Origin of the sequence: Amycolatopsis sp. NPDC051758 (assembly GCF_044453095.1) — a bacterium.
Taxonomy (GTDB): domain Bacteria; phylum Actinomycetota; class Actinomycetes; order Mycobacteriales; family Pseudonocardiaceae; genus Amycolatopsis.
The window spans coordinates 110737-167557 of the sequence record NZ_JBITCJ010000001.1; the positions used below are offsets into that span (position 1 = coordinate 110737).

General features: G+C 70.9%; 52 protein-coding genes, 1 tRNA gene and 1 pseudogene (2 of these 54 running past the window's edge). 36 read left to right on the forward strand and 18 right to left on the reverse strand.

Going from position 1 to position 56821, the window contains the following annotated elements:
• On the forward strand, positions 1-116 hold the 3' end of the coding sequence (locus ACIA5G_RS00575; RefSeq protein WP_395920106.1) for a YiaA/YiaB family inner membrane protein. Its footprint begins 178 nt before the window's first position; only the last 116 of its 294 coding nucleotides appear in the window; its start codon lies off the left edge, out of view; the stop codon is at positions 114-116.
• A 42-nt stretch (positions 117-158) separates the two neighbouring features.
• On the opposite strand, the gene ACIA5G_RS00580 is transcribed toward ACIA5G_RS00575, so the two are convergent.
• Entirely contained in the window at positions 159-1625 is a 1467-nt protein-coding gene (locus ACIA5G_RS00580) for a phosphocholine-specific phospholipase C (protein WP_395920107.1), read from the reverse strand.
• A gap of 210 nt (positions 1626-1835) precedes the next feature.
• Positions 1836-1908, reverse strand: a tRNA-Gly gene (locus tag ACIA5G_RS00585).
• A gap of 188 nt (positions 1909-2096) precedes the next feature.
• On the opposite strand from ACIA5G_RS00585, the gene ACIA5G_RS00590 reads away from it, so the two are divergent.
• The 15 genes and pseudogenes from ACIA5G_RS00590 (at position 2097) to ACIA5G_RS00660 (ending at position 18718) form a co-directional block, all read left to right on the forward strand.
• Entirely contained in the window at positions 2097-3614 is a 1518-nt protein-coding gene (locus tag ACIA5G_RS00590; RefSeq protein ID WP_395920108.1) for a zf-HC2 domain-containing protein, read from the forward strand.
• 113 nt (positions 3615-3727) lie between these two features.
• Positions 3728-4168, forward strand: a complete 441-nt coding sequence (locus ACIA5G_RS00595) for a DUF983 domain-containing protein (RefSeq protein ID WP_395920109.1) — start codon at positions 3728-3730, stop codon at positions 4166-4168.
• Positions 4169-4207: 39 nt separating this feature from the next.
• A complete protein-coding gene (locus ACIA5G_RS00600; protein ID WP_395920110.1) occupies positions 4208-5068 on the forward strand; it encodes an Fpg/Nei family DNA glycosylase in 861 nt (286 codons plus the stop codon).
• A 248-nt stretch (positions 5069-5316) separates the two neighbouring features.
• A complete protein-coding gene (locus tag ACIA5G_RS00605) occupies positions 5317-6633 on the forward strand; it encodes a histidine kinase (RefSeq protein ID WP_395920111.1) in 1317 nt (438 codons plus the stop codon).
• Between the two features lie 19 nt (positions 6634-6652).
• A complete protein-coding gene (locus tag ACIA5G_RS00610) occupies positions 6653-7498 on the forward strand; it encodes a S49 family peptidase (RefSeq protein ID WP_395920112.1) in 846 nt (281 codons plus the stop codon).
• Positions 7499-7580: 82 nt separating this feature from the next.
• Positions 7581-9125 (forward strand): annotated as a pseudogene (locus ACIA5G_RS00615) (long-chain-fatty-acid--CoA ligase); the annotation flags it as partial.
• 1 nt (position 9126) lies between these two features.
• Positions 9127-10251: a TetR/AcrR family transcriptional regulator gene (locus ACIA5G_RS00620; RefSeq protein WP_395920113.1), complete on the forward strand. Its 1125-nt coding sequence runs from the start codon at positions 9127-9129 to the stop codon at positions 10249-10251.
• Positions 10252-10367: 116 nt separating this feature from the next.
• Positions 10368-11780 carry a carbohydrate-binding protein gene (locus tag ACIA5G_RS00625; protein WP_395920114.1) on the forward strand — a complete coding sequence of 471 codons (1413 nt, stop codon included), beginning with the start codon at positions 10368-10370 and terminating at the stop codon, positions 11778-11780.
• 81 nt (positions 11781-11861) lie between these two features.
• Positions 11862-12698 carry a LytR/AlgR family response regulator transcription factor gene (locus ACIA5G_RS00630; RefSeq protein ID WP_395920115.1) on the forward strand — a complete coding sequence of 279 codons (837 nt, stop codon included), beginning with the start codon at positions 11862-11864 and terminating at the stop codon, positions 12696-12698.
• Between the two features lie 13 nt (positions 12699-12711).
• Positions 12712-13239: a hypothetical protein gene (locus tag ACIA5G_RS00635; RefSeq protein ID WP_395920116.1), complete on the forward strand. Its 528-nt coding sequence runs from the start codon at positions 12712-12714 to the stop codon at positions 13237-13239.
• Positions 13240-13269: 30 nt separating this feature from the next.
• Positions 13270-15060, forward strand: coding sequence for a cation acetate symporter (locus tag ACIA5G_RS00640; RefSeq protein ID WP_395920117.1), 1791 nt, complete (start codon positions 13270-13272; stop codon positions 15058-15060).
• A 204-nt stretch (positions 15061-15264) separates the two neighbouring features.
• A complete protein-coding gene (locus ACIA5G_RS00645) occupies positions 15265-15615 on the forward strand; it encodes a DUF485 domain-containing protein (RefSeq protein WP_395920118.1) in 351 nt (116 codons plus the stop codon).
• Positions 15612-17240 carry a cation acetate symporter gene (locus tag ACIA5G_RS00650; RefSeq protein ID WP_395920119.1) on the forward strand — a complete coding sequence of 543 codons (1629 nt, stop codon included), beginning with the start codon at positions 15612-15614 and terminating at the stop codon, positions 17238-17240. Before ACIA5G_RS00645 ends, ACIA5G_RS00650 begins: the two co-directional genes overlap by 4 nt.
• An 84-nt stretch (positions 17241-17324) precedes the next feature.
• Positions 17325-17684, forward strand: coding sequence for a rhodanese-like domain-containing protein (locus ACIA5G_RS00655; protein ID WP_395920120.1), 360 nt, complete (start codon positions 17325-17327; stop codon positions 17682-17684).
• 2 nt (positions 17685-17686) lie between these two features.
• Positions 17687-18718 (forward strand): DUF4328 domain-containing protein, encoded by a 1032-nt coding sequence (locus ACIA5G_RS00660; RefSeq protein WP_395920121.1) that lies wholly within the window; start codon positions 17687-17689, stop codon positions 18716-18718.
• Here ACIA5G_RS00660 and ACIA5G_RS00665 read toward each other — a convergent pair whose 3' ends face one another.
• Positions 18719-19315 (reverse strand): TetR/AcrR family transcriptional regulator, encoded by a 597-nt coding sequence (locus ACIA5G_RS00665; RefSeq protein ID WP_395920122.1) that lies wholly within the window; start codon positions 19313-19315, stop codon positions 18719-18721.
• Positions 19316-19412: 97 nt separating this feature from the next.
• Here ACIA5G_RS00665 and ACIA5G_RS00670 point away from each other — a divergent pair, with 97 nt between their 5' ends.
• A complete protein-coding gene (locus ACIA5G_RS00670; protein WP_395920123.1) occupies positions 19413-20756 on the forward strand; it encodes a DHA2 family efflux MFS transporter permease subunit in 1344 nt (447 codons plus the stop codon).
• Positions 20753-21598 (forward strand): mycothiol conjugate amidase Mca, encoded by an 846-nt coding sequence (gene mca / locus ACIA5G_RS00675; RefSeq protein ID WP_395920124.1) that lies wholly within the window; start codon positions 20753-20755, stop codon positions 21596-21598. Before ACIA5G_RS00670 ends, mca begins: the two co-directional genes overlap by 4 nt.
• A gap of 150 nt (positions 21599-21748) precedes the next feature.
• On the opposite strand, the gene ACIA5G_RS00680 is transcribed toward mca, so the two are convergent.
• Entirely contained in the window at positions 21749-22915 is a 1167-nt protein-coding gene (locus ACIA5G_RS00680) for a cytochrome P450 (RefSeq protein ID WP_395920125.1), read from the reverse strand.
• Positions 22916-22968: 53 nt separating this feature from the next.
• Between ACIA5G_RS00680 and ACIA5G_RS00685 the strand changes: the two genes are divergently transcribed.
• From ACIA5G_RS00685 to ACIA5G_RS00700, 4 genes are all read left to right on the forward strand, one after another.
• A complete protein-coding gene (locus ACIA5G_RS00685) occupies positions 22969-23850 on the forward strand; it encodes a DUF5926 family protein (RefSeq protein ID WP_395920126.1) in 882 nt (293 codons plus the stop codon).
• A 129-nt stretch (positions 23851-23979) separates the two neighbouring features.
• Complete coding sequence (locus tag ACIA5G_RS00690; protein ID WP_395920127.1) at positions 23980-24333, forward strand: DUF952 domain-containing protein; 354 nt, start codon at positions 23980-23982, stop codon at positions 24331-24333.
• Positions 24334-24543: 210 nt separating this feature from the next.
• The gene (locus ACIA5G_RS00695; protein ID WP_395920128.1) at positions 24544-25056 is read left to right on the forward strand and encodes a SigE family RNA polymerase sigma factor; all 513 of its coding nucleotides are present in this window, start codon (positions 24544-24546) and stop codon (positions 25054-25056) included.
• Complete coding sequence (locus tag ACIA5G_RS00700) at positions 25053-25877, forward strand: hypothetical protein (RefSeq protein WP_395920129.1); 825 nt, start codon at positions 25053-25055, stop codon at positions 25875-25877. The genes ACIA5G_RS00695 and ACIA5G_RS00700 overlap by 4 nt, the downstream gene beginning before the upstream one ends.
• Before the next feature lie 88 nt (positions 25878-25965).
• Here ACIA5G_RS00700 and ACIA5G_RS00705 read toward each other — a convergent pair whose 3' ends face one another.
• The 3 genes from ACIA5G_RS00705 to ACIA5G_RS00715 form a co-directional block, all read right to left on the reverse strand.
• Positions 25966-26520: a ferritin gene (locus ACIA5G_RS00705; RefSeq protein WP_395920130.1), complete on the reverse strand. Its 555-nt coding sequence runs from the start codon at positions 26518-26520 to the stop codon at positions 25966-25968.
• 148 nt (positions 26521-26668) lie between these two features.
• Positions 26669-27856 (reverse strand): arginine deiminase, encoded by a 1188-nt coding sequence (locus ACIA5G_RS00710; RefSeq protein WP_395921833.1) that lies wholly within the window; start codon positions 27854-27856, stop codon positions 26669-26671.
• 40 nt (positions 27857-27896) lie between these two features.
• Positions 27897-28709 carry a CPBP family intramembrane glutamic endopeptidase gene (locus ACIA5G_RS00715; RefSeq protein WP_395920131.1) on the reverse strand — a complete coding sequence of 271 codons (813 nt, stop codon included), beginning with the start codon at positions 28707-28709 and terminating at the stop codon, positions 27897-27899.
• 22 nt (positions 28710-28731) lie between these two features.
• Between ACIA5G_RS00715 and ACIA5G_RS00720 the strand changes: the two genes are divergently transcribed.
• The gene (locus tag ACIA5G_RS00720) at positions 28732-29193 is read left to right on the forward strand and encodes a PPOX class F420-dependent oxidoreductase (RefSeq protein ID WP_395920132.1); all 462 of its coding nucleotides are present in this window, start codon (positions 28732-28734) and stop codon (positions 29191-29193) included.
• Here ACIA5G_RS00720 and ACIA5G_RS00725 read toward each other — a convergent pair.
• On the reverse strand, positions 29185-29979 hold the full coding sequence (locus ACIA5G_RS00725) for a DUF2470 domain-containing protein (RefSeq protein ID WP_395920133.1): 795 nt from the start codon (positions 29977-29979) through the stop codon (positions 29185-29187). The two genes, ACIA5G_RS00720 and ACIA5G_RS00725, sit on opposite strands and share 9 nt — an antisense overlap.
• A 147-nt stretch (positions 29980-30126) precedes the next feature.
• Here ACIA5G_RS00725 and ACIA5G_RS00730 point away from each other — a divergent pair, with 147 nt between their 5' ends.
• The gene (locus ACIA5G_RS00730) at positions 30127-31209 is read left to right on the forward strand and encodes a hypothetical protein (RefSeq protein WP_395920134.1); all 1083 of its coding nucleotides are present in this window, start codon (positions 30127-30129) and stop codon (positions 31207-31209) included.
• A 205-nt stretch (positions 31210-31414) separates the two neighbouring features.
• Here ACIA5G_RS00730 and ACIA5G_RS00735 read toward each other — a convergent pair whose 3' ends face one another.
• Positions 31415-32323 carry a LysR family transcriptional regulator gene (locus tag ACIA5G_RS00735; protein WP_395920135.1) on the reverse strand — a complete coding sequence of 303 codons (909 nt, stop codon included), beginning with the start codon at positions 32321-32323 and terminating at the stop codon, positions 31415-31417.
• 91 nt (positions 32324-32414) lie between these two features.
• Between ACIA5G_RS00735 and ACIA5G_RS00740 the strand changes: the two genes are divergently transcribed.
• Positions 32415-33629 (forward strand): MFS transporter, encoded by a 1215-nt coding sequence (locus tag ACIA5G_RS00740; protein ID WP_395920136.1) that lies wholly within the window; start codon positions 32415-32417, stop codon positions 33627-33629.
• Here ACIA5G_RS00740 and ACIA5G_RS00745 read toward each other — a convergent pair.
• From ACIA5G_RS00745 to ACIA5G_RS00755, 3 genes are all read right to left on the reverse strand, one after another.
• Positions 33626-34363: a hypothetical protein gene (locus tag ACIA5G_RS00745; protein ID WP_395920137.1), complete on the reverse strand. Its 738-nt coding sequence runs from the start codon at positions 34361-34363 to the stop codon at positions 33626-33628. The two genes, ACIA5G_RS00740 and ACIA5G_RS00745, sit on opposite strands and share 4 nt — an antisense overlap.
• Positions 34363-36171, reverse strand: a complete 1809-nt coding sequence (locus ACIA5G_RS00750; RefSeq protein ID WP_395920138.1) for a substrate-binding and VWA domain-containing protein — start codon at positions 36169-36171, stop codon at positions 34363-34365. Before ACIA5G_RS00750 ends, ACIA5G_RS00745 begins: the two co-directional genes overlap by 1 nt.
• A gap of 146 nt (positions 36172-36317) precedes the next feature.
• Positions 36318-37832, reverse strand: coding sequence for a hypothetical protein (locus ACIA5G_RS00755; protein ID WP_395920139.1), 1515 nt, complete (start codon positions 37830-37832; stop codon positions 36318-36320).
• 270 nt (positions 37833-38102) lie between these two features.
• On the opposite strand from ACIA5G_RS00755, the gene ACIA5G_RS00760 reads away from it, so the two are divergent.
• On the forward strand, positions 38103-38471 hold the full coding sequence (locus ACIA5G_RS00760) for a hypothetical protein (protein WP_395920140.1): 369 nt from the start codon (positions 38103-38105) through the stop codon (positions 38469-38471).
• Positions 38472-38520: 49 nt separating this feature from the next.
• Here ACIA5G_RS00760 and ACIA5G_RS00765 read toward each other — a convergent pair whose 3' ends face one another.
• The gene (locus ACIA5G_RS00765; RefSeq protein ID WP_395920141.1) at positions 38521-39693 is read right to left on the reverse strand and encodes a homogentisate 1,2-dioxygenase; all 1173 of its coding nucleotides are present in this window, start codon (positions 39691-39693) and stop codon (positions 38521-38523) included.
• 85 nt (positions 39694-39778) lie between these two features.
• On the opposite strand from ACIA5G_RS00765, the gene ACIA5G_RS00770 reads away from it, so the two are divergent.
• Positions 39779-40633, forward strand: coding sequence for a hypothetical protein (locus ACIA5G_RS00770; RefSeq protein WP_395921835.1), 855 nt, complete (start codon positions 39779-39781; stop codon positions 40631-40633).
• Positions 40630-41271, forward strand: coding sequence for an IclR family transcriptional regulator (locus ACIA5G_RS00775; protein ID WP_395920142.1), 642 nt, complete (start codon positions 40630-40632; stop codon positions 41269-41271). The genes ACIA5G_RS00770 and ACIA5G_RS00775 overlap by 4 nt, the downstream gene beginning before the upstream one ends.
• Here ACIA5G_RS00775 and ACIA5G_RS00780 read toward each other — a convergent pair.
• Positions 41268-41930: a DUF998 domain-containing protein gene (locus ACIA5G_RS00780; protein ID WP_395920143.1), complete on the reverse strand. Its 663-nt coding sequence runs from the start codon at positions 41928-41930 to the stop codon at positions 41268-41270. The two genes, ACIA5G_RS00775 and ACIA5G_RS00780, sit on opposite strands and share 4 nt — an antisense overlap.
• A 56-nt stretch (positions 41931-41986) precedes the next feature.
• Positions 41987-42574 carry a TMEM165/GDT1 family protein gene (locus tag ACIA5G_RS00785; protein ID WP_395921836.1) on the reverse strand — a complete coding sequence of 196 codons (588 nt, stop codon included), beginning with the start codon at positions 42572-42574 and terminating at the stop codon, positions 41987-41989.
• Between the two features lie 185 nt (positions 42575-42759).
• Here ACIA5G_RS00785 and ACIA5G_RS00790 point away from each other — a divergent pair, with 185 nt between their 5' ends.
• From ACIA5G_RS00790 to ACIA5G_RS00810, 5 genes are all read left to right on the forward strand, one after another.
• On the forward strand, positions 42760-43719 hold the full coding sequence (locus tag ACIA5G_RS00790) for a S41 family peptidase (RefSeq protein WP_395920144.1): 960 nt from the start codon (positions 42760-42762) through the stop codon (positions 43717-43719).
• A 79-nt stretch (positions 43720-43798) separates the two neighbouring features.
• Positions 43799-45271: a cytochrome ubiquinol oxidase subunit I gene (locus ACIA5G_RS00795; RefSeq protein ID WP_395920145.1), complete on the forward strand. Its 1473-nt coding sequence runs from the start codon at positions 43799-43801 to the stop codon at positions 45269-45271.
• 126 nt (positions 45272-45397) lie between these two features.
• Positions 45398-46405: a cytochrome d ubiquinol oxidase subunit II gene (gene cydB, locus ACIA5G_RS00800; RefSeq protein WP_395920146.1), complete on the forward strand. Its 1008-nt coding sequence runs from the start codon at positions 45398-45400 to the stop codon at positions 46403-46405.
• A complete protein-coding gene (cydD, locus tag ACIA5G_RS00805) occupies positions 46402-49638 on the forward strand; it encodes a thiol reductant ABC exporter subunit CydD (RefSeq protein WP_395920147.1) in 3237 nt (1078 codons plus the stop codon). The genes cydB and cydD overlap by 4 nt, the downstream gene beginning before the upstream one ends.
• A 59-nt stretch (positions 49639-49697) precedes the next feature.
• Positions 49698-50945: a GAF domain-containing protein gene (locus ACIA5G_RS00810; protein WP_395920148.1), complete on the forward strand. Its 1248-nt coding sequence runs from the start codon at positions 49698-49700 to the stop codon at positions 50943-50945.
• Positions 50946-51157: 212 nt separating this feature from the next.
• On the opposite strand, the gene ACIA5G_RS00815 is transcribed toward ACIA5G_RS00810, so the two are convergent.
• Entirely contained in the window at positions 51158-51784 is a 627-nt protein-coding gene (locus tag ACIA5G_RS00815) for a response regulator transcription factor (protein WP_364724447.1), read from the reverse strand.
• A gap of 259 nt (positions 51785-52043) precedes the next feature.
• Here ACIA5G_RS00815 and ACIA5G_RS00820 point away from each other — a divergent pair, with 259 nt between their 5' ends.
• Both ACIA5G_RS00820 and ACIA5G_RS00825 read left to right on the forward strand, forming a co-directional pair.
• A complete protein-coding gene (locus ACIA5G_RS00820; RefSeq protein ID WP_395920149.1) occupies positions 52044-52526 on the forward strand; it encodes a calcium-binding protein in 483 nt (160 codons plus the stop codon).
• The gene (locus ACIA5G_RS00825) at positions 52523-53167 is read left to right on the forward strand and encodes a class F sortase (protein WP_395920150.1); all 645 of its coding nucleotides are present in this window, start codon (positions 52523-52525) and stop codon (positions 53165-53167) included. The genes ACIA5G_RS00820 and ACIA5G_RS00825 overlap by 4 nt, the downstream gene beginning before the upstream one ends.
• On the opposite strand, the gene ACIA5G_RS00830 is transcribed toward ACIA5G_RS00825, so the two are convergent.
• Both ACIA5G_RS00830 and ACIA5G_RS00835 read right to left on the reverse strand, forming a co-directional pair.
• On the reverse strand, positions 53137-55422 hold the full coding sequence (locus ACIA5G_RS00830) for a helicase-associated domain-containing protein (RefSeq protein ID WP_395920151.1): 2286 nt from the start codon (positions 55420-55422) through the stop codon (positions 53137-53139). The two genes, ACIA5G_RS00825 and ACIA5G_RS00830, sit on opposite strands and share 31 nt — an antisense overlap.
• 14 nt (positions 55423-55436) lie before the next feature.
• Positions 55437-56213 carry an excalibur calcium-binding domain-containing protein gene (locus ACIA5G_RS00835; protein WP_395920152.1) on the reverse strand — a complete coding sequence of 259 codons (777 nt, stop codon included), beginning with the start codon at positions 56211-56213 and terminating at the stop codon, positions 55437-55439.
• A gap of 192 nt (positions 56214-56405) precedes the next feature.
• On the opposite strand from ACIA5G_RS00835, the gene ACIA5G_RS00840 reads away from it, so the two are divergent.
• Positions 56406-56821, forward strand: the beginning of a protein-coding gene (locus tag ACIA5G_RS00840) for an exonuclease domain-containing protein (protein WP_395920153.1). Its footprint extends 970 nt past the window's final position; the window shows 416 of its 1386 coding nt (coding positions 1-416); the start codon lies at positions 56406-56408; the stop codon falls past the right edge of the window.

Consider the following 56821-nt stretch of genomic DNA (forward strand, 5'->3'; position numbering starts at 1 on the left):
TCGCCAAGTGCGTGCGGGACAGACAGGAGGAGACCTCCGTGCTCTCCCGCGTCGACCAGGCCCGGCTCGACAAGCTCCTCGCCGAGCACGATCCCTTCAAAACCCCCGCGGTGTAAGAAAAACGGCCACCCTCCGGCAAGAGGGCGGCCGCCAGAACGTCAGTGGCGCGGCACTCGCGGCCGGCCGCCCGGCTCCTGCTTCGGCGGCTTCTGGTTGGCGCCGGGGAACGTCGGCGCCGGCAGGTTGGCCTGCTCGTAACGGGACAGCGTCAGCGGGCCGGACGTGTCCGGCAGGACCGGCGGCTGCGCCTTGTGGTCGTTGAACCGGAACGCCGACGTCATGTCGCCGAAGGTGCGACGGCGCCACTGCGAAATGTTCGGCTCCGCCACGCCCGTCACCTTCTCGAGGAACTGCAGCGTCGAGGTGTGGTCGAAGTTCTCGCTGCACACCCAGCCGCCCGCGGTCCAGGGTGAGATGACGATCGCCGGCACGCGGTAGCCCGCGCCGACCGGGAGGCCGTTGCCCGGGGTGCCGCCCGGCGACGTCTTCGTGACGAACTCGCCCGGTGTCCCGGCCGGCGGGGTCGGCGGGACGACGTGGTCGAACAGGCCGTCGTTTTCGTCGTAGTTGAGGATGAACACCGTCTTGGCCCAGACCTCGGGGTTGGCGGCGATCGCGTCGATCTTCGAGGCGACGAACGCGGCGCCCTCGGCCGGCGTGTACTGCGGGTGCTCGGACGCCGTCGAGGTGCAGATGATCCACGAGACCGTCGGCAGCTTGTCGTTGCGCGCGTCGTACTCGAACTGGCCCTCGGGCCGGTGCGTGAGGCCGTTGACCGCGAGCGGCGAGTCCGCCGGCGCGTTCTTGAAGTTCGCGAAGTTCTCCAGCATGTTGCAGCCGTAGGTGTCGCTCTGCTCGTACACCTTCCAGCTGACGCCCGCCGCCTGCAGCCGCTCGGCGTACGTCGTCCAGGTGTAACCGCCGGCCGGGGCCTTGTTGTCGAGGATCGGGCCGCCGTGCTCGCCGTCGGGGTCGATCGTGCCGGTCATCCACATCATCCGGTTGGGCCAGGTCGGGCCGAACACGGAGCAGTGGTAGCTGTCGCAGATGGTGAACGCCTCGGCCAGCGCGAACTGGAACGGCAGGTCGGCGCGCTTGTGGTAACCCATGACGTACGGGCCGTTCTTGCCGTCGGCCTTGCGGTGCGCCGGCAGCCAGTTGTCCATCTTGCCGCCGTTCCAGGCGTCGTGCTGGACCTGCCAGGCGTGCGACGTCGACGGGATCTTCTGCGCGTTGGTCGCGTGCGTGTCGAGGTGGAACGGCAGCGCGTAGCCGGCCGGGTTCTCGGCGTCGGGCTGGTAGAAGACGGACCGGCCGTTGGGCAGCTTCGCGGCGTGCGGGTCACCGAACCCGCGAACGCCGGACAGGGTCCCGTAGTAGTGGTCGAAGGACCGGTTCTCCTGCATGAGCAGCACAACGTGCTCGATGTCCTTCAGCGAACCGCGCTGGGGCGCCCCCTGGGCGAGGGCACGCTGGACGTTCGGCGGCATGAGGGTGGCGGCAGCGGCGGTGGCGGCCGCCCCGGCGGCCCCACCGAGAAGACGGCGGCGAGTCAGTTCGGTCATGTCCAGCACGATCACGCGCGAGCATCACCCGAAAAGGTGGCATCGCGGGAACGCGGCCGGAACACGAGATGAAAACAGTTGCCGAACCCCGACAAACCCCGTCAGAAGGTAACGGCGCCCCCTGTGACGGCGATCACTAGGTCCGGCGCAGGGGGTCCAAACGACAAAGACCGCTGCCCGGGTGTCCCGAGCAGCGGTTCTTTGATCTTGAGCGGATGACGGGATTCGAACCCGCGACCCTCACCTTGGCAAGGTGATGCGCTACCAGCTGCGCTACATCCGCACTGCCTTGCTGATGGAAGAGACTCTATACCCTCCCTTGAGCGCTCCGATGAGCGGGTCCCCCGGTGCCCTGACCCGGTGCTTCGGTGTCACAGCTGGCGTACAAGGGGTGACGACGGCTGATTCCCTCCGTATGGTGTCCCCATTCGACCGAACGGGGAGACCTTCGGGGAGGAGGTGCCGGGCCGGATGACCGAGCTGGGCACGGTGCCGCCACCAGCGGCCTCGGAATCCGACGAGCAGGCACTGCTGCAACGACTTCGAAACGGCGAGGACGCCGCGTTCGGGGAGCTGTTCGAGTTGCACGCCGCCGCCGTCCGGAGACTGGCGCAGAGCTTGGCTTCCGACCGGTCCGAGGCCGAGGACATCACCGCGGAGACGTTCTTCCGCGTGCTCCAGGCCCTTCGCCGGGGCGCCGGCCCCAGGGAGTACGTCCGCGCCTATCTGCTGACCGTCGCCCGCCGGGTCTCCTGGGAGTGGCACGGCGCCCGCCGGGACGTCCCGGTCTCCGACGACGAGCTGACCTTCCGGGCCGGCGCGGGCGCCGACACGCACGCTCGCACGGCCGAGCACACGCTGATCACCACCGCGTTCACCAGCCTGCCCGAGCGCTGGCGGTCGGTCCTGTGGCAGACCGAGGTCGAGGGTGAGCAGCCCGCGATGGTCGCCCCGCACTTCGGATTGAGCGCGAACGCCACCGCGGCGCTGGCCCGACGTGCCCGTCAGGGCCTCCGCGCGGCGTACTTACAGGCACACTTGTCGGTCAATCGCGGGCCGGATTCGTGCCGCGCGGTGGTCGAAAAGCTCGGCGGGTTCACCGCGGGCAGCGTCACCGGGGCCGAGGCCGAGCGGATCAAGGCGCACCTGCACGGCTGCCCGTCGTGCCGCGCGACCCAGGACGAACTGCGTGACGTCTGTTCGTCGCTGCGCGCGCACGCCGGCGTGCTGGTGCTGCTGGTGCCCGCCGCGGGTGCCGCGGCGAGCGGCAGCGGGGTGCTGGCCGGGCTGGGCGCGACGGTCAAGGGTGTCCTGGTCGGCTCGAAGGTCAAGATCGGGCTGGCGCTGGCGTCGACCGCCGCCGTGGGCGCCGTCGGCGTCGCGGCCGGGCCGGTGCTGTTCGGGACCACGCCGGTGCAGGACGTCGGGCTGACCGGCGGCGCACCCGAGCTCGTGGTGGTGCCGCCGACCGAGACCCACCACCAGCCGCCGCCCCAGCCGCAGCCGGACCCGCAGATCGGCATCGGCGTGCTCAACGGCCGCGGCACCGGCGTCGTCCCGGTCCGCCAGCGCAGCGGGAGTGGCCAGCTCGGGGCGAACGAAGTGCCCGGCGTGCCGGGCGGCGACGTCCCGGCCGGGGATCCCGGTACGGCCGGGGGCGAGCTGACCCCGCGCGACGACATCACGTCGTCGACGTTCAGCACGCCCGACCACTCGTCGACGTCACCGCGACTGGACTCCGAGACGACGACCCCGGACATGACGATCACCGAATCCAGTGACACGGACGCGCCGGAGCTCTCGCCGGTCGACCGCCCTCAGGAGACGCCGACCGGCAAGCCCGAGCCGACGGACGGCGACACCGGGACCACGGAGCCGTCGACCTCGGTGACGCCGACGTCGGGGAAGCCGTGCCCGGGCAGCACGTCCACCGTCACTGGTTCGAGCGAACCGGACGATTCGACCTCGACCAGCCTGTCGGGGTCCTGATCAGCGGTGATCAACTTCGCCGGGTGGGATGTCCGGTTCCGCCCTCGCGCGGTCGAGCCTGCGCACGGTACCGTTGAGCTGCTCACCCTGCGGGCGGCCCGGGAGGCTACTGAATGAACCGGCTGGTGCGCGGCGAAGACGGCCGCGACTGGGTGGTCCGTGCCCAGATGGAATGGCGTGCGCCGGCCACGGCCGACGACTTCGAGCACGACGTCGCCGGCAGCTACGGCCCCGGCATCGCGATGATCGTGGTCACCGCGCTGCTGGCCGTGATCCTCGTGGTGTGGACCCCGGACCAGGTCAACATCCCGGCGTGGGTGCTGCTGGCGCTCCTGCTCGTGATGCTGTTCTTCCCGTTGCGGTGGATCCTGCGCCGGCCGTGGACCGTGGTCGCGGAGACCGAGGGTGACGTCTCCGGCGACCGGCCGTCCGAGCGCTGGGTCGGCACCATCCGCGGCATGTTCACCGTGCAGGGTGAGGTCAAGAAGATCTCCAAGACCATTCAGCGGCATTCGCTGCCCGACTTCGACGGGCCGCTGCACCCGGTCGAGTAGCCGGTACCGGAATTCGGCCGAAGGGGTGAAACTGGGTCCATGCCCGAGCTACCCGAGGTCGAAGCGCTGGCCCACCACCTGCGTGAGAACGCCGTCGGCCAGACGATCTTCCGCATCGATGTCGCATCGCTGAGCGTGCTGAAGACGGCGATGCCGCCGTGGACCGACCTGCACGGCCGCGAGATCACCGGCGCGACCCGGCACGGCAAGCACCTCGACGTCATCGCCGGCGACCTGCACCTGGTCGTCCACCTGGCCCGCGCGGGCTGGCTGCGCTGGTCGGACGGCCTGGCCGCGGCGCCGCTCAAGCCGGGCAAGGGCCCGATCTCGCTGCGCGTCCACCTCGAGTCCGCCACCGGGCCCGGCTTCGACCTCACCGAAGCGGGCACGAAGAAGGGCCTCGCGGTGTGGATCGTGAAGGACCCGCAGGAGATCTCGAGCGTCGCTCGGCTCGGCCCGGACGCGCTGGCGCTGGACGCCACGCAGCTGCGGGAGCTGTTCGCCGGGAAGAACACCCGGCTGAAGTGGGCGCTCACCGACCAGTCCCTGATCGCCGGCATCGGCAACGCCTACTCCGACGAGATCATGCACCGCGCGAAGCTCTCGCCGTACGCGACGATCGGCAAGCTCGACGACGGCGCGCTGGAGATCCTCGCCGAGGCGATCGTCGAGATCGAGTCCGACGCCGTCCAGCGCTCGGTGGGGCAGAAGGCGGCGCGGCTGAAGGGCGAGAAGCGCTCGGGCCTGCGGGTGCACGCGCGCACCGGGCTCCCGTGCCCGGTCTGCGGAGACACGATCCGCGAGATCTCGTTCGCCGACAAGTCGTTCCAGTACTGCCCGACCTGCCAGACCGGCGGCAAGCCGCTCGCCGACCGGCGGATGTCGCGCCTGCTCAAGTAGCGCAGATTCCCCCGTTCGGCCGCACGTGCTGTGCCGGCCGTCGCCGGTTCCGTGACCGGAGTTCCCGAAACCGCGTCCTTCCTGGCACTTTCCCCGGAAGCGTGGAACAGGACCTGCCGCTCGCGTGTTGCGGACTGTGACTTTGAAGGGGCGGTTCCGACTCTCGGTAGGGTCTCCTCAACCCTCGGTCATCACAGTTCGACAGAAAGTGGGATCAGGCCTTGCACCCGGTTGGTCGAGCGCAGAGCATGGACGCCGTGTCCGGGTTTCCGCTTGCGCAGATCGTTCCGTGGGGGATCGCGGTGCTGCTCGGCATCGTGGTGATCGTGCTGCTCGTGAAGCAGCGCAAGCCGGCCAGCGTCGTCGAGGACGCCATGCTGCAGGCGGTGCACCGGATGTCGAAGGCGGCGCCGAACCTCCGTTCCGGCCTGGACGAGGACGCCGCCGACAAGATCACCACGCAGCTGCTGCAGATGCTCGACTGCGTCGCCGTCGGGATCACCGACAGCGAAGGCACGCTGCTGTCCTGGGACGGCGAGGCGAACGAGCACTACGTCGACCTCGTCGACGCGATCGGCGCCGCCATCCGCAAGCACCGCCGTGAGGTCGTCGCGCACGACCGGATGCCCTGCAACCACCGCGGCACCTGCCGGATGAAGACCGCCGTCATCGTGCCGCTGCTGGTGGAGGGCGAGACCGAGGCGGCGCTGATCGTCGTCGGCCGGACCCGCGGGCGGCTGGTGCAGATGGCCGACGCCGTCGCGCAGTTCGTCTGCACCCAGTTCGAGCTGGCGCGGCTCGACGAGTCGAAGCACCAGCTCCAGCAGGCCGAGATCAAGGCGCTGCGGGCCCAGATCTCGCCGCACTTCGTCTACAACGCGCTCAACACGATCTCCGCGCTGATCCGCACGGACCCCGAAGAGGCGCGAGAGCTGCTTCAGGACTTCGCGGACTTCACGCGCTACTCGTTCCGGACGTCGGGCATGTTCACCTCGCTCGCCGAGGAGCTGCGCAACATCGACCGCTACCTGACCATCGAGAACGCCCGCTTCGGCGGCCGGCTCGAGGTGCGGATGAAGATCGCGCCCGAGGTGCTCAGCGTGGTCGTGCCGTTCCTGATCATCCAGCCGCTGGTGGAGAACGCGGTCAAGCACGGCCTGGCCAGCAAGCCCAGCGGCGGCTGCGTCACGGTGATCGCGCAGGACTACGGCACCGAAGCGCTGATCAGCGTCGAAGACGACGGCATCGGCATGGACCCGCGCCGGCTGAAGGACGTCAAGAACGCGCACAGCACCGGCGCGCACGTCGGGCTCGGCAACATCAGCCAGCGCATGCAGCAGGTGTTCGGCAACGACTACGCGGTGATGGTCGAGACCGCCCCCGGCGCCGGCATGAAGGTGACGCTGCGGGTGCCGAAGTTCGTCCCGGGTGTGCGGCCGAACATGCCGGACTACAGCGCCGACACCGACGCCGACGTGCCGGCCCAGGCGGGCCCGGCCCAGCTCAACGGCGCCGAGGGCAACGGCGTCAACGGCACGCGCTCCGGCATCCTCCCCATGGGCTGAATCCGGCTAGCCTGGGGTTATGAGCGTTTCGAACAAGCTGGCTTCGCGGATCCCGGGGCTCGCCGACCGGGTCGAGCGCAAGGACGTCGTCGCCGTGGTGAAGCTGCACGGCGTGATCACGCCGTCGCCGTCACCGCTGGCCAGGGGCGCGATCAACCTGACCGCCGTCGAGTCGGCGCTGACCAGGGCGTTCGGCCACGACCGGCTGAAGGCGGTCGCGCTGCTGATCAACTCGCCGGGCGGCGCGCCGACGCAGTCCGGGCTGGTCGCCGAGCGGATCCGGCAGCTGGCGGACGAAAAGGGCGTGCCGGTGCTGGCGTTCTGCGAGGACGTCGCCGCGTCCGGCGGCTACTGGCTGGCCTGCGCGGCCGACGAGATCTTCGCGCACCGCACGTCGATGGTCGGCTCGATCGGCGTGATCAGCGGCGGCTTCGGCTTCACCGGCCTGCTGGAGCGGTTCGGCATCGAACGCCGGCTCCACACGGCAGGCGCGAACAAGTCACGCCTCGACCCGTTCTCGCCGGAGAAGCCCGAAGACGTCGAGTGGCTGAAGAAGATGCACACCCAGCTCCACGACCTGTTCGTGAGCTGGGTGAAGGAGCGTCGCGGCGACCGCCTGACCGACACCGAGGACCTCTTCACCGGCGACGTCTGGCTCGGCGCCAAGGCCACCGAGCTGGGGCTGATCGACGGCGTCGGCAGCCTCCGCCAGATCATCACCGAGCGCTACCCGGACGCGGACATCTCGGTCGCCGAGCCGAAGCGCCCGCTCCTGGCCCGCCTCGGCGTGGGTGCCCCCGCCGCCGCGTCCGCGGTGCTCGACGCGGTGACGCAGAAGGCGGCCTGGTCCCGCTTCGGTCTCTGACCCTTCCCTCGACGGCGGTCAGCCGTCGAGGTCTGGTCTCCTAAGTGAATCAGCGCTAGGGGACCGGACCGCAAAGGAGCGGCGGATGCACCTCACGCAGACCCTCCACCAGGCCGTGCAGCAGGGCCCCGACCGGCCGATGACCGAGTTCGGCGACCGCGTCCGGACCGTCGGCGAGGTCGCGAAGCGTGTCGCCAGGTTCGCCGGGGCGCTCAAGGAGCTCGGTGTCGGCGCCGGTGACCGCGTCGGGATCCTCGCCCTCAACTCCGACCGCTACCACGAGTACCTGCTGGCCACGCCCTGGGCGAACGCCGTCCTCAACCCGATCAACATCCGCTGGAGCCCGGCAGAGATCGCCTACTCGCTCACCGAGTCCGACACGCGCGTGCTGCTCGTCGACGACGCCTTCGTCCCGATGGTGCCGAAGCTGCGCGAAGCCGGCGTGACCACCGTGGTCCACATCGGCGAGACACCGACGCCGGACGGGATGCTCGGCTACGAAGACCTCGTCGCCGGCGCCGACCCGGTCGACGACGCGCGCCGCGGCGGGGACGACCTGCTCGGCGTCTACTACACCGGCGGCACCACGGGCACGCCGAAAGGCGTCATGCTCAGCCACCGCAACCTGCTGACGTCGGCGCTGGGCAGCCTCGCCACCGGCCGCTTCCTCACCGCGCGCGGCAAGCTGCTGCACGCCGCGCCGATGTTCCACCTGGCCGACGGCGCGGCCTGGGCGGCCGGGCAGCTCGTCGGCGCGACCCACGTGATCGTCCCGATGTTCACCCCGGCCGGCGTGCTCGAGGCGATCAGCGGCCGCCGTGTCACGGACACGCTCCTGGTGCCCACGATGATCCAGCTGCTCGTCGACCACCCGGACGTCGGAAAGCACGACCTGACGTCGATGAACCACGTCGTCTACGGCGCTTCGCCGATCTCCGAAGCCGTCCTCGACCGCGCCCGGAAGGTCTTCCCCGGCGCGGGTTTTGTGCAGGCCTACGGCATGACGGAGCTGTCCCCGGTCGCGACGCTGCTGTCCTCGGAGGACCACGACGACCCCGCGTTGCGATGCGCAGCCGGGCGGGCGGCGCCGCACGCCGAGGTCCGGATCGTCGACGTGGACGACGTCGAAGTGCCGCGCCACACCGTCGGCGAGATCGTCTGCCGCGGTGACCACGTGATGCTCGGCTACTGGAACCGCCCCGAGGAGACGGCGACCGCGCTGCGCGGCGGCTGGATGCACACCGGCGACGGCGGTTACATGGACGAGCGCGGCTACGTCTTCGTTGTCGACCGGATCAAGGACATGATCGTGTCCGGCGGCGAGAACGTGTACTCGGCCGAGGTGGAGAACGCGCTGGCCAAGCACCCGTCGGTGGCCGCGTGCGCGGTGATCGGCGTGCCGGACGAGCAGTGGGGCGAGCGGGTGCACGCCGTCGTTGTGCTGCAGGACGGCCGCGAAGCGACCGGTGACGAGCTGCGCGACTTCTGCCGCGACGCGATCGCGGGCTACAAGGTGCCGCGGACCTTCGAGTTCACCGACGCGCTCCCGATGTCCGGCGCGGGCAAGATCCTCAAGCGTGAGCTGCGGAAACGGCACTGGACCGACGGCGACCGCGGGGTCCACTGACTTGTCCGCACCCCCTCGCGGCACCCGGCCGCGCAACCGCCGCGCGCTGATCGTCACCGCGGCCGCCGAGCTGTTCGCGCGCCGCGGTTACCCCCACGTCGCGATGGGCGACGTCGCCGAGGCCGTCGCGATCGGGCCGTCCGCGCTGTACCGGCACTTCCGCGGCAAGCAGGAGCTGCTGGCCGCGGTGGTCGAGGACGCGTTGACCGCGCTCGCCGTCACGGACTTCGCCGAACTGGCGACCGGTGCGCTCGACCGGCGCGACGTCGGGGTCCTGTGGCAGCGCGAGTCCCGCCACCTCGAACCGGCCGAACGCCACCGCGTCGGCGAACCACTGCGGCGGCTGGCGGGGCAGCTCGCCGGGGAGCTGCGGGACCGGCGCCGGGAGCTGACCGCCGACCAGGCCGGGCTGCTGGCCTGGGCGGTGCTCGCGGTGCTGGTCAGCGTCTCCTTCCAGGGTGTCGACCTGCCGCGCCCGGCCTACGACGAGCTGATGACGTCCCTGGCCACCTCGGTTGCCGCGACCCGCCTCCCGGATCTGGGAAAACGCACCGACGTCTCGGTCGTCGAGCCTGCGAACCGGCGTGAGCTGCTGCTGACGACCGCGACCCGGCTCTTCGCCGAGCGTGGCTTCCACAGCGTCGCCATCGAGGAGGTCGGCGCGGCGGCCGGGATCGCAGGGCCGAGCGTCTACCACCACTTCGAGAGCAAGGCCGAGCTGCTGATGACGGCCCTGCGCACCGGCGCCGACGCGCTCGGCGAGGGCTTGCGGACGGCGTCGTTGCCCACGCTGCTTCGGTCCTACGCCGAGTATTCGCTGGCCCACCACGACGTGGTCGACCTGCTGATCACCGAGGTCGGGCTGCTGCCGGAACCCGAGCGGCACGAGCTGCGCCGCACCCAGCGCGCGTACGTCGAGGCGTGGGTCCGGCTGCTGCTCGACGTCCACCCGGACCTCGGCGCGGGCCCGGCGCGGGTGCGGGTCCAAGCCGCGCTCACGGTGGTCAACGACGTCGCCCGGACGCCACACCTGCGTACGCTGCCCGGTGTTGCGGACGCGCTCCGCGTGGTCGGATCGGCCCTGCTCGGGCTGTCCGGTTTGGGTACTTCCGGGCAGACTTTGTGACCTGGATCACCCTGTCTGCGTAACGCCTCTGGTCAGGGTGAGAGGCATCAGGTTCCCTCGTGAACGGGCTTTGTTGTGATCGGCAACAAATCCGGACGACAAGGAGGTCGTACCTGATGCCCCACCTCTCCCGCTCCCCAAGACGGTTCGCACTCGGTGCCGGCGCCGTGCTCGGCGCCGCGCTCATCGCCATCCCGCTGACCATGCCCGCCGCGGCGTCGATCCCGCCGCCGGAATCGGGCTGGACCACGGTCTTCGCCGACGACTTCACCGGCGGTTCCGGCTCGCTGCCGTCCGGCTCGAACTGGATCATCGACACCGGCCACGCCTACCCCGGCGGCCCCGGCAACTGGGGCACCGGCGAGATCCAGAACTACACGTCGAGCACCAGCAACCTCTCCCAGGACGGTGCCGGCAACCTCCGCATCACGCCGTTGCGCGACGGCGCGGGCAACTGGACGTCGGCGCGGATCGAAACCCAGCGCACCGACTTCAAGCCGCCGGCGGGCGGGGTCCTGCGGATCGAAAGCCGGATCCAGATGCCGAACGTCACCGGCGCCGCCGCGCTCGGCTACTGGCCGGCGTTCTGGGCGCTCGGCGGCCCGTACCGCGGCAACTGGTGGAACTGGCCCGCCGTCGGCGAGTTCGACATCATGGAGAACGTCAACGGGATCAACTCCGTCTGGGGCGTCCTGCACTGCGGCGTCAACCCCGGCGGCCCGTGCAACGAGACCACCGGCATCGTCGCCAACCGGGCCTGCCCCGGCAGCAGCTGCCAGTCGGCCTTCCACACCTACCGCTTCGAATGGGACGCGAGCACCAGCCCGCAGGTGTTCCGCTGGTTCGTCGACGGCCAGCAGTTCCACTCGGTCAGCCAGAACCAGGTCGACGCGACGACCTGGGCCAACATGACCAGCCACTCCGGCTACTTCGTGCTCCTGAACGTCGCGATCGGCGGCGCGTTCCCCAACAACAACTCCGGCACGACCACGCCGGGGCCGGGGATCGTGCCGGGGCGCCCGATGGTCGTCGACTACGTCACGGTGACCACCCGCGGCACCGGCGGTGGCGGCACCACGACACCGCCCACCACGACCACGACGCCTCCGGGTGGCGGCGGCAGCGCGTACAGCACGATCCAGGCCGAGTCGTACACGCAGCAGAACGGCCTGGCCAAGCAGACGACCAGTGACACCGGCGGCGGCCAGAACATCGGGCCGGCGGGCAACGGCGACTGGGCGCTCTACCCCGGCGTCGACTTCGGCAGCTCCGCGGCGACCAACTTCCAGGCGCGCGTCGCGTCCGGGGCCGCGGGCGGGGTCAGCGGCCTGGTCGAGGTCCGGCTGGACAGCCTCTCCAACGCCCCGATCGGCAGCTTCGCCGTCGGCAACACGGGCGGCTGGCAGAGCTGGCGGACGGTCCCGGCGAACATCAGCGGCGTGACGGGCGTGCACAACGTGTACGTGACGTTCACGAGCGGTCAGCCCGCGGATTTCGTGAACCTCAACTGGTTCACGTTCGTGCATTGAGACGAGGGACCCGCGGCCCCGGCCGCGGGTCCCCCACTTCAGGCGGACGGGGGCTGGACATTGCACTCGGCAATGGGCAGGATGCGTTTCACTGTGAGTGCTCACGATGACACCCGGAAGCTCGTGGTCCTGGCTGTGGACGACGAGCCGAAAGGCCTTGACGAACTGGTCCACTGCCTGACCAACAGCCCGCACGTGGCGAAGGTGTTCCCGGCGATCGACGCGTCCGAGGCGCTGCGCATCCTCTCGACGGACGACCCGAGGCTACGCGAGCGCAAGGAACGTGGCCTGCCGATCGTCGACGCCGTCTTCGCCGACATCGACATGCCCGGCCTGTCCGGCATGGAGATGTCCCGCGTCTTCGCCGCGCTGCGTCCTTCACCCGCGCTCGTGTTCGTCACCGGGCACGCGGAGGAGGCGGTCAACGCCTTCGACCTCGGTGCGCTGGACTACGTGCTCAAGCCGTACCAGCAGGACCGCCTCGACCGCGCGATCACGCGCGTGATCGAGAAGCTGGCCTCGGCGGCCGCGCCCCAGCCCGGCGCCATGGGCGGCGAGCCCGGGGTGAAGAACGACGACGAGGTCATCCCGGTCGAGCTGGCCGGCACCACCAAGCTCATCCCGCGCTCGTCGGTCCGCTGGGTCGAGGCGCAGGGCGACTACGCGCGGCTGTTCACCACCGAAGGCAGCCACCTGGTCCGCATCCCGCTGGCCCAGCTCGAGGAACGCTGGGAGAAGGCCGGGTTCGTCCGGATCCACCGGTCGTTCCTGGTCGCGCTGCCGCTGATCACCGAGCTGCGCATGGGCCAGGGCGGCTACCAGGTCGTGATCGGCAACGAGGAGAAGGTGCTGCCGGTGAGCCGGCGGCACACCCGGGCGCTGAAGGACCGGTTGGTCGGCTCAGGCCGGAACGGCTGAACCGGGCCCGGTCATGACCGACGACTTCTACGAGCGCCGCGCGAACGGCGTCCGCGAACCCGATCCCACGCTCGGCCGGCGCCGGCGGCCCCTGCCGCAGCCCCAGCCACAGGACCGGGCCGTCGTCGAGTCGCTGCCCCCGGCGCCGGAGGAAGAGCCGGCGAAGCCGGAGCACCACGCCAGACCCAAGCGGGAACGAGTGATCCTCAACGACCCGCGTCGCGGTGCCGGCACCTTGCGCGCCCGCGTCGAGCTGGAAGAGCAGACCAGCTGGGGAAAGCTGCTCGTGAAGGACCACCTGGTGAAGGTGCAGCTGCGGACGGCGATGCTGCTTTCGCTGCTCGTGGTCGGCGTGTTCGGCTCGCTGCCGGTGCTGTTCTACCTGCTGCCCGGGTTCTCCCGGTTGAGCGTGGTCGGCATCCCGGTGGCCTGGCTGATCCTCGGCGTGCTGCCGTTCCCGTTCCTGTTCGGGGTCGGCATCTGGTACAACCGGCTGGCCGAGCGCAACGAACGCGCGTTCGTGGACATGATCGAAAACTAGCTCCGCACGACTCGTGCGAGGATTCCTCCCGTGCAGCTGAACCCGTGGGCCGTGACCGGCATCGTGCTGGTCGCCGTGGTGACCTTCTACCTCGGTCACCGCTCCTCGCGGTCGGCGACGAGCACGCACGACTTCCTGGTCGCGCGGCGCACCGTGCGGTCCCGGCGCAACGCCGCGGCGATCTCCGGTGAGTACCTGTCCGCGGCGTCGTTCCTCGGCATCGCCGGGATCGTGCTCAAGGACGGCGCCGACGCGCTGTGGTTCCCGATCGGCTTCACCGCGGGTTACCTCGCGCTGATGCTCTTCGTCGCGGCGCCGCTGCGCCGCTCCGGCGCGTACACGCTGCCCGACTTCCTCGAGATGCGGCTCGGCTCGATCGGGCTGCGCCGGTTCTCCACGGCGTTCGTCGTGTTCATCGGGATCCTCTACATGGTCCCGCAGCTGCAGGGCGCCGGCCTGACCCTCGCGACGATCCTGCCGGTGCCGGTGTGGGCCGGCGCGGTCGCGGTGATGGTCGTGGTGGCGTTCAACGTGATCGCCGGCGGCATGCGCGCGATCACCGTCGTCCAGGCCTTCCAGTACTGGCTCAAGCTGTTCGCGATCTCGGTGCCCGCTTTTGCGCTGTGCATGGTCTTCTTCGCCGGCGGCGGCCCGGACGGCTTCCGCCCGCTCGGCGCGGCGGCGCCGCCGGTGTTCATCAGCGACACCACGGTGGACGTGCAGACCGACGTCACGCTGCACGTCACTTCGGACACCTTCCTGTACGCCTACGGCCGCACCGACAACGGCCCGGCCGCCGGGCCGACGCACTGGACGCCGCTGGCGCCGCACACGGTTTCCGAAGGCACCACGCTGAAGTTCATGGCCGGCACGCCGGTGCCGGTGGTCAGCGACTCCGTCGCGACCAACTCGAACTGGCTGCACCCGGGGTCGGGCAGCCTCACCGACCTGTTCCAGACGTACTCGCTGATGTTCGCGACGTTCCTCGGCACGATGGGCCTGCCGCACGTGCTGGTCCGCTTCTACACCAACCCCGACGGCAAGGCCGCGCGCCGCACCACCGTGCACGTCCTGCTGCTGCTGGGGCTGTTCTACCTGTTCCCGACGCTGCTGGGCGCGCTGTCCCGGATGTACGTGCCGGAGCTGCTGGTCACCGGCAAGACGGACGCTGCGATCCTGCGGCTGCCCTCGGCGATCCTGCCGGGGATCGGCGGCCAGCTCCTCGGCGCGGTGACCGCGGCCGGTGCGTTCGCCGCGTTCCTGTCGAGCACGTCCGGGCTGCTGGTGAGCGTCGCGGGTGTGGTGTCGACGGACCTGCTGCCCGGCCGGGTGCGCGACTTCCGCGTGGCGACCGGGCTCGTCGCGCTGTTCCCGATCGCGCTGGCCGTGCTGCTGCGGCCGGAGGACATCTCGCTGTCCATCGGGCTGACGTTCGCGCTCGCGGCGTCGACGTTCAGCCCGTTGCTGGTGCTGGGCATCTGGTGGCGCAAGCTGTCCTGGCCCGGGGCGCTGACGGGGATGTTCGTCGGCGGCGCGCTGGTGCTGGCGGCGCTGGTGGTCAACGTCGTGAGCGGGTACACCGGCGGCTGGGCGCCCTGGTTCGTCAACCAGCCGGCGCTGATCACGGTGCCGGTCGCGTTCGTGACGACGTACTTGGTCAGCCGCGCGACGGGGTACGGCCGGCCGGAGCACGTGCACGACATCATGCTGCGGCTGCACGCGCCCGACCCGCTCGGCTTCATGCGCGACCGGGCCGTCGCGCGGTTCGGGCAGGCCGAGGAGAAGACCCGGATCGCCGGCCGGGGCCGGCACCGCAAGTGAGTCACTGACACGCGGTCAGAAATTCTTTACCCGATCGTGTGAGATCGGGCCCACCAACCGGACATCACGCGCGAATCTCTCGGTGGGCTTCTACTCAAGGTCAAGCGCCCGATTGGGGGCTTACCAACTACGCCGTCAACTCTTTACGGTCCGTTGGCTTCAAACAGTACGGCCAGTACGAGAACGGGAAGGTGGAGATCCGCTGTGAGCAGCACCGGACAAGACGTCGGTGGCGCGGAGCCGCAGACCGACTGGGAGACGATCCAAGCGAGTCCCGAATTCACGGATCTGCGCCGCAGACTGCGGTCGTTCGTGTTCCCGATGACCGCGCTGTTCCTGCTCTGGTACCTGCTCTACGTCCTGCTCGCCGACTACGCGCACAGCTTCATGAGCACGAAGCTGTTCGGCAACATCACCGTCGGCCTGGTCTTCGGCCTCCTGCAGTTCGTCTCGACGTTCGTGATCACCGGGCTGTACGTGCGCTACGCCAACCGGAAGCTCGACCCGGTCGCCGACGAGATCCGCGCCCAGATCGAAGGGGAACCCGGCAAATGAACTTCGCCGCGGGCGTGGAGGGCAGCAACTCCACCCTGAACATCATCATCTTCCTGGTCTTCGTCGCGATCACGCTGGTGATCGTGTTCCGCGCCAGCCGCAACACGAAGACGGCGTCCGACTACTACGCCGCCGGCCGGGCTTTCACCGGTCCGCAGAACGGCATCGCCATTTCCGGTGACTACCTCTCGGCGGCGTCGTTCCTCGGCATCGCGGGCGCGATCGCCATCAACGGTTACGACGGCTTCCTCTATTCGATCGGCTTCCTGGTCGCGTGGCTCGTCGCGTTGTTGCTGGTCGCGGAACTGCTCCGCAACACCGGCAAGTTCACCATGGGCGACGTGCTCGCGTTCCGGATGAAACAGGCACCGGTGCGCGCGGCGGCCGCGATTTCGACGCTGGCCGTTTCGTTCTTCTACCTGCTCGCGCAGATGGCCGGCGCCGGTGGTCTGGTCAACCTGCTGCTGGGCATCGAAGGTGAGGTGGGGCAGGACGTCGTGATCGCCGTCGTCGGCGTGATCATGATCCTGTACGTGCTGATCGGTGGCATGAAGGGCACCACCTGGGTGCAGATCATCAAGGCGGCGCTGCTGATCGTCGGCGCGTTCGCGATGACGCTGTGGGTGCTCGGCAAGTACGGCTTCAACCTCTCCAGCCTCTTCCAGGCCGCCGTCGACAAGGGCGGCAAGGGCGGCGCGGCGCTGCTCGACCCGGGCAAGCAGTACGGCAAGACGGGCACGACGAAGCTCGACTTCCTGTCGCTGGGCATCGCGCTGGTCCTCGGCACGGCGGGGCTGCCACACGTCCTGATGCGCTTCTACACGGTGCCGACCGCGAAGGACGCGCGTCGCTCGGTGGTCTGGGCCATCGTGCTGATCGGCGTGTTCTACCTGTTCACGCTGGTGCTCGGCTACGGCGCGGGCGCGATCGTCGGGCCGGACAAGATCTCGAAGGCGCCCGGGACGACGAACTCGGCGGCCCCGCTGCTGGCGCTCGAACTGGGCGGCCCGGTGCTGCTCGGGTTCATCTCCGCGGTCGCGTTCGCGACGATCCTCGCGGTGGTCGCGGGCCTGACGATCACGGCGTCGGCGTCGTTCGCCCACGACGTGTACGCCAACGTGATCAAGAAGGGCCAGGTCTCCACCGGCGGCGAAGTCCGCGTCGCCCGGATCACGGCGCTGGTGATCGGTGCGGTGGCCATCGCGGGCGGCATCCTGGCGAAGAGCCAGAACGTCGCGTTCCTGGTGGCCCTGGCGTTCGCGGTGGCGGCGTCGGCGAACCTGCCGACGATCCTGTATTCGCTGTTCTGGAAGCGGTTCAACACCCAGGGCGCGCTGTGGTCCATCTACGGCGGCCTGGTCGTCACGATCGTGCTGATCGTGTTCTCGCCGGCCGTGTCGGGCAAGCCGATCGACGCGAAGACGGGCAAGAGCGCGTCGATGATCCAGGGGGTCGACTTCCACTGGTTCCCGCTCGACAACCCGGGCCTGGTCTCGATCCCGGCGGCGTTCCTGCTCGGCTGGCTCGGCACGGTCCTGTCGAAGGAGCGCAACCCGGCGAAGTACGCCGAGATGGAGGTCCGCGCGCTGACCGGTGCGGGTTCCGAGAAGGCCGTCACGCACTGATTTCCCGGCGAACGGGCCTCCCGGACACCGGGAGGCCCGTTCTCTTGTCCACCTCACGCGCGGGCAACGCCCTCGCATGGCAGCATGGAGATCGTGGTGAGCCCTGCTGAACTGCCGACCGCCGAGGTCCGCGACCTGCCCAAGGACGGCCTCGTGCTGCTCGACGTCCGCGAAGACGACGAGTGGGCCGCCGGGCACGCGCCCGGCGCGGTGCACATCCCGATGGGGGAGCTGCCCGCCCGTGTCGGCGAGCTGACCGACCTGCCCGACGACCAGCCGATCCACGTGATCTGCCGCAGCGGCGGCCGGTCCGCCCGCGCGACCGCGTGGCTCAACCAGAGCGGCTGGGACGCGGTGAACGTCGCCGGCGGCATGGGCGCGTGGCAGCGCGAAGACCGTCCCATGGTCGGCGAGCACCCCGGCATCGATCCCGAAGTGATCTAGCCTTGCAGCCGGGTCAGCCTCCGCAGTACCCCCCGGGGTACTGGCCGCGCCCCGCGGCGCCGCCGCCGACGGCCCAGCAGCTGCAGGGCCGGACGCCGACCGCCCAGCCGGAGGTGTACCCGTACCACCGCCGCCCGGCCCACCGGCCGAAGCTGCGCTGGGTGGCGACCCCGCCGCCCGGGGCGTGGCCGCGGCGCCGGGTGACGCAGCCCGAGCGGTACCTCGGGCCGCCGTCGTACCCGGTGCCCCCGCGCTGGGGCTTCCCGAACCTGGTCTGGCGCCGCCCGACGTCGGTGCCCGGCACGGCGTCCGACGAGCTCCGCCCGATCGACCGCGTGCCGGTGCTCAGCCGCAGCCTGATCGGCGTGCTCTTCGGGTTCGCCGTCCTCTCCGTGGTCGCCGCCGGCGCCGAAATCTGGCGTTACGTGCTGCTCGTCCAGGGCCGCGACGCCGCGCTGACCCGCTCGGTGGTGGCCTTCTCCGACGGCTTTGTGCTCACCGCGGGCCTGCTGGCCTCGATCCTCGCGCTGCTGCCCGCCGGCCTGTCGGTGTGGTGGCTGCTGGTCGCCCGGCAGGCGGCGGCGGACGTCTCGGGTGACGACCCGCCGCGGCCGGTGTGGCAGGTGCTGGTCGGCGTCCTGGTGCCGATCGCGAACCTGCCGATGGCGCTCTCGATCGTCGGCGAGCTGGAGCACGCGGTGCTCGGCCGCCCCCGCGAAGTCCGCCCGAAGCCGTCCCGCCAGGTGCTCGTGTGGTGGGGCGCCTGGCTGCTGAACTGGGTTCTGCTGGGCGTGACGATCGTCTGGCGCTTCCGCGACGACGTCCAGTCGATGGCCGACAGTGTCGTGATGGTCGCCCTGACCGACCTGGCCGCTGCCGCTTTGGCCGTCGTCACGGCGCTGGTGGTCCGGCGGTTCTCGGCGCTGCTGGCGCCTTCGGACGCGCGGGCCGTGCGCGAGATGCGCGTGCTGAAGGTCGACGGCGCCCCGGAGCCGGAGCTGCGGAACCGGCGCCCGGCCGGCGCGGCGCGTTAGTCAGTACGTCCCGAAGACCGGTTCGAGCTGGTCGAAGGCCAGTTCCGCGGTGGGCCACACGGCGTCGACGATCGCGTCCCTCGGCTGGTCCTCGAGCACCCGGCCGTAGACGTCCTCGAAGAGCACACGAAGCAGTGTCGTGAGGTGTGCGGCGGCGAGCACCGGCCGGAGCCCGTCGCCGGGGTGCCGCCGGGTCAGGAGCTCGGTGAGGTTCGCCTCGCGCTCGCGGTGCAGTTCGTGCAGCGCGTTCTTCAGGATCGGGCTCTGCTCGATCATCCGCGCGAAGCCGCGGCCCGAGAAGCCGACCAGCGCGTGCTGGGCGTCGAGCATCTCGAAGTAGAGCTCGCGGGTGTCGTGGAAGACGCTGTCGTGGATCAGCTCCGTCGGCCACGCCGTGAAGTCCGTGCGGATGTCGAAGACCAGGTCTTCCTTGCGCGGGAAGTGGTTCGTCACGGTCATCTTGGCCACCCGGGCCTCGGTGGCGATCTCCGCGATCGTCACGTCCTCGAAGCCGTCCCGGATGAAGAGCCGGGTTGCGACGTCGGAGATGTTTCGCCTGGTCTCGTGCTTCTTCTGGGCACGGAGTCCCTCGCTCATGGGCGTCACTCTACTGGGTCGGACCCAAGATTGTGCTTGACCTATCTACTGGGTCGGACCTAATCTGAGGTCCGACCTAATTTTCTGGGGGGTGGAGATGACGACGGCAGTCCGTCCTGATGCGGCGTTGTGGCGGCTCGGCGGTGTCCTGATCATGGGCGCGGTGCTGTCGATCCTGGACGCGACGATCGTGACCGTCGGGATCGACTCGATCGCCCGTGACCTGGGCAGCTCGTTGCCGACCGTGCAGTGGGTGGCCAGCGCGTACCTGCTCGCGGCCGCGGCGGCGATCCCGCTGTCGGGCTGGCTGGCCGACCGCTTCGGCGGCCGCGCGGTCTGGCTGACGGCGGTGGCGATCTTCACCGCGGGCACGCTGCTGTGCGGCTTCGCCTGGTCGGCGCCCGCGCTGATCGTGTTCCGGGTGCTGCACGGCCTGGGCGGTGGCCTGATGCAGCCGGTCGGCCAGGCGGTGTTCGCGCAGGCGGCGGGTCCGGCGCTGGGCCGGATGATCGGCGTGATCACGCTCCCGGCGACCGTGGCCCCGGTGCTGGGCCCGCTGCTCGGCGGCGCGCTGGTGGCGGACTTCGGGTGGCGCTGGATGTTCTTCGGCATCGTCCCGTTGGGGGTGGCGACGTTCGTCTTCGCCCGCCGTTTCCTCCCGGTTCCCCCGCCTTCCGGCACCCGCGAGCCGTTGGACGTCCGGGGAATCCTGCTGCTTTCCCCGGGGCTGGCCGCGTTTGTCTTCGGCCTGGCCGATGGCGTGACGATCGCTTGGGTGGCCGGAGCGGCATTGCTACTGGCGTACGGCGTCCACGCTTCCCGGACGCGCTTTGCGGTGCTCGACCTGAAGCTGTTCCGGGACCGGGGGTTCGCGGTCGCCAGCGGGAGCACGTTCCTGCTGGGCGCGTCCCTGTACAGCTCGATGTTGCTGCTGCCGCTGTATTACCAACAGGTCGAGCACACGAGCGCGTTGCAGGCCGGGCTTCTCCTGGCGCCACAGGCGTTGGGGTCGGCGGCGGTCCTGCTCGCCGGCCGTCTGCTGGCCCGCTTCGGTCCGCGCCGCATGATGCTGGCCGGCATCGTCCTGTCCTTGCTGGGCACGGTGGCGTTCACCCAGCTCGGTTCGGAGCCCAGCGGGATCTGGCTGACGCTGTCCCTGCTGATCCGCGGGGCCGGCCTGGGCGCGGCGACCACCCCGGGCATGACAACGCTGTACAGCTCACTGGAGCGCTCGCGCATTCCGCGTGCGGCAAGCGCGTTCAACGTGATCAACCGCATCGGCGGCTCGCTGGGCACGGCACTGCTGGCGGCGATCCTCCACGACGAACTCTCGGCTTCGGCCGCACCCACGGCCTTCGGCACCACCTTCACCTGGGCGCTGGCCATGTCCGCGCTGACCCTGATCCCCGCAGCCTTCTTCCCGGCAAGGAGCCCCCGATGACCCGACGCCTGCTGAGCGTCCACGCCCACCCGGACGACGAGTCCAGCAAGGGCGCGGCCACCCTGGCTCGCTACGCCGCCGAAGGTGTTGATGTCCTGATCGCCACCTGCACGGGCGGCGAACGCGGCGACATCCTCAACCCGGCCCTGGACACCGACAAGACCCGCGCCGACCTCCCGGCGATCCGCCGTCGCGAAATGGCGGCCGCCGCCGAGATCCTCGGTGTGCGCCAGCGTTTCCTGGGCCTGGTCGACTCCGGACTACCCGGCGAAGGCGAGCCACTGCCCGAAGGCTGCTTCGCGGCTCTGCCGCTGGAAGAGGCCACCGCCCCGCTGGTTGCGCTGATCCGCGAGTTCCGCCCGCACGTCGTGATCACGTACGACAAAACCGGCGGTTATCCCCACCCCGACCACATCCGCACCCACGAGGTGACCCGCGAAGCCTTCACCGCAGCCGCCGACCCGGCCCGCTACCCGGGCGCGGGCGAGCCGTGGCAGCCACAAAAGCTGTACTACCAAGCGGTCCTGAGCCGCGCCTGGTTCCAAACCCTCCACGACGCGACCCTGGCCGCCGGCCTGAAGTCCTCGATGGGCGCGGTCCTCGACGAACTTCCCGCCGAAGACAAACTCGCGGTCACCACCAGGATCCGCTGCGAAGCCCACTTTTCGACCCGTGACCGCGCCCTCCTGGCCCACGCAACCCAGATCGACCCGGCCGGCCCGTTCTTCACCCACTCACGAGAAATAGAACGAAAAGTCTGGCCGTACGAGGACTACCACCTAGCCCACCCAACCCCCGGCCCGGACCTGGAAGACAACCTGTTCACCGGAGTAACCCCATGACCCATGTCGCCCCTCCAATCACGCGTGATGCCTCCCCAATCACGCGAGATGCCCGTCCAATCACGCGAGATCCGCCTTCAATCACACGAGATCGGCTTCCAGCCACGCGAGATCCGCCCCGGATCACGCCAAGCCGGAACGCGCAGCGCGTCAGACCGTGACCCGAAGCTCCCGCAACCCCCGGATCACGAACTCCGGCCGTCGCGGCGGAGCCTCCGCCAGCCGCAACCCCGGCACCTTCTCCGCCAACGCGCTCAACGCCGCGGCGATCTCCACCCGAGCGAGAGGAGCACCCACGCAGTAGTGAATCCCGAGCCCGAAGCCGAGGTGTGCGTTCGGTGTCCGTCCGATGTCGAGGCGGTCCGGCGCGTCGAACACCTTCGGATCCCGGGCCGCGGCACCCAGTAGCGCGCCGATCTTCTGCCCCTCCGAAACGACGTACCCGGAGATCGTCACGTCCTCGGTGGCCGTCCGTTCGAACAGCTGCAGGGGCGCGTCGAACCGGATCAGCTCCTCCACACACGAGTCCAGCAGTGCCGGCGAGGCCAGCAGGCGCTCCCACTGGTCCCGGTGGGTGAGCAGGGCCGTGATGCCGTTGCCGAGCACGTTGACTGTCGCTTCGTGGCCGGCCATCAGCAGCAGCACCGCGGTCGCGACGAGCTCGTCGGGCGTCAGCTCGCTGCGCAGGAGGTCGCTGATGATGTCGTCGCCCGGCGAAGCGGCGCGGGAGACCGCGACCGAGCGGATGTACGCGACGAACTCCTCGGCCGCCTGCTCGGCGGCGTCGCGGCCCTCCTCGGGCAGGCCGTACTCGTACATCTTCACGATGCTGTTTGACAACTCCACCATGCGGGGCCCATCGGATCCCGGGACGCCGAGCAGTTCGGCGATCACCGCGACCGGCAGTGGCTGGGCCAGGTGCTCGAGCAGGTCGGCGCTGCCGTCGGCAGCGATCGCCTTGGCCAGGTTGTCGGCCATGCGGTCGGCGAGCGTCGCGACCATCGGGCGCAGCCGCTGGACGTGGCCGCGGCCGAACGCGCCCGCGATCAGGCGGCGCAGGCGGGTGTGCGCCGGCGGCTCGTTCTCCAGCAGCGAGTTGCGGTGCAGCAGGTTGAACGAGGCGAACCGTTCGAGCGGCTGGGCGTCCTGCCAGATCCGGCCGAGCCCGCGGTGGCGCAGCACGGCTGACGACGCGGCGTGTGACACCGCCACGGCCAGGCCGAGGCCGTCGTGGAAATGGACGTCGCCTTGTGAGCGGAGCGCGGCGAACGCCGGGTACGGGTCTTCGAGGAACACGGGATCGCGGGGGTCGAACACGTCGCGAGACTAACCCTTCGATAGCGTCTCAAGCCGAGCCAGAGGAGGCAGCAGTGGGCAAGGGCGCGCGCAAGAAGGGTCCCAAGCAGGCATCGGACCGCAAGCCGAAGGTGCGCGACGTCTTCGTCGGCCAGCCGTTCGAAGGCCTGGCGGCGGAGCCCGAGCTGATCGCGCTGCGCGAGTTCGTGCCGTCCGCGACGGCCAAGCTGACCCTCGCCGACGGTGGTGACGTCACCCTCGGCACCGTGCTGCCGATGGCCGCGGCCGCCTTCGTCCGCTCGGACGGTGAGCGCTACCTCGGCCTGCAGGTGCAGACCCGCTCCTCCGACATCAGCCGCGACCTCGGCCGCTCGCTGAAGTGGCTGCTGGACGCCAAGGAGGGTGATGTCCTCGGCGTGCCGGACACCACCACCCCGCCGGAGGCCGACGAGCACGCCCGCCTCCAGGACCTGCTGACCCCGGGCGCGGAGCTCGACGTCACGCTGCACACCGACTTCGCCTGGTGGCTGCCCGAGGACGCGGACGCGACCGGTGACGTCGCGGTCTCCCTCGAGCGCGCGAACGCCGCGATCATGCCGACCGAGCGCCTCGGCTCGGGCGCCTACTGGGTCCTCGCCGGCGAGAAGGCGCACCTGCGCTGGGTCCGTCCGGAGCCGGAGAACCTGCTGCTCCAGGCCTTGGCCCGGCTGTCCGCGGCCGGCGAACTCGGTCTCGGCGAAGGCTCGCGCTACGCGGGCTCCTTCCGGGCGCACGGCCTGCTGGTCCCGGTGTGGGACCTCGACCCCGAGGCCCACGCCCGCGAGTGGGCGGAGGCGAAGGACGCGCTCGGCGCCCGTCTCGACACGGCGTTCAAGTCGCTCGACGCCGAACCGCTGAACGCCGCCGAGCGGCGGGCGCGCGACGGCCTCATCGGCCGTCAGCTCACCCTGCGCTGAGCGCGGTCAACGAGCGCCGGACTACCGGTGGGAACCGGTGGTCCGTAACCGCTCGATGAGCGTTCAACCAGGGCTTTTGTGGCGCACGAGACACCGCCGCCGGCGCACGCCGGTGGGACGATTCTCGGCGTGATACTCCACATCTGCGGGGCGGCCGACTGGGCCGGAGTGGGCGACGGCGGCGAATACCGGCCGCCGTCGCTGGGGGAAGTCGGGTTCATCCACTGTTCCGACTTCGGCACGGCGCACCTGCCGGCCAACGCGCTCTACCGGGGCCGGACCGACCTGGTCCTGCTCGAGATCGACCCGGCGAAGGTCGGCGTCCCGGTCCGCTGGGAGGACGGCGAGCCGCCGCACCCGGCCGGGATCTGGTTCCCCCACGTGTACGGCCCGCTACCGCGTGCGGCGGTGGTCGGCGTGCACGAATTCGGCGAGACGGCGGACGGCGGCTTCCGGCTGCCGGACGCGCTCGCGCACCGCTGACGTGGACAATTCATCACCCGTCCGTGCGGCTCCGAATCCGGGCGGGAACGCAGGCAACCTGAGGGGGCTGTGATGCGTGTTGGGGAGGAAGGCGACTCGGCTTCTGGCTACCCGACCCCGATGGGAGGCGATACGGTGACCGCTGCGGCACCCGTCTTCACCGGGGGAGATACCTGGGTGACCAGCGCAGGCCGAGGGAGGGCCGCGACGTTGCCGGGTGAGTTGGTCGACTTCGGCGATTTTGTGCAGGCCACCCTGCCGGGCTTGCTGCGGTACGGCCACGCGCTCACCGGCAACCCGCACGACGCCGCGGACCTGGTGCAGACCGTGCTGGAGAAGATCGGCTCGCGCTGGTCCTACGTGCACGAAAAGACCGGCGACCCGCTGGCCTACGTCCGCCGCTCGATGGCGAACGCGCACGTGAGCCGCTGGCGCCGCACGCGCCGGGAGAACCTGGTGGCCGACCTGCCGGACACCAGTCCGCACGTGCCGGCCGACCCGTTCGAGCACGAGCCGCTGTGGCGCGCGTTACGAACGCTGCCGCCGAGGCAACGCGCCGTCATGGTGCTGCGTTACTACGAAGGTCTCACGGAAGCGGAGATCGCCGGTGCCCTCGGTGTCACGCAGGGAACCGTGAAGAGCCAGGCCAGCAAGGCGATCGCCTCGCTGCGGATGAAGCTCAAGTCGGTCGACGGCGAAGGCGAAGGGAGTGACGCGGGTTGAACATCTCCGAGGACGAGCTCGAGCAGCGCCTGCGCGCGATGTTCGCCGACGAACGGCTCGACCTTCCGCCGCCACCCGACGCCGGCTCGGTCATCGTTACCGGTGCGCGCCGGCGTCGCCGTCGCCGCCACACGGTGCAGGCCGTGGCGGGGGTCGCGGCCGGCGTGGTCGCCATCGCGGGTGGGCTGACGATATTCCGGCTCCACACCGAGGACGGCACGGCGGTGATGTCCGCCGACGGGTCCGTGATCAGCGTCAAGCCGCCCGAGAACCTGACGCCCGGTCGACAGCCGGAGCCGTCGACGCCCGGGCCGACGAGCACCCAGGACATCCAGGTTTCCCCGCCACCGCCCGCCTCGACGTCGAAGCCCGGCCGGCCGAGGCCGTCGGAGCAGCCGTCGACGCTCCCGCGCGTGACGGACGGCCCGCTGCTCGCCTCCGACGGCTTCGGCCGGCTGAAGCTGGGCATGTCCGAGGCCGAGGTCGCCGCGCAGGCCGTCACCCTCAGCGAGACGCAGGCGGGGGCCGCGTGCAGCGTCTACACGGTTGAGGGCAGCGGAGTCCCCGCGTCGGCGACCGTCGTCATCTCGAAGGCCGTCGGGCTCACCGTGGTCACCCCGGCGCAGGTCGCGCACACCGCCGAGGGCATCGGCGGCGGGTCGACGAAGGAAGACATCCTCGCCGCTTACCCCGCGGCCAAGGAGGAGTCGGGCGGGGTCGCCGCGCCCACCGGCGCCGCGGCCGAGTACCACTTCCGCCTCGGGGGCACCGGGGTGGTCGAGACCAGCCTGATGAGTCTCAACCAGGACTGCGCCGGCTGAGCGCCGGCCCCATGCGGAAACCCGGGCTGTCCACAGGGGGAGAGCCCGGGTTTCCGGTCTTGCTGTCTTGCTGCGTGGTGGGAGAGCGTCAGAGCTTTCCGCCGGCGACCGGCGGCATCTGCGAGTCGGCGCCGTTGTCGCCGACGGACTCGCGGTGCAGGTGGTTCTCGACCTCGAACAGGTTGCCGTTCGCGCGCTTGACGACGTTCAGCAGCGTGTTCATCTGGGAGATCTCTTCGACCTGCTCCTTGAGGAACCACTGCGTGAACTGCTCGCTGATGTAGTCCTCTTCGGCGCGGGCCGCCTTCGCCATCGCGGAGATGTCGCTGGCGACTTCCTTCTCCTGCTCGAGCGCGAGCTCGATGACTTCGGTGACGCCGGAGAACTCGTTGCGCACCTCGCCGGTGCCGGGGACCTCGACGTGGTGGTCGCGGTCGAGCATGTACTGCACGAGCGCCATCGCGTGGTTGCGCTCTTCGACCGACTGCTTGTAGAAGTGCTTCGCCAGCTGCGGCAGGTCCTCGGCGTCGAACCACACCGCGAGCGCGATGTACTGCTGGGACGCGTTGAACTCGTTGTGGATCTGCGCCTGCAGCAGTTCGTAGAACTTCGAGCGCGGTTCTTTCTTCTTGGTGAGGGCCATGGCCATACGGTACGACAGAATTCGAATCAACACCACTTTTGGCTGGTGATCTACCCCCTATTAGGGTTACCATTCCTAAAGAAGACAAACCTAATTTAAGTAAGCCTTCCCTAAAAGGATAATCGCATTTAGGGAAGGCTTACCTTGATCAACGAAGCGGGTCTCGGCGCACAGGGCACGACATGCACCGCGGCCCGCCCCGGCCGGAGCCCAGCTCGGAGCCCGCGATGGGGAGCACCTCGATGCCGGCCGCTTCCAGCCGCTCGTTCGTCTCGGCGTTCCGCTCGTAACCGACCACCACACCCGGCGCCAGCGCGAGTGTGTTGTTGCCGTCGTCCCACTGCTCACGTTCGGCCGTCACCGGGTCGAGCCCGGTGTCGATGACACGGAGGCGGTCGATCTCCATCGCCTCGGCCGCGGCCACCAGGAACGGCGTCGGGCCGGCCACCTTGACCCCGCCGTCGCCGGTCGGGCGGATGGTGAACGCCGTCAGCGAGTCACGCGCCAGCGGGTACATCACCACCGCGTCGGCGTCGACCATCGTGCACACCGTGTCCAGGTGCATGGTCGCTCGCGACTGCTCGATCGGCACCGCCAGCACGGTGTGCGCGATGCCGTCGGCGAACACCGACCGGGCGAGCGACTCGGCGCCGGCGGCGGTCGTCCGCTCGCCGACGCCGATGGCGAGCACACCCGGCGCCAGCAGCATCACGTCGCCGCCTTCGATCGGCGCCGAATGGGCGCCGTACGCGCGGGCGGCGTGCCGGAAGTATGGGTGGTAGGCGTAGATCAGGTCGAGCACCGCGGTCTCGCGGCGGCGCGCGGGCATCGTCAGCGACGAAATCGCCACCCGGTCGGCGATCCACGCCGACGAGTCGCGGGTGAACAGCAGGTTCGGCAGCGGGTCGACGGCGAAGTCGTGCGGGTGGTTCATCATCCGCACCAGCGACGCGCCCTCCGCGGACGGCAGCTCCTCGAACGTCATCCCGGCCATCAGCACCTCGGCGAGGCCGGCCGCGTCGACGCCGGAAAGGTGCGACCGCAGCGAGTCGGCGAGGTCGCCGCCGAGCCGCCGGTCGTCGACCGCCGCGTGCACGCCGGCCGCGTGGGCCCGGTCGTCCTCCAGTGCCGTCCGGAGCGCGTCGGCCAGCAGCAGGACTTCGACGTCCCGGCTGCGCAGCACGTCGGCGAACGCGTCGTGCTCGGCCTGGGCCCGGTCGACCCACGGGATCGAGTCGAACAGGAGCTGGTCGTTGTTGCGGGGCGTCAGCCTTTTGAGCTCGTTGCCGGGCCGGTGCAGCAGCACCGCGCGCAGAGGTCCGACTTCGCTGTCCACCCGGGGAGGTGTCGTTTCGTCGATCACCCCCCGAGCTTAGTCAGGGCAACCAGGAAACGTGCCCCTTCAGCAGGGCATATCCGACGAAGGACACAAAGTCGAACAGCGTGTGCGCCGCGACGAGCGGCCACAGCCGGTTCGTCTTCTGCCACAGCCGCCCGAACACCAGCCCCATGATGAAGTTGCCGACGAACCCGCCGAAGCCCTGGTACAGGTGGTACGAACCGCGCAGCACGGCCGCGCCGAACAGCGCGTTGTTCTCGCGGACGCCGAGCTGGCGCAACCGCGTCAGCAGGTACCCGATCACCAGCACTTCCTCGGCGAAGGCGTTGCCGAACGCCGAGAGCGTCAGCGAAATCGGCCGCCACCAGGTGTCGCCCAAAGTGGACGGTTGCACGGCCAGGCTGAAGCCGAGGTGGTAGGAGACGAAGTACAGCGCCAGGCCCGGAATCCCGATCAGCGCGGCCAGCCCGAGGGTCAGCAGCGCGTCGCGGCCGGGGGACCGGCGGTCCAGCCCGACCTGCGCCATCTTGATCCCGGCGCGCCACAGGAAGTACAGCCCGAGCGCGCCCCAGCCGACCAGCTGCGCCGCCGACAGCAGCTGCTTGAGCAGGTCGATCAGGCTCGCCGCGGCCTGGGGCACGTTGAGCTGCGCCTGCTGCTGGGCCAGCGGCACCGGCTGCAGCAGCGAGTCCACAAGGGACAACAGGCTGCGCACGCCCGACAGGCCGAGCGTGATCCCGAAGACGATCAGCAGCTCGATCTTGACCGCCCGGCGTTCCCGCGGGTCCTCGATCGTCCCGGGGAACTCGGGGCGGGCGGGGGCCAGCCACGATCGCGCGGTGAACGTCATGTGCGCACGCTACCTTCGGGGTATGCCGAGGAGCATCGCCACCAATGAAACCGTCGACCGCGCCGCGCTCGTCGAGTTCCTGTCCACCCGCCACCGCGCGATCCTGATGGCCACGAAGGCCGACGGGAGCCCGCAGCTCTCGCCGGTGACCTGCGGCGTCGACGCCGAGGGCCGGCTGGTCATCTCGACCTATCCGAAGCGCGCCAAGGTCGTGAACGTCAAGCGCAACCCGAAGGTCTCGGCCTGCATCCTCTCCGACGAGTGGAACGACCAGTGGGTGCAGCTGAACGGCACCGCCGAGGTGCTGGACATCCCGGACTCCGTCGAGCCGCTCGTGGAGTACTTCCGCGCCATTTCGGGCGAACACCCGGACTGGGACGAATACCGCGAAGCCATGGTCAAGCAGGGCAAGAGCATCATCCGCGTGACCATCGAGAGCTGGGGCCCGATCGCGAAGGGCGGCTTCCCCGCCGAACTAGCCTGACGTCCCCCGCAGGAACGGGCAGCCGACCAGCCGCCGCAGCTCCACCGCGAGCTGCGGCGGGCTCTCGACGGACTTCGAGAACGCCAGCCGGACGTCGTGGTCGCCGGCGTCGGACTCGACACGCAGCCGCAGCCCGAACCGGTCGAGCCCGAGCGGGCGGATCCGGCCGCCGCGCAGCTCCGCCGGCAGGTGCTTGGCCAGCTGCTCGACAACGTCGGAGTGGTCGCTCTCCAGGTGCCGCAGCCACTGGGCCTCGTAGTCGTGGAACGGGTCCGGCGGCGCGGCGCTGAACATGTGCGGGCGCAGCGAGTGCGTGCCTTCGGCGTCGGCCAGCACGAGTGACGCCGGGGTGAGCCGCAGCAGTGTGAGGCCGTGGCCGACGTCGAGGAGCCGTTCGTCCGGCCGGGACTCGGCGATCGCCACCGCCCGCGCCCGGGCCGAAACCGGCGAAAGCGGCCGCAGCCAGCCGGTGATCCACAGCAGCCCGCGGATCGGCTCCCGCAGCTCGACCGGCGCCTGGTCGGCGAGCTCGACCATCACGGCCAGCTCACCGCGCTGGGTCTGCTTGGCCGCGCCGACCATCGGGTGGTCGTCGGGCAGCAGCACGCTGACACTGCCGCTGTGGTGCACGTGGTGCAGGACCGGGACCACCCGCTCGCCGTCCAGACCGGCGCGTTCGCAGGTGGGCATCAAGGACGCCGGACCGTTGCGGGTCGCGATCGTCTTGGCGCGCTCGGCGGGGTTCGGCGCCGGCGGACGGCGGATGGATGTCGGTGCCTCGGTCACGGCTCACCTCCTACTTAGGTGAGCCTAACCTGAATCCGGCGGCCTGGATAGTCACCCGGTTGCGGTGACCGTCACGTCCCGCCCTGGAAAACGCTACGCTGAACGGAGCATCGGGTAACGCCGGTGACCGGTTTGCCGAAAAGGCCGGTGACCAGTGCCGACACGGTGGGGGCCAGCGTGCAGATCGTCCCGGTTCCCGAGCGCGTGCGCGCGTTCGAGTTCGACCCCGCCATGCCCTCCGGAGCGTTGCCGATCTTCGGCGAATACCTGGACCGGATCGGCCGGAGCATCACCAACCAGCGGCTGGCGGGCTGGCCGTTCGTGCTCCTCGGCGTCTCCCAGTTCTTCACCGGGACGGGCGTCGCGATCCCGGTGTTCCTCATCGCGCTGTTCGGCTTCTTCGAGTTGTCCCGGCTCCACCGCGGGCGGGTCTGGGTGCCCGAGAAGCGGCTGAAGCGCGAGCGGTTCCGGCGGGTCGACGTCGCCGCGGACGGCCTGGTCGCCGCCGGCCGGATCGTCGGCGTGCGGCTGCCCGACGGCCGCTGGCTGCGGATCCGGCTGGGCGAGGCGTTCCGGCTGCTGCTCGCCGGTGACCGGCGGGTGTGGCTGCTGGGCTCGGGCCCGAAGGTGTTCGTCGGCTTCCCCGGTGTGGTGCGGGTCCGCCGCGCCCGGATCCACGACGCGCCACCCGCGGGCGCCGTCACCCTGCAGCCGACGGCTTGGTCCGCGTCGCCGTCCCTCGACCCGGTGCTCACCGCGCACCGGCGGTCGATGGCCCGGGAGCTGTGGACGGGCGCCGGCTTCCTGCTGGTCGTGGCCGGGCTGTCGGCCTGGGTGCGCCTCGACTTCCCGGCGGGTGACCGCCTGACCGGGTTCGTCGTGGTGGTGTTCACCGGCTTCGCCGTGGTCGCACTGCTCGCCGCGGCGGCCGCGGTGACGCGTTCGCTCGGCTACCGCCGGCCACTCGCGGCCGACCACTGGACCGAGCTGCGCGCGGTGCCGGACGGCCCGGTCCGAATGGGACGGCAGGGTTCGGCCCGGCTGAGCGGCCTGGCGATGCTGGCCGACGGCAGCATCGTCGGTTTCCGCATGCACCAGGCCGACCCGTCGATGGCCGCGAACATCGCCGCCACCGGACGCCTGTGGATCGCAGGCGTGCCACGCCCGGGCCACCCGGCGAAGACCGGCGTGCCGGGTTACCCCGTGCTGGGCACGGTCTGGCTGGGCTAGACACGGCTGGCGCAAGTCACGGGTACGAGGGCGACTTCGCGCGCATCGCAGGCGCAAGTCACGCAGGCAGCCCCTGACGGCAAGGGCCCTCCGGTGCGAGGGCGACTCCGCGTGCACTTCGGCGCAAGTCAGGCAGCCCGGCCCGAGGGCGACTCGACTCGCCAGCACCGCCAAGATCCACCCGGCTCACGAAGCCATCGGCCACCTAGTTCGCCCAGCCCGGCCGCCACACGCCGGCCGCCCGCGCGCCGGGTCGCAGATGGTCGCGAAGGGCGGCCAGCGCGGGATGCGGGTTGTCGCGGCGCCAGACCAGCGAATGCGGGTACACCGGCGTCGGGTTCGCGATCGGCACCCGCCGCAGGTCGTGCCCGGCCGGCCACAGCAGCCGGATTCCCGCGCCGACCAGCGTTGCCACCCCGGCCGATTCCGCGATCGTGTCCAGCACGACCTCGGTGCCGAAGTTCGGGCCGACCGCGTCGATCGAAAGCCCGAACGCCGCGGCGAACTCGGCGTAGTACGCGGCCCACTCCGTCCCGGGCACGATGCCGGGCATCCAGATCCGGTGCCCGGCCAGCTGCGCCGGCGTCACCGCGCCCGCCGCCGCCAGTGCGTGCGCCGGTCCGCACAACAGCTGGAGCGGCTCGTCGAGCACCGCCATCGACTGGACTTCGCCGGACAACGCGGCGACCGCGCGGAACGACGCGTCGATCGAGCCGTCCCGCACCGCCGCGATCGCCGCTTCGGCGTCGAACAGCGTCACGACCTCCAGCGCGACGTCCGGGTGCTCCTCGTGGAACCCGCGCAACAGGGCCGCCGGGACCAGCCGCCTGCCGATCACGTCGACGCGCAGCGCCCGCCGTCCGGACCGCACCGACGCCACCGCCCGCGCCTCGGCCAGCAGCAGCTCGCGGGCGTGCGGCAAGAACGCCTCGCCGTCCCCGGTCAGCCGGGCGCCGCGCGCGGTGCGCGTGAACAGCCGCACGCCCAGCGTCTTCTCCAGCGCGGCGATGCGCTTCGAGACGGCCTGCTGGGTGATCGACAGGTCGGTGGCGGCGTCCTGGAACCGGCCCGCGTCCGCGGCGGTGACGAACGTGCGCACGGCATCGAGGTCCACGGCGTCCGACTCTAGATTCACAACGCGCCGTTGTGGCTCGCCGCCGCGTCGGTTGTTTGATCCCGCCGGCGTTCTTCGCTTTGCTCTCCCGGTGATGCGCGGGCGGTCGCTGGGACCGCGGTTCAGGTGGCTCTGGTCGGCGTACGCCGTGAGTGCGTTCGGCACTTGGCTCGGTTTCGGCGCGTTCCCGATGCTGGCGATCCTCGTGCTGCACGCCGGGCCGGCGGCGGTCTCGGCGCTGGCCGCGGTCGGGCCGGCGGTCGGGGCGCTGGTGGCCGTGCCGCTGGGGCCGTGGGTCGACCACCGGCGCAAGCGGCCGGTGATGATGGCCATGGACGTGATCCGGTTCGCCGCCATGGTCAGCGTGCCCGCCGCCTACGCGCTCGGCTGGCTGAGCTTCGGGCAGCTCCTCGTCGTCGCGGTGGTCGTCGCCGCGGCGGACATCACCTTCACGTCGGCGAGCGGCGCCTTCCTGAAGGGGCTCGTGCCGCCGGAAGACCTGCTTGTCGCGAACGGCCGCTTCGAGTCGACGAACTGGACGGCCCTCGCGCTCGGCCCGCCGCTCGGCGGGGCCGCGTTCGCCTTGTTCGGCCCGGTGACGGCAGTGGTCGCCAACGCCGTCAGCTTCCTGCTTTCCGCGCTGGGCATCCGCGCGATCGGCGGTGAAGAGCCGCGCCCGCGGGAATCCTCCCGGCTGCGCGCGCGGGACCTCGCCGACGGCTGGCGCACCCTGCTCACCCACCCGGGGCTGCGGCCGCTGCTGTTCAACGCCATGGTGTTCAACGGTCTGATCATGGGGACCGAGCCGCTGCTCGCCGTGCTGATGCTGAACCAGCTCGGGTTCACGCCGTGGCAGTACGGGCTCGCGTTCGCGGTGCCGTGCCTCGGCGGGCTCGCCGGCGCGCGGCTGACTCCACGGCTCGTCGCGCGGTTCGGGCGGCACCACGTGCTGGTGACGGCGGGCGCGCTGCGGGCGTGCTGGCTGCTCGGGCTGGCCTTCCTGCCCAGCGGCGCCGGCGGCCTGCTCTTCGTGATGGCCGTCGAGTTCGGCCTGATCTTCTCCTGCAGTGTGTTCAACCCGGTGGTGGCCACCTACCGGCTCGAGCAGCTCCCGGCGGACCGCGTCGCGCGGACGCTGTCGGCGTGGTCGGTCAGCACCAAGGCGGCGGTCGCCGCGCTGACCGCGGCCTGGGGCCTGCTCGCGAGCCTGACCGGCACGCGCGTCGCGATCGGGATCGCGGGGGTGCTGGCGCTGGCGACGCCGTTGCTGCTGCCCCGCCGCGACCGGACGCCGATACCCGCCTAACCCAGCGACTTCCGCGTCGCCTGTTCCGTCTCGAGGACACCCTGCCGGATGCCCTCCAGCTGGTCGCTCAGCTCCCGCACCGCGCCGGTGTCCACCGCGACGTCGGTGGTCGCCGCCGTCAGCTCCGCGACCCGCGCGACCAAGCTGTCGAGCCCGAGCGCGCCGGACTGCAGCTGCGCCAGCAGCTTGTCCCGCGCACCGGACAGCCGCGCGTGCACGTCGGCCTGGGCTTGAATCGCCGCCAGCGCCTGCTCGAGGTCACCGCGGACCTCCTCCGGCGCCGACTTCAGCGACTTCTCGAGCGTGCGCCGTTCCCGCGTGACGGACTCGAGGTCGACGCGGGACAGCGCCTTTCCGGTGGCCGAAGCGCGGCCGGCGAGGCGCCGCAGCGTCGCCAGCGTTTCCCGGACCACCGGCGCCATGTCCGCGACGCGGTCGGCGAGCGGCCCGGCGTCGAGGGAGTCGCCGAGGGAGACGAACCCGTCGGCCGCTCCCTCGGCCCGCCGCAGCCAGTTCGCTTCGGCCGACCCGGGCGCGACGTCGAGCACCCGCGCTTCACGCCGTTCCGGCTCCTTCTCGCGGGTTGCGACGGCCACACCCGCGCGGGCGGCGAGCACCGCCACGCCGATCCCGAGGGCGGCGACCACCGGCAGCTGGACGGCCCACGCCATCCCGGCGGAGGTGGCGGCGAGCACCAGCCCCCACGGTTCGGCGAGCTCACGAGCGAACTTCATCAGAAATTCGATATCACAGAGGTGAAGACCTGATTGATGGAGTCCGGTTTGGACGAGTCGTACTCCGATCCCTCGGTCGCCTCCGCGATCTGCTTCAGCACGTCCTGGTCGGCGTCCGAGCCGTAGGCGATCGTGAACAGCCGGACCGTCTCCGAGTTGCCCTCCGGCCGCAGCTGCGGCAGCAGGTGCTCGATGTCGACACCGCCGGAGTCCTCGTTGCGGCCGTCGGTCAGCACGACGACGGCGTTGATCGCCGTCGGGTCGACGTGCGCCTTCATGTATTCGTAGGCAGCCAGCGACGAGTCGTACAACCCCGTGCCGGACTGCGGCGTCAGCCCGCCCAGCCGCGCCGCGAGGATGTCCTTGCCGCTCGCGCCGAGCGCCTGCACCGGCACCAGCTCCTGGTAGTCCTTGTCACCGTCGAGCCGGGTCGAGAACTGCCAGAGCCCGACCTGGTCGCGCGGCACGAACTGGCCGAGCGCGTCGATCGCGGCCTGCTTGGCCAGGTCGATCTTGCTCTTGCCGGTGCCGCTCACCGACTCGCCCATCGAACCCGAGACGTCGACGACCAGCAGCACGTTCGCCTTCTTGCGCAGGTCCGTCCAGGTCGTCAGCAGCTTCGACAGCACCGACGGCGCCGGCGGCCGCAGGAAGGTGATCTTCGCGTCCGGCTGGGTGCCGTTGGCCGTTGTCACCTGCGGGCCGGGCTTGCCGTCGAAGGTGCGGAAGCCCAGCGCGCCGAACTTCGGCTGCGCGTCCGGCCCGCGCAGGTAGTTCAGGAAGTCCGCGGCGATCTGCTTGCGGGTCGGGTCGGCCCAGTTCAGCGTGACGAACGGGTGGTCGGAGTTGAGCGTGCCGTCCGCCGGGTAGATCGCGACGAGCGGCACCTTCGGCGGCGCGTGCTGGCCGACCTTCGCCGGGTCGTTGGTCGGGTTGCCCTGGTTGTAGCCGATCAGCGAGCTCTCCTCGACGGTCACCGCCGAGATGTACGACAGCGCCGCGCCGCGGTCGTCGGCCTTCTGCAGGTTCGTCAGGAAGGTCAGCGTGTTGTCGCCGTAGTGCACGATCGCCTGCTCGATGTTCGAGACGAACTGCCTGGCCTCGGGCTTCTCGAGCGCGGCCGCGGTGAGGTCGGACGACGTGCCGGTGGCCGCGTAGTAGGCGCCGATGGTGGCGTTCAGCCCGGCGGTCGAGATGTTCGGGTTCGTCTTGCCCAGCCGGAACTTGCCCCACTCGGGGTGGCCGTACTTGGCCCAGCCCGCGGGGTCGGTCGCGAGCGCCGTCAGGTCCTTCCAGCCGATCGGCTTCGCCGGCCAGCCCAGCGCCTCGGCCATCGGCTTCGGCATCGCGACGGTCAGCGGCGAGTTCGCGATCGACTGCGTGTCACCCTCGGGCACGATCGCCCCGGTGTCACCCTTCGCGTTGACGCGCAGCAGGTTGACCCAGCCGCTCGCGGCCGGCGTCCAGACGTCGGGGCGCGGCCCGTCGGTGGCTTCGTTCCAGCCGTTGGCCAGCGCCCGCATGGCGATGCCCGACGACTTCGACTTCACGATGACGTCGACGCAGTGCCCGGCGACGGACCGCCCGGAGTAGGCCTTCGCGGCCTCCTGGACGATGCCGACCTTCTCCGGCGACGACGCGACGTTCAGCGCGATCGCGTCCGAGCCCGTGCACTTCGGCGCGTCGGCTTCGTCACCGGACCCGCTCGTCCAGGCCCGGATTCCGATGATCAATGCCGCGGCCACCACGATGGCGGCCACGAAGGGCAGAATTTTTCTCTTACGCCGTGTTGGTTGGGAATTGATCATCGAACCCCCGATCCGCGTCGTGTGTCCATTATCCGGCGGGAGCCGGGTGGCCGGGGGTGCGTTGCCGAACCGTTGCCGGGAAAACCGGCACGGCGGAGCGGGCTGACGGCAAAAAAGCCGTCACCCCTTTTGTTTCGCATTCACAACTATGTGTTCGTCGAAATCTTCGACCGGCGGTGTTGCAGAACCGCTGCCGCCGTCGAAGCGGCGGCCAGCAGTGCGGAAACGGCAGCCGCCGCGGAAAGCCGGCGCCGCCGGACGGCACTACGGCGGTTCGTCATTTCTTCGGCGCCACGCAGCCGTACGCCGGCTTGCAGGAACCGGCGTTCCCGGGCGTTCGGCCGGGCGTCGGCCCGCTGCGCCCACTTCAGCGCTTCGTCGAGCCGGGCACCCCGGTAGAGCGCGGCCGGTTCGCCGTCCGCGCTCTCCCACAGCCGGGTGGCCTCGGTGAGCCGGCGGTGGACCCGCAGGGCGGCCCGGTCAGTGGCCAGCCAGCCGCGCAGCCTCGGCCAGCCGTTGATCAGCGCGTCGTGCGCCAGCTCGAGTCCGGTCCGGTCGGCCGTGACCAGCCGAGCCCGCACGAAGCGCTCCACCAGCGTCGAGTCCAGTTCGGTGGACGGGACGCGCCGCCGGGTGTCCGCGGTGCCTTCGCCGAAGGTGACCAGGCGCAGGAACAGGTCCCTGGCCTCGGTCTTCTCCGGCGAAGTGAGCCGGCTGTAGACCGCTTCGGCCGTGTCGACCAGGGCGGCGGTGAGGCCACCGGTCGCGTCGTACCCGGCGAGTGTCAGGGTCACGCCCGAGGTGGCCCGCCACGTCCGGCGCAGCGCTTCCGTGGCGAACGGCAGTGCCCCCGGCTGCCGCGCGACCTCGGCCATCAGCGTCGCGACCAGCGCGTTCTCCAGTCCGCGACCGGCGTCCGCCGCGGGCCGCACGAGCGCGGAACGCACCTGCCCGGCCGTCAACGGGCCCAGCGGCACCAGTGCGTTCCGCGCCGCGTCGGCCAGGACGGGATGCCGGACGCAGGCGTCCGCGAAGTCGGCGCGCAGGCCGAGGACCACCCGCGCCGGGCCCTGCGCCGCCCGCAGCAACGCGGCGAAGAACCACGACCGCTCGTTCTCGGCGGCGGCGAAGACCTCCTCGAACTGGTCGACGACCAGCAGGAGTTCGGCGTCCGCCACGGCCTGCCGGATCCGCAGGCCCAGGTTTCCCGGGTCGGCCGCGAACTCCGCCCGCAGCCGGACCGCCGGCGTGCCGGTGAGCGCCGCGAGCCGCGCCGCGCACTCCTCCAGCGGCCGCCGTCCCGGCCGCAGGAACACCACCGGCCGTCCGGACGGCCCGAGGCCCGCCTGCAACACCGACGTCACCCCGCTGCCGGACGGCCCCGAGACGACCAGGAACCGCTCCTCGGCCAGCCGCCGCAGCAGCAGTTCGACAACGTCTTCGCGGCCGAAGAACCGGCCGGCGTCTCCGCGTCCGAACGCGGCCGGACCCGGGTACGGCGGCTCCCCGGCGGAGCCGGGCGACCGCCGGCGCCGGGCGAATTCCGCCGCGGCTTCGTGCCACCTTTCGTCCCACTCGGTGACCGGTCCGTCACAGGCGCGGACATAAGCCAAAACGACCGCGAGCGTCGGCAGTTTCCGTCCGCCCGCGGCGTCGGACAATGTCCCCGCCGAGTAATGCGCTCGCTTCCCCAGTTCCCGATAAGGAGGACTGCCCGCCTTCTCGCGTAATCGGCGCAAATCCCCGGCGAACTGTGACAGAACTTCGTCTTCCGTATCAATCGGCCGTTCCCCACGCGGCATCCCGCACACCCCCAAAGTGTGCTTTCCATTGTTCGCGGTTTGTCGTTCGCTGTCCACCGGCCCGGACAGAACAACCCCAACGCACTAGACCGGTAACTGGTCGGAACACCGACACACTGGAGGGAAACGATGAACGGCAACACGATGAAGCGGGCCGGCGCCGCGGTGCTCGGCGCAGGCGCCCTGGTCGCGGTCGGGCTGGCGGGGGCCGGTCCGGCTTCGGCCGACGAGGCGGACAAGGGGGTCACCCACCACGTGGTGACCCAGGTGCCGGGCGGAGCGCAGACGGACCACGTCCAGACCTGGGTGACCACCCACCTCGACAGTGACGACTGGCGGGCCAACGTGCGGGTCGACTACGGCCGCAGCGGCGCCTGGACGGTGTGCTCGGACGGCACCGAGAAGCACGGGCCGTTGCAGGGTCCGGGCTACTGGGTCTTCGCCGGCAACTGCTACGGCAACGGCACGATCCGGACCTACGGCTGGTACGACGGCTGATCCCGCGAACGGGCCCCTCCTCGCAAGAGCGGGGAGGGGCCCGCTTCCGTCAGCTGGACGGGCCGCGGCGCGACCACGTCCACGCGTAACCGGGGTCCTCGGCCGCGTCGGCGGCTTCACCGAGCTCCAGCGGCGCGAACGTGTCGACCATGACCGCGGTCTCGTCGAAGAACTCCGCGCCGATCGACGCCTCCGCCGCGCCCGGCTGCGGGCCGTGCGTGAAGCCGGAGGGGTGCAGCGAAAGCGAGCCGACCCCGATGCCCGAGCCCTTGCGGGCTTCGTAGTTGCCGCGCACGTAGAACATCAGCTCGTCGGAGTCGACGTTCGCGTGGTTGTACGGCACCGGGATCGAGTCCTCGTGGTAATCGACCTTCCGCGGGCAGAACGAGCAGACCACGAAGTTCGGGCCCTCGAACGTCTGGTGCACCGGCGGCGGCTGGTGCACGCGCCCGGTGATGGGCTCGAAGTCGTCGATGTTGAACGCCCACGGGTACAGGCAGCCGTCCCAGCCGACGACGTCGAACGGGTGTGTCGCGTAGGTGTAGCGCGTCAGCCCGGCGCGGTGCCGCACGAGCACCTCGACGTCCTCGCCGTCTTCCAGCAGCGGCTCCGACGGCCCTCGGACGTCGCGCTCGCAGTACGGCGAGTGCTCCAGGAACTGGCCCTTCGCCGACAGGTAGCGCTTCGGCGGCCCGATGTGGCCACGCGCCTCCAGCGTGAAGAGGTTGACCTCGCCGTGCGGCAGCACGCGGTAGGTGCACGACGTCGGGATCACCAGGTAGTCGCCGTCGCCGAGCTCGAGGCTGCCGTAGATCGTCTCGACGGTCGCGGAGCCGCCGTGGACGTAGAACAGCTCGTCGCCGGCCGCGTTGCGGTACAGCGGGCTGGGCGCGGTCGCGGTGACGAAGCCGATGGTGACGTCGTTGTTGCCGAACAGCCGCCGCCGGTCGGTCACCGCGTCGGTGTCACCGCCGAACTTCAGGTCCTGCGTCTTGAACGCGCGCGGCTTGAGCGGGTGGTTCGGGGTGAGCGAGCCGCGGTCCTCCTCGACGGCGACGGCGTCGACGATCGCCGTCGGCAGCCCGCGGTGGTAGAGCAGCGCGGAGTCGGCGGAGAAGCCCTCGACGCCCATCAGCTCCTCGGCGTAGAGGCCGCCGTCCGGCTTCCGGAACGCGGTGTGCCGCTTGTGCGGGATCTCGCCTACTCGCCGGTAGTAAGGCATCGACGTCCCCTTCTGACGTGTCCGTTGTGCGAACGATTTTGTCCTCATGTCGTACGCTACTAGCGTGTCATTCGTGTCAAGCGCTGTGGAACTCACGCCCCCCGGCCCCCGTGGGATTCCTCCCCTGTTCGCGAGGCTCGTCGACGACTCGGCGCTGTTCCCTCCGGGCGATGCGGCCATGCCCGAAGCCCTGCGCGCGCACTTCGCGAGCCGGGAGTCCGAACACGCGGGTGTCCTGGGGGTTTTCCTCTGTCAGGCCTCCCGGCTGCCGGAGCTGATCACCGAGTTGATCAAGATCAAGCCGAAGCAGCCGCTGCCGCTTTCGCTGATCATCGACACCGGTCTCGGCGGGGTGCCGAAGGCGATCTCGATCGTCGAGTCGCGCAGCGAGCTGCTGGCGCTGCGGATGGTCGAGATGCCCGCGCCGTCGGACGTCGACGAGGTCTGGCTGGAGCGCGTCTCGGAGTTCGTCCCCGAGGACGTCATCCGGGTGGTCGAGCCGCGCCGCGGCGTCGGCTGGCTGGACGGCGTGCGCAAGGTGATCGAGCACGGCAGCTGGCCGAAGATCCGCTGCGGCGGCCAGGCCGGCGAGAACTTCCCGAGCGTCGACGAGGTTGCGGACTTCCTCGCCGTGGTCAGCGGGTCCAGCGGGGCGTCGTTCAAGGCGACGAACAGCCTGCACCGCGCGGTCCGGCACGCCGACCCGACCAGCGGTTTTATGCACCACGGCTTCCTGAACCTGCTCGTGGCGTCCGCCCGCAGCCTCTCCGGCGGTGACGTCCGGGCGGCGCTGGAGGAGACCGACGGCCAGGTGCTGGCGGACGAGGCCCGGGCGCTGTCCGAGCCGGCCGCGAAGGCCGTGCGAGCGCTCTTCGCGTCGTACGCGGCGGCTTCGTTCGACGAGCCGGTCGCCGACATGGGCGAACTCGGCTTGCTGTGACCGGCCGGGAGGGGTCGCTGACGCTCGACCGGGGGCTGGCGCTGCTGCAGGCGGTGGCCGACGCGGGCGGGGACGCGGCGACCATCTCCGAGCTGGCCGTGGCCATCGGGGCCAGCCGCGCGGCCGTCTACCGGCTGCTCGTGCCGCTGTCGGAGCGCGGGCTGGTCTGGCGCGACGGAACCAAGGTGCGCTTGGGTGTCGGCCTGCTCCGGCTGGCGGGCCAGGTGCTGCCCCAGCTGCGTGACGCGGCCGGCCCGGTGCTGCGCGAGCTGGCCGAGAAGGTCGGCGCGACCGCGCACCTGTCGGTCGCACAGGGGCCGCAAGCGCTTGCGGTGGCCGTCGTCGAGCCCTCCTGGACGAATTTCCACGTCGCCTACCGCGTCGGGAGCAGGCATTCGCTGACGTCGGGGGCGGCCGGCAAGGCGATGTCCCTGCGCCCGGGCGGCGACGGCTGGGTGACGTCGACGGGCGAGCTGGAGGCGGGCGCGTCCGGCGTCGCGGCGCCGGTCCGCGGGGTGCCGGGCCTGAAGGCGAGCGTCGGTGTCGTCTCGATGGAGCCGCTCAAGGCCGCCGAGGTCGGGCCGCAGGTCGTGGCGGCCGCCGCCCGGCTGGCCGACATCCTCCGGACGGACGCCTAACGCCGCGAGACCGCCAGCAGCGGCCGCACCATGGTCAGCAGCAGGGCGACGTCGACGGTGAACAGCAGGCGCTCGAACAGGCCCAGCGTGACGTCCTGCTGCGCGGGACCGAGCACGAGCGTCAGGACGAACCCGCCGAGCACGACGGCGATGCTGGCGAAGCTCGCGGTGGCCAGGCGCCGGATCGTGGTGCGGCGCGGCTCCCACGGGCAGCGGTCACGGCCTTTTCGCGTCAGGACGAACGCGGCGGCGGGCAGCGCGACGAACGCCGTGAGCGCGGCGATGTTGTGCACCTGTCCGGACAGCGAACGCGCTTGCCCGTCGGGGTCGACGGGCACGAGGCCGCACACGAACAGCCCGGCCGACCAGACGCCGAGCAGCACGCAGACGGCGGTGGTGCCCGGCCGGTGCGCCTTCGCGATCCCGGCGAGCAACGCGACCGAGCCCAGCGAGAGCGCCAGGCACATCACGCTGAACAGCGGCGCGGCCGACGACGAGCCGAGCTTGCCGTAGACGTACTCCGAGAGCGTCTGCCAGATCGGGCTGACCTGGGCCGACAACCGCAGGTGGAGGTCGATCGAGATGGCCACGGCGAGGCCGATGCCGCCGAGCGCGATCCGGCCGTGCACCGGTGAGACCGCAGGCAATGGCTTGTTCACCCGGCTTCCACCCTTTCGTTTCCGAAAGGTTACCGGGCGAACCTGTGAAACAGCGGTCAGAAGGCCAGCTGGAGCAGGGCGAACGCCGCGAACCCGGCAAACGCGAACCCGGCGCAGCGCTGGATCAGCTTCGGCCGGATCCGGCTGCGGATCTTCGCGCCGATGAACACGGCCAGGCCGGCGACCACCACGAGCGCGGCGAACGCGCCGACGCCGACGGCGACCGGGTTGCCGATCCGGGCGGCGAGGCTCGCCGTCGCGAGCTGGGAGGCGTCACCCCACTCGGCGGCGAAGAGCACACCGAACGACGTCATCGCGGAGCGCACGAAGGACAGCGGCGAGGGGCCGACGCGCGAAGCGTCTTCGCCCGCTTCGTCCGCTTCGCGGAATCCCTCGCGAAGGAGCATGAAAGAGCCGAGGCCGAACATCGCGGCGACGACCAGGGAAAGGACCAGATCCGGCAACAGCGTCAGCACACTGCCGAACGCGACGGCGATGACGGATTGCACGGCGAACGCCGCGCACACCCCGGCAAAAACCGGCCAGCCGCGGAAACGGGTGGTCAGCACCAGGGTGGCGACCAGCGTCTTGTCCGGCAGCTCCACGGCGAGGACCAGGCCGAACGCGCTGATCAGCGCCACCATTGCGGCAGTCATGAGTGATTTCGCCCCTTTCACTGCAACGATAAAGGGGAGATTCAGAACCTCGCAAGCTGATCTCTTCCGCGAATTCGAACGGTCGGTGCCCATGAATTTGTCATCCAGGCCGGGCGCACATATTTTTTCGGCACGCCGAATTTTGGTTTGTGTCCTGGGGTAGGTTGACGGGCATGGGGTCTGAGGCGCGTACTGCGCAGGTCAACGAGGTCATCCGCCGGCTGGACGCGCACTACGTGTTCCCCGACGTCGCGACGAAGCTGGCGGAGGTGCTTCACCAGCGGCTCGGCGAAGGCAGCTACGCCGATCTGGACGACGCCGAGTTCGCGACCCTCGTCACAGCCGACCTGCAGTCGGTGAACGGCGACAAGCACCTGCGCCTGCGTCACCACCTCGACCCGGTGGCCGAAGACGGCGACGAGGCCATGAACTCCGACGCGTTCCGGTTCGAAGCCGAGCTGGAGGGCTTCGGCATCGCGCAGGTGCGGCGCCTGCCGGGCAACGTCGGTTACCTCGACACGACGCTGCTGTACCCGCCCGAGCTGGCCGGCCCCGCGATCGCGGCGGCGATGACGCTGCTCGCGCCCACCGACGCGCTGCTGCTGGACGTGCGCCGCAACCGCGGCGGGACCCCGGGGACCAGCGCGTTGCTGCAGACCTACCTCGTCGACGAGCAGGTCCACTACCTCGACATCTACGAGCGCGAGGGCCACCGCACCACCCAGATGTGGACGCTGCCCTACGTCCCGGGCCTGCGGTTCGGCGGCACGAAGCCGGTCTGGGTGCTGACCGGCCCGAAGACCTTCTCCGGCGGTGAAGACCTCGCGTTCTCCCTGCAGCAGCAGGGCCGCGCGAAGACGGTGGGAGAGGCCACCCGCGGCGGCGCCCACCCGCGTGAGCAGTACAAAGTGGACACCTACCTCGACGTGACCGTGTCGATCGCGAGGTCGTTCCACCCGGAGACGGGGGAGAACTGGGAAGGCACCGGCGTCCGCCCGGACCTCCCGGTGCCCGCGGAAAAGGCGTTCGACACGGCCTACCAGCTGGCCCTCACGCACGTGCTGGAGCTGGGCGGCGACGGCCCGCGACGGGCGGCGGCGGACGAGGCGCGCGAGGCACTCGACCAGCTGTAGTCACCCAGGACGTTGGTCCTGGGCCAGAGGGGACCACTTGATCTGGCTGTGCCCCCGGCCCCGGAGCACGCTGGACCACGTGGAGGTCCTTGAGCTAGCGCGGTGGCAGTTCGGCATCACCACCGTCTACCACTTCCTGATGGTCCCGCTGACCATCGGGCTGTCGATCCTGGTCGCGGCGATGCAGACCCGCTGGGTCCGCACCGGCGAGCTGCGGCACCTGAAGATGACCAAGTTCTGGGGCAAGCTGCTGCTGGTCAACTTCGCCATGGGCGTGGTGACCGGGATCGTGCAGGAGTTCCAGTTCGGGATGAACTGGAGCGCGTACTCGCGCTTCGTCGGCGACGTCTTCGGCGCGCCGCTCGCGATGGAAGGGCTGGTCGCCTTCTTCGTCGAGTCGACGTTCCTCGGCCTGTGGATCTTCGGCTGGGACCGGCTGCCGAAGAAGGTGCACCTGGCGTGCGCGTGGGCGTTTTCGCTGGCCACGATGGCTTCGGCGTACTTCATCCTCGCGGCGAACTCGTGGATGCAGCACCCGGTCGGCGTGACGTTCGAGAACGGCAAGCCGACGATGAACTCGATCTGGGCGGTGCTGACGAACAACACGGCGCTGGCCGCGATCCCGCACACCCTCGCCGGCGCGTTCTCGGTGGCGGCGGCCTTCCTGGTCGGCGTCGCCGGCTGGCACCTCTGGCGGCGCGGCGACCACGCCGAGGTGTGGCGGTCGTCGTTGCGCCTGGGCGGCTGGGTCGGCATCGCCGCGTTCGCCGTCCTGGCGATCACCGGCGACACCCAGGGCAAGCTGATGTTCGAGCAGCAGCCGATGAAGATGGCGTCGGCGGAAGCGCTGTGCCACACGGAAAAGCCCGCCAGCTTCTCGATCATCGCGATCGGCGACGTCGCCGGCTCCAACTGCGAAGACGTCAAGACGTTCAACGTGCCCGCGCTGCTCTCATTCCTGGCGCACAACGACTTCAAGACCGAGGTCAAGGGCGTCGAGGACCTGATCACCGAGTACCAGGCCAAGTACGGCACGAACTACCCGAACGACCCTGAACTCGGTTCGCTGGCGGGCAAGCCGATCGACTACGTCCCCAACCTGCCGGTGACGTACTGGGGCTTCCGCATGATGATCGGCTTCGGCGCGGTCTCGGCGGGCATCGGGCTCCTGGCCCTCTGGCTGACCCGCCGCGACCGCATCCCCCGCGGCCGCTGGTTCCCCCTCCTGGTCCTCGGCGGCATCGCCACACCGTTCCTCGGCAACAGCGCGGGCTGGATCTTCACGGAGATGGGCCGTCAGCCCTTCGTGGTGGTGCCCAACCCATCGGGCGTCGACGGGGTGTGGATGTTCACGGCTCAGGCGGTCTCGCGCCTGACCACGGGCGAGGTGTGGACCTCCCTGATCGCCCTGACCACGGTGTACGCGGCCCTGGGAGTGGTGGAGCTGTACCTGATGCGCAAGTACATCCGCGGCGGCGTCGACGCAGTGATGCCCCCGGAAAAGAAGGACTCCGACAAGACCGACGGCGACGCTCTCGCCTTCGCGTACTGAGGGGTGGGCAGTGAACTGCACTCAGAGTGCTGACTTCGTCACTCTCACGGGTTACCCACAGCGGGTCTGTGGACAACTCGACTCATTGTGGATAACTCGCAGCCACCGAGCAGCCGGAGGTGCCCGATGACCCTCGAAACGATCTGGTTCGTCGTCATCGCCTTCTTCTGGCTGGGCTACCTCTTCCTCGAAGGCTTCGACTTCGGCGTCGGCATGCTGCTGCCCGTCCTCGCGCGCGACAACACCGAGCGCCGCGTCATGGTCAACACCATCGGGCCCGTCTGGGACGGCAACGAGGTCTGGCTCATCGTCGCCGGTGGAGCCATGTTCGCCGCCTTCCCCGCCTGGTACGCGGGCCTCTTCTCGGCCGCCTACCTGCCGCTCTTGCTCGTGCTGCTCGCCCTCATCGGCCGCGGCGTCGCGTTCGAATACCGCGGCAAGGTCGACTCCGAGCGCTGGCGCCGCACGTGGGACCGCGTCATCGTGGCCGGCTCGTGGATCCCGCCGCTCGGCGTCGGCCTCATCCTCGCGACGACCGTCCTCGGCCTGCCGCTGGACGCCGAAGGCAACCGCGTCGGCTCCGCGTTCGCCGCGATCCGGTGGGACACCCTGCTCGGAGCGGTCGCCATCATGGCCTTCTCCCTCGCGCACGGCGCGGCGTTCCTCGCTCTCAAAACCAGCGGTGAACTGCGGGAACGGGCGCGCGCCCTGGCGCTCAGGCTGCTGCCGATCGCCATGGTGCCGATCGTCGCGTTCCTGTCGGTCGTCCAGTGGCGCGAAGGCACCCTGTGGACACTGCTCTCGTTCGGGATCAGTGCTCTCGCCGCGGCGGTCGCCTGGCTGCGGCTGCGTGCCGACCGCGACGGCCAGGCCTTCGCCGCGCTCGCCGTCGTCATCGCCGGGGTCGCCGTCACGATGTTCGGGGCGCTCTTCCCGAACGTGCTGCCCTCGACGCTCGACGCTGCCAACACCCTGACCATCGAAGGTGCCGCGTCGAGCCCGTACACGCTGACCGTGATGACCTGGGTCGCCGTCTTCGGCGCCCCAGCCGTGCTGATCTACCAGGGCTGGACGTACTGGGTGTTCCGCAAGCGCATCGGCACCCAGCACATCCCGGCGGTCCACGCGCCATGAGCAAGCTTCCCGGTCGCGCTCTCCTTCCCGCCTCGGAGTCCACAGTGGACTCGGCGCGGCCGGGAAAGGGCCCGCTCGGCGCGTTGCCGGCCCTCGTGCCGGCCGTGCGCCGAGCGCTGGCCCTGGTGGGTTTCCTCGCCTTCCTCAACGCCGCCGCGCTGGTGGCCCAGGCATTCCTGCTCGCCGACGTCCTCGCGGCGATCGTCGGAGCAGGATCCGGGGGACGCACCGCCCAGCTGGCCGCGCTGCTCGCGCTCGTCGTGACGCGCGCGATCACCGGCTGGGCGGTGCGTACGGTCTCGGCCCGCGCCGCCGCGACGGCGCAACGCGAGCTGCGCGCCAAAGCCGTCGACCACACGCTGCGCCTCGGTCCCGAGTGGATCGCCCGCCGCGGCCACGGCGAGCTGACCGCCCTCACCACCCGCGGCCTCGACGCGCTCGACGCGTACTTCCGCGAATACCTGCCCGCACTGGTGACGGCGGCCGTCGTGCCGCTCGGCGCCGGCGCGGCGATCCTGTTCGCCGACTGGCCGTCCGGTGTGATCGTCGTGCTGACGGTGCCGCTGCTCCCGATGTTCGCGATCCTCGTCGGCAAGTACACGGCCGGACGCGTCGCCGGCGCGACCGACGCGACCCACCGCCTGTCCGAACGGCTCCTGGAGCTCGTGCGCGTGCTCCCGGTGCTGACCGCGTTCCGTCGCGCGGCCGCGCAGGCCGAAACCGTCCGGGGATTGTCCGAACGCCACCGCCGCGCCACGCTCAAGACGTTGAAGGTCGCTTTTTCCTCGGCGTTTGTGCTCGAACTGATCGCGACGCTGTCGGTTGCGCTCGTCGCGGTGCTGATCGGCGTCCGGCTCGTCGGCGGCGACCTGCCGCTGGCCATCGGGCTGGGCGTGCTGATCCTCGCGCCGGAGTGCTATCAGCCGCTGCGCGCGGTCGGCGCCGCGTTCCACGCCAGCGAGGACGGCGTCGAAGCGGTCCGGCGCGTCGCCGACCTGCTGGCCGTGCCGGCGCCGGCGGCCGGCACCGCCGTTCCGGAACGCGGTGAGCTGCGGGTTTCGGGCCTGCGCGTCGCGCGACGCGGCGGCTTCGCGCCCGACGGCGAGACGTTCGCGGTCCGCCCCGGCGAGACGGTCTGGCTCCGCGCCCCGAGCGGCGGCGGCAAGTCGACAACGCTCTCGGCCCTGCTCGGTTTTGTCCCGGCGCACGACGGCGCGATCAAGGTCGGCCCGACGGACCTCGCCGACGCCGACCTCGTGCGCTGGCGCGAACAGGTTGCGTGGGTGCCGCAGTCGCCGGTCTTCACCGGCGGCACGGTCCGCGAAGAAGCCGGCTCGGACGCTGACCTCGCCGAACTCGGCCTGGCCGGGCTCGCGGACCGTCCGGTGACGAAGCTTTCGCTGGGCCAACGTCAGCGCGTCGCGGTTGCTCGCGCGTTGCAGCGGGTGCGGGACGGCGCCTGGCTGCTGCTGCTCGACGAGCCGACGGCGCACCTCGACGAGGCCAGCGCCCGCCTGGTGCTCGACGCGGTGCAGCGCGCGGTCGACAACGGCGCGGCGGCGATCATCGCGGCGCACGAACGCACGGCCGCGGTCGACATGTCGTCGTCCGACGTGATCGTTCCCGAAGTGTCCACAGAGGACGATTCGAGTGCGCCGCTGCGGTGGCGCGCGCTCCTCGACGGCCGGATCTTCGGCGGCGCGGCGCTGGGCGCGGTGGCGTTGCTGGCAGGGGTGGCGCTGACCGCGACGTCGGGGTGGCTCATCGCCAAGGCTTCCCAGCAGCCGCCGATCCTGACGCTGACGGTCGCGGTGGTCGGCGTCCGCGCGTTCGGGCTCGGCCGCGCCGGGCTCCGGTACGTCGAACGGCTGGTCACGCACGACGCCGCGTTCCGCATCGCCGGCCGTCTCCGGGTGCGGCTGTGGAATTCACTGGTCCGGCTCGGGCCCGCGCGGAGCCTGCGCGCGGGGGAGGGGCAGCGGCGGCTGGTCGCCGACGTCGACACCGTGCGCGACCTCCTGCCCCGGGTGGTGTCGCCGCCGCTGGTGGTCACGCTGGTCGCGGCCGGGGCGATCGCCGTGCAGACGTGGGTGCTGCCCGCGGCGGGGTTGGCACTCGCGGTGGCAGTGGCAGTTGGACTGTGCGCGCCATGGGTCGCGTTGCACGCCGAACGCCGGGCGACGTCGGTGCTGGCGGTCGGCCGACGCGAGGTGTCGTCGCGAGTCTTGGTGCTGTTCGAGGCGGCGGCCGAGCTGCTCGCCTTCGGCACGGCTCGCGAGCACCGCCGCGCGCTCACCGAGGCCGACACCCGTTTGGTGACGCAGGCGCGCCGCCAGGCTTTCGGCGCCGGCGCGGCGGAAGCGCTGGTGACGCTGGTTTGTGGAGCGGCGGCGGTCACCAGCACGGCGCTCGCGGCGCAGGCGGTTACGGGCGGACGGCTCGACCCGGTTTTGGCGCCGGTGCTGGCGTTGGTGCCGCTCGCGCTGGCGGAGGTCCTCGCGCTGCTCCCATCGGTGGCACAGCACTGGGACACCCTGCAGCGCGCTCGCCTTCGCTTGGGTGACACCCCGGCTGCGCTTGTGAACGAGGACGGGCTGAACGGGACCGGATCAGGGCAGCGAGTCTCGCTGAGAGGCGCGGACCTCGGCTGGCCCGGCGGACCAGTCGTGCTGCACAACGTCGATGTCGACCTGGCGCCAGGCACCTACGCGGCCGTTGTCGGGCCAAGCGGGGCGGGCAAGTCCACGCTTGTTGCCGCTCTTCTCGGGTTCCTTGCTCCTCGGCGCGGGGCTGTTGTGGTCCCGGATGGAGTCGCCTGGGCGCCGCAGGAGCCGATGCTGGCCGGGACCACTGTTGGTGAGAACCTTCGGCTTGCTCGGCCGACCGCGTCCGAAGAGGAACTGCGGCAGGCGTTGCGGCAGGCCGCTCTCGACGAGCTCGATCCGGCGACGTTGCTCGGCAGTGGGGGCAGTGGCCTGTCCGGCGGGCAGGCGCAGCGGGTCGCGCTGGCGCGGGCGTTGCTCGGGGCACCGTCGGCCGGGCTTGTGCTGCTCGACGAGCCCACCGCGCACCTCGACGAGCCGACCGCGCAGGTTGTGCGCGCACACCTGCGTGCGGCGCTGGCCGGACGGACCGTGGTGCACGTGACCCACCGGGCCGACGAGGCCGATGGTGCCGACGTGGTGCTCGAGGTCCGTGACGGTCGCGTCCTGACCCGGGTGCCGGTGTTGTGATCGATTCGCGCTGTGTGCTTGCCGCGCCGCTGCCTCGCCGCGCGATAATGACGGAACTCATGGATCCGACGCTTGCCGCGCGGGCACTGTCCGCCGCCACCGAGATCACCAGCACCGCCCTGTCCGGCGACGACCCGGGCGAGGTGCTGGACACCGTTGTCGCCAGGGCGGCCGAGCTCGCTGACGCCGACCTCGGGCTCGCCATGGTCAGCGCCGACGACGGACGTGTGGTCGTCGAGGCCGCGCACTACGCCACCGCCCACCCCGACCCGACCGGCAGCGGTGCCGGCCGCGCGGGAGAACCCTCGCGTGGTCCGGATCCGGGCGACGGTGAGACGGCCGACGCCGCAGCTGTCCTGGAGGGCGCCGCGGAATCCCTCCGGGGCCTCGCGCTCCCCGCCGACTCCGCCGCGGGCCGGGTCGCTCGCGGTGGTGAGCCCGTGGCCAGCGAGGACTTCACCGTCGACCCGCGGACCGCGCCGTTCGTGCCCGCCGAGCTCCACGGCTACGGGCCGTTCGCGGCCGCGCCGTTCGGGTCCGGGGGACGGGTGCTCGGGGCGCTGACCGTCTACCGCAAGCGGGGCAGTGAGCCCTTCTCCGCCGGGACCGTCGAGATGCTCGTCGCCTTCGCCGCCCAGGCGGGAGTGGTGCTCGCTCTCGCCGAAGGCGCCAACGCGCGCCACCGCGTCGCGCTGTACGAAGAGCGGGAGCGCATCGCCCGGGAGCTCCACGACGTCATCGTTCAGCGGCTCTACGGCGCCGGCATGCAGCTGGACCGGGTTCGGCGCAACATGCGCAAAAGGTTCGCCCAGGCCGACGGCGCGAGACTCTCCGACGCGATCGACCAGCTCGACCAGACCATCGAGGAGATCCGGGGCACCGTGCGCGCGCTGCGGTCACCGGAGCCTCGCCACGACACCGGCACGCCCGCCGACCTCGCCGAGTCGGCGCGCGGCGAGGTCCGCATCGCCGGTGAGCTGCTCGGATACCCACCGACCTTGGAGCTGTCCGGCGAATTCGCCGACGTTCCCGCGGAACGCGCCGACCACATCCGGGCCGCCCTGCGCGAAGCACTGTCCAATGTGGTCAGACACTCCGGCGCCAGCGAAACCCGCGTGACCCTGACCAGGGACTCCGGCGGTGTGAAACTCCGGGTCCGGGACAACGGTTCCGGTGTCCCGCAAGGGGTTGCCACCCGTGGCCTGCGTCATCTCGCCGAACGCGCGGACGCCGCGGGCGGGAAGTTCTTCCTGAACTCCTCGCCCAGCCTCGGCACACTCGTCGCGTTCGACCTGCCGCTCGACTGAACTACGAATCGACTCGGTCTCACCCTTCTCGGGTCATCCAAGCCTCCTTCCCACGTCCTCGGGAAGGATCTTATCGAATTCTCGAACATATATTCGACTCACGTTCGAGTGAATCCCGGCCGCGCGAACCCCGGGTCGGCGTGGCTCACCGTGACATGGCCGTGAAAAGGACGCAGCGAACGGCGGCTTGCGGACAGGACCGCCGCGCGGAGTTACTTCTCCCGGCGCACGATCCAGGCGGCGGCCTGCGTCCGGCGCTGCATGCCGAGCTTCGCCAGCACCGACGTGACGTAGTTCTTGACCGTCTTCTCGGCGAGGAACAGCCGCTCGGCGATCTCGCGGTTCGACAGGCCCTGGCCGATCAGCTCCAGCACGTCGCGCTCGCGCTCGGTCAGTGTGGCCAGCTCGTCCGTCGGCGGGTGCCGCATCTTGTCCAGCACGCGCGCGGTGCTCACCGGGTCCAGCAGCGAGCGGCCGGCCGCGACCTCACGGACCGCGTTCACCACGTCCTGCCCCCGCACCTGCTTCAGCAGGTAGCCCGCGGCGCCGGCCATGATCGCGCCGACCATCGCCTCCTCGTCGTCGAACGCGGTGAGCATCAGGCAGGCCGGCGGGTTCGGCTTGGACCGCAGTTCTCGGCAGAGCGTGACGCCGTCACCGTCGCCGAGGCGGACGTCGACCACCGCGACCTCCGGCTCGACGTGCATCGCCACCGCCAGCGCCTCTTCGACGCTGCTCGCCTCGGCGACGACCTCGATGTCGGGCTCGTCGCCGAGGAGGTCGCGGAGCCCGCGGCGGACCACCTCGTGGTCGTCGACAAGCAGTACCTGGATCGGCATACCCCGAGGTTACGGGGTAGTACCCCAACGTGTGACCGCGGACCCGTAACATTCCGGCCGGTACGTATTTCCGGCCGCTGATCCCGCAGGTCAGCGGCAAATGGTGAAGAATCACGAGCCGCCGGAAATCCGGTGGGACAGCGCCATTTCCGAAATCCCGGAATAGTCCGTAACAGCCCCGACGCCGCCGCGATACTAACCACACAATCGCGGCACTTCCGGCCGCGTTCGCCCCGATTTTCCCTTGAAAGGACTTCCGGTGTCCTTGTTTCGTCGTGTCCTGACGACGGCTACGGCCGTCGCCGGGCTCGCTCTCCTCGGCCCCGTCCCCTTCGCTTCCGCGGCGCCCCTCGCCGGTGACCTGGACTGCAAGGACTTCAAGTACCAGGAAGACGCGCAGGCCGTTTACAACCAGGATCCGTCCGACCCCAACGGGCTCGACGGCGCGCCCAAGGACGGCATCGCCTGCGAATCGCTTCCCAAGCGAGGGCAGCAGAACACCACCACCACGCCGACGTCCGGAAATCCGTCGGCGACCCGCACCCACACGGTCCCGAAGTCGACCGCCACCAAGAAGCCCGCCACCGGCAGCCAGGTGAAGGTGAAGCCGGTCGGCGGCGTGGCCACCGGCGGCGGTGAGCCCGACAGCGGCGCACCCGCGTTCCTCGTGCTCAGCGGCACCCTGCTCGCCGCGGCGGCGTCCGGCGGGATGGTGCTCTACCTGCGCCGGCGGCCGAGTTGAGGCACCCGCGTCTGTGGCCCGCGGTCACGGCGGTCGGCGCCGCGCTCGCCGCGGTCGTGGTTGTTGCCCTCATCTTCGTCTTCTCGGCGCCGCAACAGCAGTCGCAGTCGCAGCTGCCGGAGCCCGCGCGCCAGCAGGGGACGTCGCAGCCGGGGCCGATCGCCGCAACGCCGTCCGGGCTCCCGGCCGCAAAACCGGCGTCCCTGACCATCCCGGCGATCGACGTGCAGGCCGAGGGCATCAAGGACCTCGGCCTGACCCCGCAGGGTGAGCTCGAGGTGCCGGGTGACGCCAAGACGGTCGGCTGGTTCACCGGCGCACCGTCGCCCGGCGAAGCCGGCCCGGCGGTGCTGGCCGCGCACGTCGACTACAAGCACGTGCCCGGCACCTTCTCCCGGCTCAAGGAGCTGCGGGACGGCGAGCAGGTGCGGGTCGGCCGCGCGGACGGCCGGACGACGATCTTCACCGTCTACCGCGTCGACCGCTACGCCAAGGCCCAGTTCCCGACGGATCAGGTCTACGGCGACACGGCGGACCCCGAACTGCGGCTTATCACCTGCGGCGGCGAGTTCGACCGGTCGAGCGGCAACTACCTCGACAACGTCGTGGTCTACGCGCGGCTCACCGCCGTCGAAGCCTGAGTGAGGTCGATCCGCGCCAGCTCGAGCCGGCGGTAGGCACGGTCGCCGAGCGACCAGACGTCCAGGACGTCGCCGTCGAGCTCCGGGTACGCGATCACCAGCCGGGTGGGCCCGCTGTCGGCCTGGTAGACGACGTCCGCCGGGATGCCGGCTTCGAGCTGCCAGCAGAGCTGCTGCTGCTTGGGTGTGAGCCGGCCCGCGTAGCGGTCGCTCATCGCCCGCGCGAGCTGCCCGCGCAGCAGGCTCGGGCCGGTCGCCGGGGCCGCCAGCAGCCGGTCGGCGTGGTCGAGGGGATCGGGCGGGAGCTCGCCGGGGCCGGCGTCGCGCACGGTGGCCTTCGGCTCGGCCGTTTCGCGGGCGGGCAGCACGATGCTGCCGTCGGCGGCGTGCCGGGTCGGCGCGTAACCCGCTTCGCGCAACGCGTCGAGCGTGCCGGACGCGTCCACAGTGGACGTCAGCACGGTCGGCGCCACCGCGCGCAGGCCGAGCTTCGCGAGCTTGCGGTGCGCCGCGAGTTCGGCGAGCACGGCCGGTTCGCCGACAACGACGCTCGCGACGTCGATCACCTGCGCCTCCCCGTGCCGCCGCGCGACGTCGTTGACCAGGTACACCAGCGGTTGCGGCAGCTCGCCCGCGGCGATCGACGCCAGCTCGTCGAGCAGCTCGGCCGCCGTTGCGCCCTGGTCGAACGCACGCCGGACGGTCCCCGGGGTGAACCGCCAGCTGGTCGCGGTGCCCTGGGCCTCGCGGTCGGCGACGCGGTCCAGCAGCGCGGCGAGCCCGGCGTCGGGCGAGCCGGGGACGATCGCGGTCAGGTCGGTGCCGAACAACGCCGTCGTCCGTGCGCGGGAGATCAGCTCGTCGGTGACGTCGACGAGGCCGTCCGGCTCGAGCAGCGCGCGTCCGGCGAACGTGACGGCGCCGTGCGCGATGAGCCCGAGGAGCTCACCTTCGGCCAGCGCGTCTTCGACGTGCCCGGCGAAGTCCTCGGCCGGCAGCATCGGCGCGTGCCACCCGGCGAGCGGGGTGAGCGCGGCGACGTCGGCGATCGCGGTGCCGGGTTCCAGCCTCGCCAGCAGCCGCACGACCAGCCGGCGCACCAGCGCGGCGACGTCGGTCTCGAACTCCGGCGGCGCCGGGTCCCACCAGGTCGTCAGCAGCAGGCGGTACAGCAGCGCCGGCGCGGGCCGGGCCAGGTCGGGGTTCGGCGCGAGCGTGGGCGGCGGCGCCTTCTGGCCGCGGCGCGGCGCGGGCGGCTCGTCGGCCAGCAGCAGCCCGGCCTGGGCCGCGAGGTCGATCGCGACTTCGATCTCGGCCGGCGTGCCCTTGGTCTCCTTGGCGATCTTCTTGATCAGCCGGGCGCCGATCGTGCCGTCCTTGAGCAGCGGCAACGGCTCCGCGGCGGCCAGCTCCAGGATCGCGGACACCCGGTCGAGCAGCCGCAGCGCGGCGGCCGACGACGTGGCCTCGGCCGTCTCGACGCCGATGTGCGTGACGGGACACTCGGGTTCGTCCGGCGTGAACGGCAGCCGGTGGTCCGGGCCGCGCAGCGCCAGCGCCACCTCGAGCGGCATGGCCGTGCTGCCGTAGAAGGTGCCGAAGAGGAAACCGTGCTCGAACGCCCAGCTGCCGGTGGTGTCGAACGGCGCCATCCCGTTGACCTCGGGAACACCGTCGGCCATGTCCTGCAACAGTTTCCGCGTCGGCTCGGGCGCGGTGGAGAACAGCTCGCGGACGCGGTCGCCGTCACGGAAGAACCGCACGATCTCGGGGCGGCCGAGCGGCAGGCCGAGGGCTCGTGACAGCTGTTTGTGCCGGGTTCCGCCGATCTCCTCGAGCAGGTCTGCGATCGGCGGGCCGAGGCCTTCGGCCTGGAAACTGCTCCGCCGCAGCAGTTCCAGCAGGACGACGCCGTCGCCCTCGCGCCACACCAGCGCTCGGTCGGCCAATGCGTCCACAAAGGACTCGATCGCACCGGGTTCCGCACCGAGCAGCCGGGCGATGCCGGCGACGGGGGCCGGCCGCGGCCCGGTCGCGTAGCAGAGCTGGAGGGCGCGCAGGACCTGCGCCTGCGGCAGCGGCAACCCGAGCAGGGCTTCGTCCACGGATTCCGGAGCGGCCAGCCGCGCCGCGACGACGTCGAGCCGTCGCGGCCACGGCTCCTGGAGCACGTCCGGCCGGTTGGCCAGCACCTTCGCCAGCTCGTCCCGGCCGAGACCCGTGAGCCTGCCGAGCAGTTCGTCGGCGGTGGTCATCGGCTCAGGTTAGATCACCGCTCGCAGGCCACGCCGTCGCCGTCGCGGTCGAGCGCGGGCCGGTAGCCGGGCTCGCCGCGGTGCAGCGGCGCGGCGCCGGCGGCCTTCGCGGCGGTGCAGTTCTTGTAGTACGCGGCGGAAGTGTCGGGCTCCGGCGCTGCCTCGGTGGTCTCCACGACCGGCGGCGGCTTCGGGGCCGCCTTCGTGGCCGGCGCGGCCGGGGCCGGCGTCGGGGTCGGGGTGGGCGCCGCCGGGGCGTTGATGGTCCCGTTGCACGGCGGTCCCCAGAGCCCGCTGACCGCTTGCTTCGCCGTGTTTTCGGCGGCTTCGAGCGCGGGCAGGGCGGCACTTGCCGCGTACTTGAGATAACCCTTTTGGAGCGCGAGCGCCGCGTAGTCCTGACCGCCGGCGAGCGTCAAGGCAAAACCCTGCGCCGTTTCCGCGCCGAGCGTCACGGCTTTGCCGGAAAGCGTCGTCGTGGCCCAGGTCAGCGAATCCGTCCAATAACACCCGGTGGTGACGACCGGCGCCGTGACCCCGAGGACGTGCACCGTTTTGCTGGTGCCGTCACTGCCGTTCACCACGACGGTCGCGCCGTCGGTGACGGTCCCGACCGTGTAGGTGACGGCGACCGGCGTGGGCGTCGGGGTCGCAGACGTGCTGGTCGGAGTGGCCGGAGCCGCGGCGGGCACCGGCTTCGGCTCCGGGGCCTTCCCGAAGATCGCGCCGAGCACGAACAGGACCGCGAAGGCGGCCAAGACGATCTTCAGCCAGTTCGGAAAACGCTTCATCCCGGGATTCCTCGTTCCTCGACGCGACGTGCTGACGGTGTACTCGGGAAATCTCCCGCCGTTGTTACGCCCCGGCCGGTGATGGACCACCAGTTGTTATCCGGTGGATTGTTGCCGTCACGATCGCGTCACGAACAACGGTTCCACGCCGAAAAGCTGTCACAGCGAGCCCGCGGGGAACGACCAGCGGGCGTGATCGAATCCCTTTCGCTGCTCGGCGCCGGCGGCCACTCCGCGCGGGGCGTCGACTTCACCGCACTGGACATCCGGACGACCGGGCTGCGGCCCGGCCACGTCGTCGAGCTGGCCGCGGTGCGGATCCGCCCCGACGGCTCGATCGCCGGCGAGCTTTCGACGCTTGTCGACCCCGGGCCCGGCGTCTCACCCGGGCCCGCGGTGGTGCACGGCCTCACGCGCGGCGACCTCGACGGCGCGCCGTCGTTCGGCGCGGCCTTGGGCTCGCTGCTGAACTTCTGCCGCGGCAGTGTGGTCGTGGCGCACGACCTGCGTTTTGTCACGGCTTTCCTCGACCACGAGGTCTCGCGCATCGGCGCCCGGGTGCCGGTGCTGCCGGGCGTGGGCACCTCGGACGCCGCGCGCACCGCCGT

Excerpts from the sequence above, each read along its gene's own strand:
- ACIA5G_RS00760 (WP_395920140.1), top strand. The coding sequence starts at position 38,103 with ATGAACGGCAACACGATGAAGCGGGCCGGCGCCGCGGTGCTCGGCGCA.
- ACIA5G_RS00590 (WP_395920108.1), top strand. The coding sequence starts at position 2,097 with ATGACCGAGCTGGGCACGGTGCCGCCACCAGCGGCCTCGGAATCCGAC.
- ACIA5G_RS00785 (WP_395921836.1), bottom strand. The coding sequence starts at position 42,574 with ATGGTGGCGCTGATCAGCGCGTTCGGCCTGGTCCTCGCCGTGGAGCTG.
- ACIA5G_RS00610 (WP_395920112.1), top strand. The coding sequence starts at position 6,653 with ATGAGCGTTTCGAACAAGCTGGCTTCGCGGATCCCGGGGCTCGCCGAC.
- ACIA5G_RS00715 (WP_395920131.1), bottom strand. The coding sequence starts at position 28,709 with ATGACGTTCACCGCGCGATCGTGGCTGGCCCCCGCCCGCCCCGAGTTC.
- ACIA5G_RS00605 (WP_395920111.1), top strand. The coding sequence starts at position 5,317 with ATGGACGCCGTGTCCGGGTTTCCGCTTGCGCAGATCGTTCCGTGGGGG.
- ACIA5G_RS00650 (WP_395920119.1), top strand. The coding sequence starts at position 15,612 with ATGAACTTCGCCGCGGGCGTGGAGGGCAGCAACTCCACCCTGAACATC.
- ACIA5G_RS00810 (WP_395920148.1), top strand. The coding sequence starts at position 49,698 with ATGGATCCGACGCTTGCCGCGCGGGCACTGTCCGCCGCCACCGAGATC.
- ACIA5G_RS00580 (WP_395920107.1), bottom strand. The coding sequence starts at position 1,625 with ATGACCGAACTGACTCGCCGCCGTCTTCTCGGTGGGGCCGCCGGGGCG.
- ACIA5G_RS00630 (WP_395920115.1), top strand. The coding sequence starts at position 11,862 with ATGCGTTTCACTGTGAGTGCTCACGATGACACCCGGAAGCTCGTGGTC.
- ACIA5G_RS00670 (WP_395920123.1), top strand. The coding sequence starts at position 19,413 with ATGACGACGGCAGTCCGTCCTGATGCGGCGTTGTGGCGGCTCGGCGGT.
- ACIA5G_RS00625 (WP_395920114.1), top strand. The coding sequence starts at position 10,368 with ATGCCCCACCTCTCCCGCTCCCCAAGACGGTTCGCACTCGGTGCCGGC.
- ACIA5G_RS00595 (WP_395920109.1), top strand. The coding sequence starts at position 3,728 with ATGAACCGGCTGGTGCGCGGCGAAGACGGCCGCGACTGGGTGGTCCGT.
- ACIA5G_RS00635 (WP_395920116.1), top strand. The coding sequence starts at position 12,712 with ATGACCGACGACTTCTACGAGCGCCGCGCGAACGGCGTCCGCGAACCC.
- ACIA5G_RS00745 (WP_395920137.1), bottom strand. The coding sequence starts at position 34,363 with ATGAAGTTCGCTCGTGAGCTCGCCGAACCGTGGGGGCTGGTGCTCGCC.
- ACIA5G_RS00750 (WP_395920138.1), bottom strand. The coding sequence starts at position 36,171 with ATGATCAATTCCCAACCAACACGGCGTAAGAGAAAAATTCTGCCCTTC.
- ACIA5G_RS00815 (WP_364724447.1), bottom strand. The coding sequence starts at position 51,784 with ATGCCGATCCAGGTACTGCTTGTCGACGACCACGAGGTGGTCCGCCGC.
- ACIA5G_RS00705 (WP_395920130.1), bottom strand. The coding sequence starts at position 26,520 with ATGGCCCTCACCAAGAAGAAAGAACCGCGCTCGAAGTTCTACGAACTG.
- cydB (WP_395920146.1), top strand. The coding sequence starts at position 45,398 with ATGACCCTCGAAACGATCTGGTTCGTCGTCATCGCCTTCTTCTGGCTG.
- ACIA5G_RS00720 (WP_395920132.1), top strand. The coding sequence starts at position 28,732 with ATGCCGAGGAGCATCGCCACCAATGAAACCGTCGACCGCGCCGCGCTC.
- ACIA5G_RS00830 (WP_395920151.1), bottom strand. The coding sequence starts at position 55,422 with ATGACCACCGCCGACGAACTGCTCGGCAGGCTCACGGGTCTCGGCCGG.
- ACIA5G_RS00655 (WP_395920120.1), top strand. The coding sequence starts at position 17,325 with ATGGAGATCGTGGTGAGCCCTGCTGAACTGCCGACCGCCGAGGTCCGC.
- ACIA5G_RS00765 (WP_395920141.1), bottom strand. The coding sequence starts at position 39,693 with ATGCCTTACTACCGGCGAGTAGGCGAGATCCCGCACAAGCGGCACACC.
- mca (WP_395920124.1), top strand. The coding sequence starts at position 20,753 with ATGACCCGACGCCTGCTGAGCGTCCACGCCCACCCGGACGACGAGTCC.
- ACIA5G_RS00835 (WP_395920152.1), bottom strand. The coding sequence starts at position 56,213 with ATGAAGCGTTTTCCGAACTGGCTGAAGATCGTCTTGGCCGCCTTCGCG.
- ACIA5G_RS00790 (WP_395920144.1), top strand. The coding sequence starts at position 42,760 with ATGGGGTCTGAGGCGCGTACTGCGCAGGTCAACGAGGTCATCCGCCGG.
- ACIA5G_RS00600 (WP_395920110.1), top strand. The coding sequence starts at position 4,208 with ATGCCCGAGCTACCCGAGGTCGAAGCGCTGGCCCACCACCTGCGTGAG.
- cydD (WP_395920147.1), top strand. The coding sequence starts at position 46,402 with ATGAGCAAGCTTCCCGGTCGCGCTCTCCTTCCCGCCTCGGAGTCCACA.
- ACIA5G_RS00665 (WP_395920122.1), bottom strand. The coding sequence starts at position 19,315 with ATGAGCGAGGGACTCCGTGCCCAGAAGAAGCACGAGACCAGGCGAAAC.